At 43.1% G+C, this 57,671-nt stretch carries 51 protein-coding genes, 2 pseudogenes and 1 other annotated feature (1 of these 54 cut by a window edge); of the genes and pseudogenes, 17 read left to right on the top strand and 36 right to left on the bottom strand.

Annotated elements, in window-relative coordinates:
• The first annotated feature begins 59 nt into the window (after positions 1-59).
• A complete protein-coding gene (gene rpsT / locus DEAC_RS10100; RefSeq protein WP_047809931.1) occupies positions 60-332 on the top strand; it encodes a 30S ribosomal protein S20 in 273 nt (90 codons plus the stop codon).
• Between the two features lie 130 nt (positions 333-462).
• Here rpsT and DEAC_RS10105 read toward each other — a convergent pair whose 3' ends face one another.
• The 6 genes and pseudogenes from DEAC_RS10105 to DEAC_RS10125 all read right to left on the bottom strand — a co-directional run bounded on the left by DEAC_RS10105 (position 463) and on the right by DEAC_RS10125 (position 8,107).
• Positions 463-1,326: a YitT family protein gene (locus tag DEAC_RS10105; protein ID WP_047809932.1), complete on the bottom strand. Its 864-nt coding sequence runs from the start codon at positions 1,324-1,326 to the stop codon at positions 463-465.
• Between the two features lie 373 nt (positions 1,327-1,699).
• Positions 1,700-1,858: pseudogene (locus DEAC_RS24155) on the bottom strand (transposase); the annotation flags it as partial.
• 301 nt (positions 1,859-2,159) lie between these two features.
• Positions 2,160-3,368 (bottom strand): multidrug efflux MFS transporter, encoded by a 1,209-nt coding sequence (locus tag DEAC_RS10110; RefSeq protein ID WP_047810056.1) that lies wholly within the window; start codon positions 3,366-3,368, stop codon positions 2,160-2,162.
• Between the two features lie 373 nt (positions 3,369-3,741).
• Positions 3,742-4,740: a DNA polymerase III subunit delta gene (gene holA, locus DEAC_RS10115; RefSeq protein WP_047809933.1), complete on the bottom strand. Its 999-nt coding sequence runs from the start codon at positions 4,738-4,740 to the stop codon at positions 3,742-3,744.
• A 206-nt stretch (positions 4,741-4,946) separates the two neighbouring features.
• Entirely contained in the window at positions 4,947-7,451 is a 2,505-nt protein-coding gene (locus tag DEAC_RS10120; protein ID WP_047809934.1) for a ComEC/Rec2 family competence protein, read from the bottom strand.
• Positions 7,448-8,107: a ComEA family DNA-binding protein gene (locus tag DEAC_RS10125; RefSeq protein WP_047809935.1), complete on the bottom strand. Its 660-nt coding sequence runs from the start codon at positions 8,105-8,107 to the stop codon at positions 7,448-7,450. Before DEAC_RS10125 ends, DEAC_RS10120 begins: the two co-directional genes overlap by 4 nt.
• A 423-nt stretch (positions 8,108-8,530) precedes the next feature.
• Between DEAC_RS10125 and DEAC_RS10130 the strand changes: the two genes are divergently transcribed.
• Positions 8,531-9,175, top strand: a complete 645-nt coding sequence (locus DEAC_RS10130; protein ID WP_083996051.1) for a flavodoxin family protein — start codon at positions 8,531-8,533, stop codon at positions 9,173-9,175.
• 89 nt (positions 9,176-9,264) lie between these two features.
• Here the strand turns inward: DEAC_RS10130 and DEAC_RS10135 are convergent, their stop codons facing one another.
• The 9 genes from DEAC_RS10135 to nadD form a co-directional block, all read right to left on the bottom strand.
• On the bottom strand, positions 9,265-10,590 hold the full coding sequence (locus tag DEAC_RS10135) for a PhoH family protein (protein WP_047809936.1): 1,326 nt from the start codon (positions 10,588-10,590) through the stop codon (positions 9,265-9,267).
• A gap of 286 nt (positions 10,591-10,876) precedes the next feature.
• Positions 10,877-11,584 (bottom strand): ion channel, encoded by a 708-nt coding sequence (locus tag DEAC_RS10140; protein WP_047809937.1) that lies wholly within the window; start codon positions 11,582-11,584, stop codon positions 10,877-10,879.
• 115 nt (positions 11,585-11,699) lie between these two features.
• Complete coding sequence (locus DEAC_RS10145; RefSeq protein WP_047809938.1) at positions 11,700-12,182, bottom strand: DUF2085 domain-containing protein; 483 nt, start codon at positions 12,180-12,182, stop codon at positions 11,700-11,702.
• The gene (locus tag DEAC_RS23525) at positions 12,182-12,358 is read right to left on the bottom strand and encodes a hypothetical protein (protein ID WP_161796437.1); all 177 of its coding nucleotides are present in this window, start codon (positions 12,356-12,358) and stop codon (positions 12,182-12,184) included. Before DEAC_RS23525 ends, DEAC_RS10145 begins: the two co-directional genes overlap by 1 nt.
• Positions 12,359-12,518: 160 nt before the next feature.
• A complete protein-coding gene (gene leuS, locus DEAC_RS10150) occupies positions 12,519-15,023 on the bottom strand; it encodes a leucine--tRNA ligase (RefSeq protein ID WP_047809939.1) in 2,505 nt (834 codons plus the stop codon).
• Positions 15,024-15,075: 52 nt separating this feature from the next.
• Positions 15,076-15,274: a binding site (T-box leader), on the bottom strand.
• Between the two features lie 55 nt (positions 15,275-15,329).
• On the bottom strand, positions 15,330-15,686 hold the full coding sequence (gene rsfS, locus DEAC_RS10155; RefSeq protein ID WP_047809940.1) for a ribosome silencing factor: 357 nt from the start codon (positions 15,684-15,686) through the stop codon (positions 15,330-15,332).
• Positions 15,676-16,257, bottom strand: a complete 582-nt coding sequence (gene yqeK, locus DEAC_RS10160; protein ID WP_152671386.1) for a bis(5'-nucleosyl)-tetraphosphatase (symmetrical) YqeK — start codon at positions 16,255-16,257, stop codon at positions 15,676-15,678. The genes rsfS and yqeK overlap by 11 nt, the downstream gene beginning before the upstream one ends.
• 259 nt (positions 16,258-16,516) lie before the next feature.
• A complete protein-coding gene (locus DEAC_RS10165; RefSeq protein ID WP_047809941.1) occupies positions 16,517-16,765 on the bottom strand; it encodes an RNA recognition motif domain-containing protein in 249 nt (82 codons plus the stop codon).
• A 73-nt stretch (positions 16,766-16,838) separates the two neighbouring features.
• Positions 16,839-17,441: a nicotinate-nucleotide adenylyltransferase gene (gene nadD, locus DEAC_RS10170; RefSeq protein WP_047809942.1), complete on the bottom strand. Its 603-nt coding sequence runs from the start codon at positions 17,439-17,441 to the stop codon at positions 16,839-16,841.
• 545 nt (positions 17,442-17,986) lie between these two features.
• On the opposite strand from nadD, the gene DEAC_RS24160 reads away from it, so the two are divergent.
• A complete protein-coding gene (locus DEAC_RS24160; RefSeq protein ID WP_345788162.1) occupies positions 17,987-18,475 on the top strand; it encodes an alpha/beta hydrolase fold domain-containing protein in 489 nt (162 codons plus the stop codon).
• A 170-nt stretch (positions 18,476-18,645) separates the two neighbouring features.
• Here DEAC_RS24160 and DEAC_RS10180 read toward each other — a convergent pair whose 3' ends face one another.
• The 3 genes from DEAC_RS10180 to DEAC_RS10190 all read right to left on the bottom strand — a co-directional run bounded on the left by DEAC_RS10180 (position 18,646) and on the right by DEAC_RS10190 (position 24,328).
• The gene (locus tag DEAC_RS10180; RefSeq protein ID WP_047809943.1) at positions 18,646-19,248 is read right to left on the bottom strand and encodes an SAV1803-related protein; all 603 of its coding nucleotides are present in this window, start codon (positions 19,246-19,248) and stop codon (positions 18,646-18,648) included.
• Positions 19,249-19,444: 196 nt separating this feature from the next.
• Positions 19,445-23,110, bottom strand: a complete 3,666-nt coding sequence (locus DEAC_RS10185; protein WP_053006364.1) for a cell wall-binding repeat-containing protein — start codon at positions 23,108-23,110, stop codon at positions 19,445-19,447.
• Between the two features lie 723 nt (positions 23,111-23,833).
• Positions 23,834-24,328, bottom strand: a complete 495-nt coding sequence (locus tag DEAC_RS10190; protein ID WP_047809944.1) for a DUF2628 domain-containing protein — start codon at positions 24,326-24,328, stop codon at positions 23,834-23,836.
• 278 nt (positions 24,329-24,606) lie between these two features.
• On the opposite strand from DEAC_RS10190, the pseudogene DEAC_RS22675 reads away from it, so the two are divergent.
• A pseudogene (locus tag DEAC_RS22675) lies at positions 24,607-24,840 on the top strand (transposase zinc-binding domain-containing protein); the annotation flags it as partial.
• Positions 24,841-25,594: 754 nt separating this feature from the next.
• Here the strand turns inward: DEAC_RS22675 and DEAC_RS10195 are convergent.
• Genes DEAC_RS10195 through DEAC_RS10205 form a run of 3 tightly spaced genes read right to left on the bottom strand, consistent with a single transcriptional unit; the run spans position 25,595 to position 27,127 of the window.
• Positions 25,595-25,927, bottom strand: coding sequence for a branched-chain amino acid transporter permease (locus DEAC_RS10195; RefSeq protein WP_047809945.1), 333 nt, complete (start codon positions 25,925-25,927; stop codon positions 25,595-25,597).
• Positions 25,924-26,640 (bottom strand): AzlC family ABC transporter permease, encoded by a 717-nt coding sequence (locus DEAC_RS10200; RefSeq protein WP_047809946.1) that lies wholly within the window; start codon positions 26,638-26,640, stop codon positions 25,924-25,926. Before DEAC_RS10200 ends, DEAC_RS10195 begins: the two co-directional genes overlap by 4 nt.
• Before the next feature lie 13 nt (positions 26,641-26,653).
• The gene (locus tag DEAC_RS10205) at positions 26,654-27,127 is read right to left on the bottom strand and encodes an Lrp/AsnC family transcriptional regulator (protein ID WP_047809947.1); all 474 of its coding nucleotides are present in this window, start codon (positions 27,125-27,127) and stop codon (positions 26,654-26,656) included.
• Between the two features lie 322 nt (positions 27,128-27,449).
• Here DEAC_RS10205 and DEAC_RS10210 point away from each other — a divergent pair, with 322 nt between their 5' ends.
• The 5 genes from DEAC_RS10210 to DEAC_RS10230 all read left to right on the top strand — a co-directional run bounded on the left by DEAC_RS10210 (position 27,450) and on the right by DEAC_RS10230 (position 33,071).
• Positions 27,450-28,502: a hypothetical protein gene (locus DEAC_RS10210; protein WP_053006365.1), complete on the top strand. Its 1,053-nt coding sequence runs from the start codon at positions 27,450-27,452 to the stop codon at positions 28,500-28,502.
• 211 nt (positions 28,503-28,713) lie between these two features.
• Positions 28,714-29,877 (top strand): UDP-galactopyranose mutase, encoded by a 1,164-nt coding sequence (gene glf / locus DEAC_RS10215; RefSeq protein ID WP_047809948.1) that lies wholly within the window; start codon positions 28,714-28,716, stop codon positions 29,875-29,877.
• A gap of 86 nt (positions 29,878-29,963) precedes the next feature.
• Positions 29,964-30,983: a glycosyltransferase family 2 protein gene (locus tag DEAC_RS10220; protein ID WP_047809949.1), complete on the top strand. Its 1,020-nt coding sequence runs from the start codon at positions 29,964-29,966 to the stop codon at positions 30,981-30,983.
• Between the two features lie 98 nt (positions 30,984-31,081).
• Positions 31,082-32,008 carry a lysylphosphatidylglycerol synthase domain-containing protein gene (locus DEAC_RS10225; RefSeq protein WP_047809950.1) on the top strand — a complete coding sequence of 309 codons (927 nt, stop codon included), beginning with the start codon at positions 31,082-31,084 and terminating at the stop codon, positions 32,006-32,008.
• Positions 32,009-32,054: 46 nt separating this feature from the next.
• Complete coding sequence (locus DEAC_RS10230; protein WP_053006366.1) at positions 32,055-33,071, top strand: glycosyltransferase family 2 protein; 1,017 nt, start codon at positions 32,055-32,057, stop codon at positions 33,069-33,071.
• 97 nt (positions 33,072-33,168) lie between these two features.
• Here the strand turns inward: DEAC_RS10230 and DEAC_RS10235 are convergent, their stop codons facing one another.
• Positions 33,169-33,816: a hypothetical protein gene (locus DEAC_RS10235; RefSeq protein ID WP_047809951.1), complete on the bottom strand. Its 648-nt coding sequence runs from the start codon at positions 33,814-33,816 to the stop codon at positions 33,169-33,171.
• Between the two features lie 567 nt (positions 33,817-34,383).
• Here DEAC_RS10235 and DEAC_RS10240 point away from each other — a divergent pair.
• Positions 34,384-35,475 carry a cell wall-binding repeat-containing protein gene (locus tag DEAC_RS10240; RefSeq protein ID WP_053006367.1) on the top strand — a complete coding sequence of 364 codons (1,092 nt, stop codon included), beginning with the start codon at positions 34,384-34,386 and terminating at the stop codon, positions 35,473-35,475.
• A 161-nt stretch (positions 35,476-35,636) separates the two neighbouring features.
• Here the strand turns inward: DEAC_RS10240 and DEAC_RS10245 are convergent, their stop codons facing one another.
• Positions 35,637-36,329 (bottom strand): zinc dependent phospholipase C family protein, encoded by a 693-nt coding sequence (locus tag DEAC_RS10245; RefSeq protein WP_083996055.1) that lies wholly within the window; start codon positions 36,327-36,329, stop codon positions 35,637-35,639.
• A 368-nt stretch (positions 36,330-36,697) separates the two neighbouring features.
• Between DEAC_RS10245 and asnB the strand changes: the two genes are divergently transcribed.
• Positions 36,698-38,617, top strand: coding sequence for an asparagine synthase (glutamine-hydrolyzing) (gene asnB, locus DEAC_RS10250; RefSeq protein WP_047809952.1), 1,920 nt, complete (start codon positions 36,698-36,700; stop codon positions 38,615-38,617).
• 199 nt (positions 38,618-38,816) lie between these two features.
• Here the strand turns inward: asnB and DEAC_RS10255 are convergent, their stop codons facing one another.
• From DEAC_RS10255 to DEAC_RS10280, 7 genes are all read right to left on the bottom strand, one after another.
• Positions 38,817-41,471, bottom strand: coding sequence for an ABC transporter permease (locus tag DEAC_RS10255; RefSeq protein ID WP_047809953.1), 2,655 nt, complete (start codon positions 41,469-41,471; stop codon positions 38,817-38,819).
• Positions 41,465-42,130, bottom strand: coding sequence for an ABC transporter ATP-binding protein (locus tag DEAC_RS10260; RefSeq protein WP_047809954.1), 666 nt, complete (start codon positions 42,128-42,130; stop codon positions 41,465-41,467). Before DEAC_RS10260 ends, DEAC_RS10255 begins: the two co-directional genes overlap by 7 nt.
• The gene (locus DEAC_RS10265; protein ID WP_047809955.1) at positions 42,123-42,788 is read right to left on the bottom strand and encodes an ABC transporter ATP-binding protein; all 666 of its coding nucleotides are present in this window, start codon (positions 42,786-42,788) and stop codon (positions 42,123-42,125) included. Before DEAC_RS10265 ends, DEAC_RS10260 begins: the two co-directional genes overlap by 8 nt.
• Before the next feature lies 1 nt (position 42,789).
• Positions 42,790-43,461 (bottom strand): PsbP-related protein, encoded by a 672-nt coding sequence (locus DEAC_RS10270; protein WP_047809956.1) that lies wholly within the window; start codon positions 43,459-43,461, stop codon positions 42,790-42,792.
• A gap of 404 nt (positions 43,462-43,865) precedes the next feature.
• Positions 43,866-44,504, bottom strand: a complete 639-nt coding sequence (locus DEAC_RS24045) for an AEC family transporter (protein WP_053006368.1) — start codon at positions 44,502-44,504, stop codon at positions 43,866-43,868.
• Positions 44,474-44,803 carry a hypothetical protein gene (locus DEAC_RS22185; RefSeq protein WP_053006369.1) on the bottom strand — a complete coding sequence of 110 codons (330 nt, stop codon included), beginning with the start codon at positions 44,801-44,803 and terminating at the stop codon, positions 44,474-44,476. Before DEAC_RS22185 ends, DEAC_RS24045 begins: the two co-directional genes overlap by 31 nt.
• 400 nt (positions 44,804-45,203) lie before the next feature.
• Positions 45,204-46,148 (bottom strand): COG4705 family protein, encoded by a 945-nt coding sequence (locus DEAC_RS10280; RefSeq protein WP_053006370.1) that lies wholly within the window; start codon positions 46,146-46,148, stop codon positions 45,204-45,206.
• 434 nt (positions 46,149-46,582) lie between these two features.
• On the opposite strand from DEAC_RS10280, the gene DEAC_RS10285 reads away from it, so the two are divergent.
• Genes DEAC_RS10285 through DEAC_RS10310 form a run of 6 tightly spaced genes read left to right on the top strand, consistent with a single transcriptional unit; the run spans position 46,583 to position 52,536 of the window.
• Positions 46,583-47,455 (top strand): decaprenyl-phosphate phosphoribosyltransferase, encoded by an 873-nt coding sequence (locus DEAC_RS10285; RefSeq protein ID WP_047809957.1) that lies wholly within the window; start codon positions 46,583-46,585, stop codon positions 47,453-47,455.
• Positions 47,452-48,423: a lysylphosphatidylglycerol synthase transmembrane domain-containing protein gene (locus DEAC_RS10290; protein WP_047809958.1), complete on the top strand. Its 972-nt coding sequence runs from the start codon at positions 47,452-47,454 to the stop codon at positions 48,421-48,423. Before DEAC_RS10285 ends, DEAC_RS10290 begins: the two co-directional genes overlap by 4 nt.
• A 35-nt stretch (positions 48,424-48,458) precedes the next feature.
• Positions 48,459-49,751, top strand: coding sequence for an FAD-binding oxidoreductase (locus DEAC_RS10295; protein WP_047809959.1), 1,293 nt, complete (start codon positions 48,459-48,461; stop codon positions 49,749-49,751).
• A complete protein-coding gene (locus DEAC_RS10300; RefSeq protein WP_047809960.1) occupies positions 49,748-50,503 on the top strand; it encodes an SDR family oxidoreductase in 756 nt (251 codons plus the stop codon). The genes DEAC_RS10295 and DEAC_RS10300 overlap by 4 nt, the downstream gene beginning before the upstream one ends.
• A gap of 54 nt (positions 50,504-50,557) precedes the next feature.
• Positions 50,558-52,273 (top strand): phosphodiester glycosidase family protein, encoded by a 1,716-nt coding sequence (locus DEAC_RS10305; protein ID WP_047809961.1) that lies wholly within the window; start codon positions 50,558-50,560, stop codon positions 52,271-52,273.
• A 14-nt stretch (positions 52,274-52,287) separates the two neighbouring features.
• Positions 52,288-52,536: a C40 family peptidase gene (locus DEAC_RS10310; RefSeq protein ID WP_053006371.1), complete on the top strand. Its 249-nt coding sequence runs from the start codon at positions 52,288-52,290 to the stop codon at positions 52,534-52,536.
• A gap of 102 nt (positions 52,537-52,638) precedes the next feature.
• On the opposite strand, the gene DEAC_RS10315 is transcribed toward DEAC_RS10310, so the two are convergent.
• The 6 genes from DEAC_RS10315 to DEAC_RS10340 form a co-directional block, all read right to left on the bottom strand.
• Positions 52,639-53,043: a hypothetical protein gene (locus DEAC_RS10315; RefSeq protein ID WP_047809962.1), complete on the bottom strand. Its 405-nt coding sequence runs from the start codon at positions 53,041-53,043 to the stop codon at positions 52,639-52,641.
• A 277-nt stretch (positions 53,044-53,320) separates the two neighbouring features.
• Complete coding sequence (locus DEAC_RS22190) at positions 53,321-54,739, bottom strand: sensor histidine kinase (protein ID WP_053006372.1); 1,419 nt, start codon at positions 54,737-54,739, stop codon at positions 53,321-53,323.
• Complete coding sequence (locus DEAC_RS10325; RefSeq protein ID WP_047809963.1) at positions 54,717-55,412, bottom strand: response regulator transcription factor; 696 nt, start codon at positions 55,410-55,412, stop codon at positions 54,717-54,719. Before DEAC_RS10325 ends, DEAC_RS22190 begins: the two co-directional genes overlap by 23 nt.
• Positions 55,413-55,665: 253 nt before the next feature.
• Positions 55,666-55,866: a hypothetical protein gene (locus tag DEAC_RS10330; protein WP_047809964.1), complete on the bottom strand. Its 201-nt coding sequence runs from the start codon at positions 55,864-55,866 to the stop codon at positions 55,666-55,668.
• 52 nt (positions 55,867-55,918) lie between these two features.
• Positions 55,919-57,187, bottom strand: coding sequence for a hypothetical protein (locus DEAC_RS10335; protein WP_047809965.1), 1,269 nt, complete (start codon positions 57,185-57,187; stop codon positions 55,919-55,921).
• 72 nt (positions 57,188-57,259) lie between these two features.
• Positions 57,260-57,671: the 3' end of a phosphodiester glycosidase family protein gene (locus tag DEAC_RS10340; protein ID WP_047809966.1), read on the bottom strand. 554 nt of this gene lie beyond the right edge of the window; only the last 412 of its 966 coding nucleotides appear in the window; its start codon lies beyond the right edge, outside the window; it ends in the stop codon at positions 57,260-57,262.

Here is a 57,671-nt window from a genome sequence, read left to right on the forward strand (position 1 = left end):
ATGTTAAAATATAGTTTGTGTACAACTGAGGATATCGCAACCAAAGGGGGTGACTATAAGTGCCAAACATTAAATCTGCCATCAAAAGAGTCGAGTTGGGCAAAGCTCGCATGATTAAGAATGCTGCTGCGAAATCAGCTTTACGTACGACCATCCGACGTTTTGAAGAGTCAATCAGCACAGATTCTGAGACTGCAGCACTCGCTTTGAAAAAGGCTACTCGTGCTTTGGATAAAGCCTCCTCCAAGGGTTTAATTCATAAGAACCTAGCAGCTCGCAAAAAGTCCCGTCTGACTAAGAGATTTCATACACAATTTTCCAAAGTAGGTTAAGCTTATATTTCTTACGATGACGCAAAAAGAGAGCGACGATTTATCGTCGTTCTCTTTTTGTGCTCATTACTAGGCGAGTTCATCATCTTCAGTAAAAACGAGTTCATCATTTTTGATAATGGACAACGTTTTACATATAGGACTTGTCGATAGAAAAGCCGCGACCGTTTACCTTATTAACTTGGTTAATTATCATAAACGCATTAGGATCTATAGAAAGGGCCAGCTTATTAAGCAAAGGCAGTTCTCTGTTTGAGACTACTGTCAGAAGAACTGGGGTTTTATCGTGGAAGTAACCTGTCTCTGCTTGAATTATGGTGGAACCTCTGTCCAAATGGTGGATAATCATCTGGTTAATTTCCTTGTATTTTTTACTGATGATTTTTACCTGCATACGGGATTGCCCGAGCAAAAGCACTTTATCTAAGACAACGGTATAGATAAGTACCAGCAAGATTCCATAAAGCACTTGCTCCTTGTTGGCAAACAGCATTTGTAATAACAAGATTGTGAAGTCGAAAGCGTACAAAGTGATGGAAACAGAAACCCCAAATTTCTTATTCAATACCAGGGGAGGTATATCCATGCCTCCGGTGGATGCACCTGCTCTAATGACAAGTCCAAGGCTTAAGCCGATCATAAGACCGGCATAGATAGCAGAAAGCAAATGGTCAGAAGTCATGCTCTGCAGAAATGGGAAATTTTGAAAAACGCCAAGAATTAATGGATAGTAAAAGGTGCTTATCAAGGTAGTCAGAGCAAAGGCTCTGCCCAGTACCAGTGCGCCGAGGATAAACATGGCAATATTGAAAAGCGAAACAAAGAGTGTAATAGGGATATTAAACTGATGATAAAAGAATAAGGCTAATCCTGTTGAGCCTCCAGTTATCAATCCGCTAGGGAGAATAAAGGCAGTTACTGCCAAAGCATAAAGAGTATTGCCGAGGAGAATTAAACCAATAGTTTTGAAGATGGACCAATTAATTTTAACCATATAAATCTACTCCTTGTAAATTCTTTCACTAAATGACAGCCTAGGAAAAACCTTATGTTAAGATTTATAATTTTAATTCACTTCAGCCGGATAGAATAACTAGTTTAGCTCATGAGGTCAGAGCTTTAGCTGAACGAGTTCACTATATTGACACTCCCACGGCTGAAGCCGGTGGGATTCTTGGGTGATTAAACCAAAATCTATTTCTAGTATCGGAGTATGACCCCAAGTTCAAGGCTATGCCATTAGCCCGTCCTAGAGCAGTACAAAATGGTACTCTAGGCTGATAGCCTGTTACCAGCTACCACAGTTGCAGAGATTATATTTATCGCCCCAACTCGATCTCGATGAGCCATAAATCCACATTCACATTGATACTTTCTGAATGTTCATCACATAGTTCTTGCAGAATCTCCCTAAACCTTCTATCTACGTCCTTTACTAATATCTTGCGTCTGTAGCGTAGGCAAAAAACAAAATGATAGTTGATTAAAGAAACAGTGGTGGTTGTTCGTCGATATTCTTGTCCCATATCATTATTTTATCCGTTGTTCAATGATACTACAACGGATTATTTAGAAACGAAACGGGAGCCGCCTTCATCCCACGATTGAAACCGTGGGCTTTTGGCTACGTTTCTGTAAAGAAGTGCACATCTAAGTTACTAGGCAAACTTTGTATTTTCCGATCGTAAGCCCCCCACTTCAAGTGGAGGGCTCATATCTTGCTTCGTTGGGGGTAGAGTCAACCCGCTAAGCCATGAAATTGTTACGTAAACCATAAAACATAGAGCAGCTAAGCATTCGGCCTAGCTGCTCCATATTTTATGCGGTTTAATATGCATTTTCCTTTAGGCAAAGCTTTTTATACACTTTAAAATACACCCAGATAGCATTTATCAGCAACAATGCGCTGGATACAAAAAAGACATATTGTATCCCCAAGTAGGCTGCCACCTGCCCGCCTAAAACAGCACCGCCAAATACGCCCAGATACCCCGCAGACATGGTAAATCCAAAAACTGCGCCAGTAAGAGAATCTGGTGTAATTTTCTTAACAAGGGTATTAATTGAAGGATTCAATCCGGCTATTGCTAATCCTAATAAAAAGCGCAGTCCTATCAGTTGCCATGGATTTTTTACAAAAGCTTGGGGTATATAAATAATTCCGGCAGCAATGAGTGCAACTAAAACAACCTTATGCGCACCTATTTTATCGGAAAGTCGGCCCAGCCTGGGAGCTGAAATAATATTTGCCAACCCTGAAGCCGAGAATGCTAATCCGGCCAATATTGCGACATGAGCAGCGGCAGTACCTTGGGTTAAGTGGGTAACGTAAACAGTTACAATAGGTTCTATAGAATATAGTCCTAGAGTTAAAATAAAAAAGGTTACAAGCAGAACAATAGTTAAACTCTTTTCGGGGATTTCTTCCCATGTCTTTTTAATACTCTTTGCCTTTTTATCCTGACGAACAAAAGATTCTTCTACAAACAAAGCGGTCATAATAAATGCAATCAGCAGCAATGCTCCTGTTATGAAAAATACAGGTTGAAAACCAAGGTACTCTTCAATTAAGCCGCCAATAATTGGGCCTAACAAAGAACCTGCAATACTTCCGGTTGAAAGCGTACCCAGCGCATATCCAGCGTGTTCCTTATCCGTTTGAGTTGCAATCAAGGCAGTACAAGCTGTGCTATAACCTGTTATTGCGCCCTGTAATAATCTTAGTCCAATCAGTACATATACATTCGGCGCAAACCCCATGCAGCCGATAATGAGAGCCATACCAAGGCTTGCCCGCAGAATCATAGGCTTTCGCCCAACTTTGTCGGCAATATGACCCCAAATCGGCGAGAAAATAGCGGAAATTATATAGGTAATACCAAAAGCGATTCCGGAAAGTTTGGCAATGGAAGATGCATTATGAACCCCCAAATGCTGAATATAAAGGGGCAATACCGGGGCAATTTGACTCATTCCTATACCTGCTACAAACATTCCAAACCAGCAAACGAATAAATTTCTTTTCCAAATTGGCATAAAAATAAGCCTCCTTTTATAATCCGTTACAATAGCCGAGCGCCTCTTATGGACGAAATCCAAAAAGGCGCTCACTTCGTGATTCCTAAAAAGTTCTTCGGCTTTAATCCAAGGAAGGAATCCAATCGTCAACCATAAGCACGTCCGCTTATCTAAGCATGCATCTGAAAGCACTTTAATGGCATAGTCTTTATCAGCAGCTTCGCGCAATGTTGACAGAACGACACCACTTGTTGACCAACAGGGCAGTTTTATAATGTTTATTTTCCATGTGTTTTACAACTCCTTTGCATTACGATGGCATAAATGGAGAACTCTCCATATATTATAACAGGAGAGTTCTCCACATGTCAACAACGTAAATTAGAGCACTTTACTCGCAAAATTTCACAATCATCACTTCTAATAAAAGCCCCGGATCTCCGCCGCTTGTTTTCAGGGCCAGATCTGTCTTTAAACATTCCTGCAGCCCTCGGGTTAATTTCTCCGTCGAGAGATGGAGGGATTGCTGCCATAACTTTTGAGCTTCAAAGGGTGAAATTCCCAAAGCTGACGGCGCTTCTGAAACGCTTCCGCCCCGCTCTCGTAAAGCATTACAGCCTAAGAGCAGCCGCACTTGACGAACCAGCAACGTTAGTACCTTTAGGGGATGCTCCTTGCGCAGAACTTCATGTAAGGCCGTAATTGCCTCCTTGGCGGAGCGCTTCGCCACCGCATCAAGAAGTTGAAAGACGGTCGCCTCAATAGTTTGGATCGTCACTGCTTTAAAATCGTCTGCCGTGATCGTCTTCCGATCTCCTATATAAATTTCAAGTTTATCTAATTCTCGGTTTAGGACGCCCGTATTATGCCCGGCCCATTCAATAAATTGGGCAACAGTCTGACGGCTCATCGTTTTTCCGCGAAGTTTTACCTCATCTTGAAGCCATTCAAGCCAATCCTGAGGTCGTTTGGGAGAGCGAAACTCCAGAATTTCTCCCGCTCGATCAAGAGCTTTATAAAGCTTCCTCCCTTTGTGGACATTATCCGCCAGAAACAAAAGACAAGTCGAAGGATTAGGATTCGTGAGATATTCCAGTATAGGCTCGAGATCAGCAGTTTGTCCGTCTTGGAAATAAGTAACCTCTTCAACTACAACTAAGCGATTAGCAAAAAAAGACATGGAATTAGCTAATTCACAAATATCGCCAGGAACAACAGACTTCGCTGAAACACGCTCGATCCCGCTTCCTGAAGGATCTGTCTGAAGATAGAAGGACTTAAGAACCTCATAGGCCTCTTGCCTTAAATAATGGTCTTCACCATGCCATAAATAAACGGGTGGAATCTTACCCTTTACAACACTCGCCTTAACTCGTTCAATTTCTTTCATGAAATCCACCCCCCCTTTGCTCATTTTAATCGAGACCTTAAAAAAAAGCCAGATTTTACTCCTCAGACTTGTACGAAAAGAAAAAGCCCTCCACGACTCATGATCGTGAAGGGGCAAAAGAAAGAGGAGGAGAAAAGAGATGTTCCTTGTTATTCTTACCCAATATTTCCTTTTTATACATAAAGGCCTGTCTGAGGAGAACTTTTTTAAGATGCTTGTCTGCCAGGAATAATATCTATCGTTCCGGCTTTAAATAAAACTCTTAACGTACCCTGCTCATCAGTGCGGTATACCGGAATGTGACGATCATTCCAGTACTGCAAAACCTCAGGAGCCGGATGGCCAAACGTATTTTTACCGACTGAAATAATAACCGCACTTGGATTAAGTCTGTCAAGCCAGGGTTTGTCCAGCGAAAAACGGCTTCCATGGTGAGGTTGCTTGAAAATGTCCGTTTCAATAGTCTCTCCCGCAGCTGAGATCTCTTCCATCTCTTCTTGCTCCATATCTGCGGTTAAAAATACCTTCTGGCCTAAATAATTGAGCATCATCACCAGAGAATTATTATTAGGATCCGAATGAGTGTTGGCAAGAACTTCTTGGGGACCAAAAACCTCCAAAAAAGCTCCGGAATCCAGCTCGATACGATCTCCAGTTTGTAATGTCTTTAATACTTCGGATTGGTCAGTCAAACCTGGGGGAAGTCCCGCTTCCCATTCTTCATTCTCCAAACGCTCTCCCACGTTGGGTACCCCAATCCAATCGGTAGGAATCACATCTAAGACGGCTCGAATTCCCCCGATGTGATCCTGATCTTCATGAGTAATCAGTACAGCATCTAAATGGCCGATTCCCCTTTGCAGCAAATAGGGCAAGACGACCCGCTCCCCCGTATCAAAACTCTTACTGCGCGGACCGGCATCAATTAAGAGGGCATGGTTTTCAGGAGTTCGAATTAAGATAGAATCCCCCTGCCCTACATCAAGAAAATCCACTTCCAATTCCTTAGAAAAATCCCAAGGGCTCCAAAGCAGTGCGAACATGAGCAAAAGACCGCTGAAACGCCAATAATAACAGCTGTGCTTTTTAGCTTCTGAACCGCTTGGAAAAACGCCTTCGCTCAAAACCCTTAATCTATGACTAATTGCAGCGCATCGTAACGTTATAAGCTTTGGTGCGGCTGCTTCCAGTCGTCGTTTCAGAGAGAGTAACCCGACATTAAAACTGAAAAACGTCCGCTCTTTTCCCCAGAGAAGAACGCCAATGGTTCCATACCAGACCAAGCCAAAAAGCGGCCCCGGATTAACGATCCAGACATCTGCCCAAGGAACGCCGGCCAGTACCTTCAAAACCTCGTTCGCCCCGCCCAAAAGCCAGAGACTAACTTGGAAAAACGGAGCACACAGACTCCAGGAGAAGGAGGCAATGACGCCCATCAAACCTATCTCCAGCACACTGCCAAGAAGAAAAAGAATCAGCTCATTGGCCAGGAGCCCGATCAGAGACAAACGGTGAAAAGCCGCAATGAGCAGGGGCAGCGCAGCCATCTGAGCCCCTATGGTGCTTGCCAAAACCGTTCGAAATAAAGCAGGAACCCGTTGAAAGCAAGCCGTTGGCAAAAGCCGAGGTACAAGTACAGCCAGCCCCCAAGCCGCGCTAAAAGACAGCTGAAAGCCAAGATCCCGAATCAGCAAAGGATTAAGGATAAATAACCCAGCCCCAGTCAAGAGCAACCAGCGAAGGGCTGCCACCCGTCCCCGGCCAAAACGTCCTAAAAGAACGGCAACTCCTAAGACAGTTGCTCGGACAATCGGAGCATTTCCCCCGCATAAAGCACCATAAAGAATCAGAGCCAGGATCGCCCCTATAATCCGCAGCCGTTTCGGCAGGAAACCCAAAACCAGCCAAGCCAATCCCATGACAAAGGCAACATTTGATCCCGAGGCAGCGAAAACATGCAGAACACCAGTCACCTTATAGCGTTCTTGAATTTCAGACGGAATATGACTGGAATCACCAAAGAAAATTCCTTCGAGAACTCCCGTATCCTGAGGATCCCATGCTTCTAACTGTCTATGAACGTTGTGGCGTATTTTCCAAGTCAAAGACGGCTCTCCAAAAGCTGTCAACTTAGCATCTCCCTGCGCTGTCAACTTTCCGCTAAGCCCCCTGACCGCATTGTACAAACGCAGATCAAAGCCGCCCGGTGTACCCACCGGCTTCGGTCTCTCCAAACGGCCAAAAAATTCAACCCGATCTCCCGGCTGAACCCCTAGCCATTGTCCAGGCACTTTCCCCGCTTTATCCGCATAGACAACTAAGCGATATGACTGACCTCCCAGCTCTTCCCTTAGTTCACCGTCCGCCACCGCCTTTTCAACCAAAAGCACCCCGACGCTCTTATCACTCCCCGCATTCCAATCCCTAAGAACCCCGGTAATTTCAACCCTATTTAGAGTCAACGGTTCCAAAAGCATTCTATCAGCCAAAGCCCCATACATATAACCCAACAAAAGAGTAACGGCCAACAACAAAAACTCCGGCCGATAAACTTTGCCCCAAAAATCACGGGGCCGCCAAAACAAGACCAAGCGCAGCCCCAATAAGCAGAGAACACCAAACACCCAAAAGCGCAGAGACTCAGGCGTCAAAGCAGCGCAAAGTCCCCCGCCTAATAAAGCAGCCGAACGTCCAACCCAGGGATCTCTCATGGCCCAACCGTTACTTGAGCAGCCATTTTCTCATAGGTCTTCGCACCAATACCGGAAACATTCTGCAGATCTTCCGGCTGGGAAAAGAGCCCATGTTCCGTCCGATACTGAACAATCCTCCCGGCCAACGCCGGTCCTACACCAGGCAGCTTGTCCAGCTCAGTAACCCCGGCAGTATTAATATTTATTTTACCCTCAGCAGATCCCGCACTAACCTTTCCCGTACTCATCCCCCCGGCACTTACAGCACCACCACTTCCGGAAACCACACCCGCGCCCTTCGTCACGCTGCCGTTTTCCGTACTGCCTCCCGTCGAGGAAGTTCCGACACCTCCGTTTAACGAAGCCGAAAGATTCTTATAAGGCACCGTAATCTTCTGCCCATCCTTGAGCCGTTCTGCCGGATTCATACTCTCCAGATTAGCCTCTGGCAAAAGATGAACCTGTTTCAAAGCATCATCCAAACGTGCATCCGGCGCTAAATGAACAAGCCCCGGGGCTTCCACGGCTCCGGCAACGTAAACTATAATTTCGCGGTTGGCGGCAGATTTTTGCAAATAAGCATTTGTACCATGAGGCAAAAACAGCTTCCAGATGGCTAAAACCACCAGCACAAAAAGGACAAACCACCAAACCTTACGCAGCTTACGCTCCATACACCGAACCCCCATTCAGGTTACCATTGGTAATCATTCGTTCTTTTCTCGTATCTGCTAAAACGGCATTATTCCCTTTCTAACTTCGCAATCCATTACAAGCCCATATAAATGATAAATCAAAGACATGCAACTCCTATTTAATTTTGATTTCGTTAAATTCCCTTTTTTTCCTGCTGCAAAGTATTTCTTATCCTGTCGAATAAGTTTGCTTGTGGAAACAGTTGAAGATGCTCTCACCAATCCAGTTGTAACAACACAAAGAATGATAGATGCATGCTCTCTCTTATAAATAATTATCCAATTTGTTTCCTTGACAACAAAACTTTAGTACTGTATTTTTGTTGTTAAGGAAACAAAATTTCTACACCAAAAATATGCTGAACGAGTTCACTTAAAACGATAGAAGGAGAAGGATTATTTATGAAACTTATAGCTATATGTGGTAGTGCAAGAAAACAAGGCAATACTGCAAAAATGTTACATCGAGTCATTGAAGGCGCAAATTCAGCAGGCGCTGAAACTGAATTTGTAAATCTTTTTGACCTTAACTATAAAGGCTGTATCAGTTGTTATGCTTGTAAATTGAAAAACAGTAAATCTTTTGCGCATTGTGTACTAAACGATGAACTAAAGCCCTTATTGGAACGTATTGAACAATCAGATGTAATTGTTCTTGGCTCACCTATTTATTATGGAAATCTATCAGGTCAAATGCGTTCATTTACAGATAGATTACTTTTCCAATATCTTGATTATGGTGCTCGAGGTACAGGTCCTAAACCCAAAAACTTCAAAACAGCCCTAATAACAACAATGAATGGGACTGACGAAGATTGTATCGAGAGAGGGGTTAAGGATACCTTAAATGGTTTAGTAGAAATGATTGGCCATACATTGGGTAGTTGTGAGTCACTAAATTTGACCGATACCGTTATGTTTGACGACTATTCCAAGTATGTTTATGAGTTGCCGAATCTAGAAGAAAAATCGAGCCGCGTCGAGAAAATTTCGGCCGAGAATTTAAAGAAGGCATTTGATCTGGGAGTCAGACTTATTCAATCTTAGTTGGCTTGTTAGGAAAGGGTAAAGCAAGGAGTTCCTTTTAAGGTACGGGGCGGCTCACAAAACGTGAGCCGCCGCAGCACCATGGCCCTCTAAAGCAAGCTCGCCGCCCTTGTCGCCAAATCGCTCCGTTCCCCGTGAATCAGCCGCACCTGGCCATAGAACGGCTGCCCCTTCAGCCGGGAGGCAATATACGCCAACCCGTTACTTTCCCTATCCAAATACGGATGATCAATCTGATCCGTATCTCCGCAAAGAACAATTTTTGTCCCCTCTCCGGCACGAGTTATGATCGTCTTAACCTCATGGGCCGTCAGATTCTGGGCCTCATCAATAATCAAAAATTGATTAGGAATACTCCGTCCCCGAATATACGTGAGCACTTCAATTTCCAACTGCTTTTTCTTAATCAGCAGATCAATAGCACTTTCCACAATAGACTCGCCGTTTCGCTCCCGTTCCTTATCCCGCTTTGGCCTTAACAAAAACTCCAAATTGTCATAAATAGGCTGCATATAGGGACGTACCTTTTGTTCCTTTTCTCCGGGGAGAAAACCAATATCTTTGCCAAAAGGAATTATCGGCCGCGCACAAAGCAACCGAACATATTTCTCAGCGTGAACCGTCTGTTCCAAACCACTCGCTAAAGCAAGCAAAGTCTTTCCCGTCCCCGCCGGGCCCATCAGATTGACCAACTTAATTTCCGGATTGTGGAGCATCTCCAAAGCCCAGGACTGCTCCATATTTTTGGGCCGAATATCCCAGGAAGCCCGCCCCTGCCCCAAACAATTAATCAGCTTATTGCCCTCCGGCGACGCGACAAGCGGGAGGACACAATGATCACTCAAAACGGTCTTAATACAGCCATTAGCTGGTAAAGGCTCTTGCCAATAAATAAAGTTATTCCGGTAAAGTTGATCGACTTGCTGATCTTCCAGGGATACAGTCAAAACTTCATCCTTAATCTGAGTCATAGCCACCTTGTCATTATAATAATCCTCCGTCAAAATACCCAAAGCATCAGCTTTAACACGCATAGCGATATCCTTCGTAACCAATATCACACTGCGCTCTTCCTCATGGGCCAAACTTAAGGAAACTGCCAAAATTCTATTATCCGCTAAACCCATATCGGACTTAAGCGGAAGAATTTCCTTGGAATAATGATTAAGTTCAATCCGAATTATTCCCCCGCCAGGTAAAGGGACTCCTTGGGAAAGCTGACCAGAATTCCGCAAACAATCCAGATTTCGAATAGCCTCCCGAGCCGCTCGGCCAACATTATCCTGCTGACGTTTTTTGCTTTCGATTTCCTCTAAAACAACAAACGGAATAATAACCTCATTATCTTGGAATTGAAAGATCGCTCTCGGGTCATGCAATAATACGCTGGAATCGAGCACATAGACCTTTTGCAAACTAACACATCCTTTTTGCCCCTCTTCTAATATGATATTCCATAACTTCCCAAAAATCTTTAGAAATCCATTACTGCATGTAAACTTATCTTATTTAATCTATATTCCATAATGAAATAACCATGACCAGCATACAGAAACCAACAAAAAAAGCCATGCTCTAAAAAAGCATGACAAAATCCTTCTAGTTCAAAACACTTTCCCAAAGTCGACGTGAGGTCTTTTACATAAGAGTCACCAAACTTCATGAATATAGGTTAGTACTTCTTTAATTCCTCACCACGTCTTAGGGATCAGCAAAAAAGACAATTCCCATTGTAAAGATATATATGAAGAATAGAACTTCAAGAGTAACCAGAATTCTTGAGGCATTACTTATTGGCGAGAAATCTCCCATGCTTGCGGTAGCAAACGTTGTAATACTAAAATAGGTAAAAGTAAATAATTCGGAGACGATGTCATTTCCGAAATTGCTTCCTTTAAAACTTCCCGGAACCATGTGATATTCAAGATCATAAGCAACAGCAAAATAAATTAACAAAAGGGTAATAGCCGAGACCGTAGGAATAAATCCACTAAGCAGATGCCCGTTGGTACTTGTCAGCACCTTAAACACATAATAAGAGACTCCCGCCGTTGCGACTATCGAATAAATAACAACTACAGCTGAGCCAACCGGCGTATTTTGCGGCTCCGGATATCCTTCAAAACCCTCATTATCGTTCTCATCATTCCATTGCTTATGGTTTGCCATAAGCAGCAATAAGATCGCAGCCCCAGCCCCAACAGCCGCAGGCAGCAAAGGCCAAATTTCAGCAACTGCAATATCTCGTTCCGATAATCCGCCAGATTCACGCTCAGGTTTTGGGAAAGGTTTAGAATAGGTGAAGGATCCCTCTCCCTTCTCGACGTTTGATGAACTTATAGGGTCTGGATGTGGCGGATACCAAACATGCGGAGGCCATTGACCCTTTAATTTATCCTGCTGACCCATTCCATCACCTCCTCATGTCACCATATTATTCCAGGAGGTTCATTTCTGTGTTACTCCCAAACAAAAAATGTGTTTATTCAGATTCCCAATACAACAAAAAGCGAGAGATATGTAATCATCCGCTTTTCGCTTTTTGTTGTACATATTCTCTTACGAACATTTCATAGGGTTCAAGATAGCGATTAAGACTCCCAGGTCGAAGGGCGAGAGTCCCTAGCACCCCAAAAAGATAAAAACCTGACTGGATTAATAGAAAAATGATTAATTCTTTTTGCCTCAGCCAAAGGGCTTGGATGCTAATACCAAGCCAGACACCGAATAACCCGCCGGTAATGCTACGTAAAATATTGTTAGATAGGCGCCATTCCAACGCTTGAGTGAGCCAATCAATGCTTGCGCCTAAAGGAAGGAGAGCAATCACCCAGTAATCAAAAACAAGGGTTCTCCGTGCAACCAAGAGATAAAGAATAAGTGCGGTATATTGAGCAGTACATCGGGCACAAAGGACAATTTTTCGATTTCCGAACGGAATTTCAAAGGTTCTATCCAGTTGGCATGGCGGATGATGAGCAAAAAAAAGATACCGAAGGCTAAACATCATTCCGGTTTCGGAGCCGAAAGATGAGAGGTTCCACAGATTGGACATCCTTTCTTTTTCATCCAGTAAAACGGAAGGTAGAAAATCCCGCACATAAAGATGAAAACGAGCCAGTTGAATTTCTTAGTGGGTTCTACATTGCGTTTACAAAGTTCACAGTATCTAATTTCAGCCATTTCTTTTCCTCCTATTCTTGAATAACATACTTATTCGACAAGTTGTTATAAACTCCTGCAAAAATCGAGAGGAGGAGGATTTAAGCGACAATCCCCACAAGTCACACTTTCCTGTGGGGATCTATTCTGGGATATCTGTCGCTTGAACGGCTAGTTTGCTCTATTTAACCACCAAATTCACCAATTTTCCAGGCACTGTAATCACCTTAACAACAGTTTTCCCCTGGGTCCATTCAACCACTTTCGGCTGGGAAACAACAATCTTCTCCAACTCCGCAGCCGATATCTCGGCGGGAACCTGAATCCGATCCCGAACTTTCCCATTGACCTGCAGAACAACCGTCACTTCATCCTGAACAAGGGCTTTTTCATCTACCTCCGGCCATGGCTGTTCATGAACACTGTTCGTATGTCCGATACCTTGCCAAAGTTCCTCCGTAATATGCGGTGCAAAAGGAGCCAGAAGAAGGAAAATTCCTTCAATAGCTTCTCTGCCTACTAAAGGATTGGCCGTTGGCTGCTCCTTATAGAGATAGAGAGCGTTGACCCACTCCATGATCGTACTAATGGCCGTGTTGAAGTTATAGCGCGTGCCGACATCCACTGTCACTCTCTGAATCGCCAAGTGAGTTTGCCGTCTCATCTCTTTGCCTGCCGAATCCAGATTAGCCCACTCTTTTTCTAAATCAGCCTTAGACACAGGGACCTTTCTCGTCTCCTTAATGATAGACTCATATTGAGCAACTAGGCGCCAGATCCGATTGAGGAAGCGATAGCACCCTTCAACCCCCTGATCGCTCCATTCCAGATCTCTTTCCGGCGGAGCGGCGAAAAGAATAAATAATCTCGCTGTATCGGCGCCATATTTTCCGATAATAGCTTCCGGGCTGACGATATTCCCCTTCGATTTGGACATCTTCGAACCGTCCATACAAACCATCCCTTGAGTCAGTAAGTTTTGGAACGGTTCGTTAGCCTTCAGATAACCAAAATCCCGCAGAGCTTTGGTAAAGAAACGAGCATATAAAAGGTGAAGAATAGCATGTTCCACCCCGCCCACATACTGATCAACATTCATCCATTGATCCACGGCATCCTTAGTAAAAGGTGATTCTGTATTTCGAGGATCGGTATATCTGAGGAAATACCAGGATGAACAAGCAAACGTGTCCATGGTATCTGTTTCACGATGCGCAGGACCGCCGCACTTCGGACACGTCGTTTCCATAAAGGACTTCGAGGTCGTCAAAGGATTTTCTCCCGTTTTAAACACCACATCTTCAGGAAGCATTACCGGCAGCTGCTCTTCCGGGACAGGAACAGTACCACAAGCTTCACAATATACCATAGGAATCGGTGCGCCCCAATACCGTTGACGGGAGATGAGCCAGTCACGCAAGCGGAAATTGACCTTGCGCTGGCCAACACCACGACGCTCTACTTCATCAGCAATCTTATCCCATCCTTCGTCACTGCTCAGACCGTCAAAGGAACCGGAATTAACCAGAATACCATCGTCCGTATAAGCAGCTTTAAGGGGTTTGTCCTTTTCGCCAGGCTCACTATCGTTAGGCACAATGACCGTTTTAATGGGTAACTGATACTTCGCGGCAAACTCGAAGTCCCGTTCATCGTGGGCAGGAACTCCCATAACCGCACCGGTTCCGTATTCCACAAGAACATAGTTGGCAATCCAAATCGGCAGCTTCTCACCGCTTAAGGGATTAAGGCAATAAGCTCCGATAAACAAGCCTTCTTTTTCAGCTTCTGTCGAAGTTCGAGCGATTTCATTCAGCCCGTTCATTTTATTAATGAAGGCCCTAACATCCTCTTCATACTTCGTTCCCTTCACTAATTCCAGAACAAGGGGATGTTCAGGCGCTAGAACAACATAGCTTACTCCGAACAGAGTATCAACGCGAGTTGTATAAACCGAAAACTTCTCTGGTCGCCCCTCTAAAGCAAATTGGACCTCGACACCTTCCGAACGCCCAATCCAATTGCGCTGCATGGTTTTAACCTTCTCAGGCCAGCCGGGCAGATCATCCAAATCCTGCAGCAGAGTCTCAGCATAATCCGTGATTTTGAAAAACCACTGTTCGAGGTTTTTCTTCGTCACGGGAGTATCACATCGCTCACAGGCCCCGTCGACGACTTGCTCATTTGCTAAAACCGTGGTGCAGGAGGGACACCAATTGACTGCAGCCTTTTTCTTATACACCAAGCCATGCTTATAAAACTCCAAAAACATCCACTGTGTCCACTTGTAATATCCCGGATGGCAAGTTGCTACTTCCCGATCCCAATCATAGGAAAGCCCCATCCCCTTAAGCTGTCGCTGCATATTGGCAATATTTTTCCAAGTCCAATCTGCCGGTGGAGTCTGGTGCTTAATGGCAGCATTTTCTGCGGGCAAGCCAAAAGAGTCCCAGCCAATGGGATGAAGAACATTAAAACCCTGCATCCGTTTAAAACGGGCGATAACATCAGCGATAGAATAGTTTCTCACATGACCCATATGCAAATCCCCGGAGGGATAAGGGAACATGGCTAAAGCATAGTACTTTGGCTTAGCGGAAGATTCCTCTGTCTTATAAGCCTTTTCTTCCAGCCATTTCTTCTGCCACTTGGGTTCAATTTCTATAAACGAATATTTCTCTTGCATTAAAAATCTTCCCCCTTATTATTTTACGGACTATAGCAAAAATCCCCCCGTCCCAAGGGACGAGAGGCCTGCTCCCGTGATACCACCCAAATTCCTAAATACACTCGAAGATTGTAACGGTTCTCACCGATGTTCATTGTTACCTGAACACAGCTCCAGGGCGAGTTCCAGCAATCCCCTTCAACGGCTTTCACCAACCGCCGTTTCTCTAAAGAAGGGTATTGAGTACTATTCCCTATCGCAGCTTTTCATTATAGTAATCGGTTATAATAATCGTTTTTCCAAAATAATAGCTTTTTTAAAGGCCTAAACCAAACTAGCAAAAGAAACCTCCTGAGCATCCTTCCAAAGGCGCTCAAGCTGATAAAACTCACGTTGTTCCGGAGTCATAATATGTATGACCAAATCTCCGCCGCAATCCATCAAAACCCACTTAGCATCAGGCAATCCTTCAACGTGCATTACCGGGATTCCGATCTCTGGCAATTTTTCTTCCAAGTGATTCGTGATCGCTTTCACCTGGATTGCTGAATTTCCCGTCACAATTAAACAATAATCTGTAACCATAGAAATTCCCTTTAGGTTGAGAAGAGTAATGTCACCGCCCTTTTTATCTTCGGCCAGATGAACAACTTCGGTGAGTTTTTCTTGATCAAGTTCCAATAGATATCCTCCTTTTCAAATCATCATAGGTTAGTTGCGTTAAAGGATGAATGGGATGGTTGCTTTCCTTTAAATATAGTAAAGTGCCTTCAACACAGTCAAACGTACCCTTTTCTAAATCATCATACAAGGATTGACGCAACTTGTCCACTTCTGGAAAAGTTCGGCCTGATTCTGTTAAATCAGCGCTATAAATCAGCATCTCTAAAGGAGACATTCCCGGTCTCCCTAGAGTATGACTGGCAATTGCCGCCAACAAGTCTTTATCCTCAACCTTAAAATAATGTTCCAGCCAATAAGCCGAAAGACGGCCGTGCAAAACATAAGGATACTGTTCATCTTCGGGGTATTCCAGCAGATTCCAATAGCGGGCTAAACCCACCTGTACCTTTGCCGGAAGTTCCTTTGCTAAATCATGAGCTAACCCCGCACATCGTGCTTTCACAGGATCAACCCCGTGGCGTTTGGCTAACATTTCCGCCTGATCAGCAACGCCCAAAGTATGCTTGAACCTTGACTCTGAAAGTATATGCTTGGCAAGACTCATTACCTCTTCAACCCGCAGCTCCACGTTCCCGCTCCCCCTTAAACGCCAATTATCTATCTCTTTTGCATTATCTTACATTCTATCAATTTAGGCCATCAACTGCAAAATTTTTTATGAAATAACCTTTAATTTTAGTATTGTCCGTGATCAGTGACTTAAAACACAAACGTACATATTATTGCTAGACAAGAGATACAGGAAATAGATGAAATGGATTTAGTCATTTTAGAAGGGAGACCCCCCCACAAGCATGTCAGAGGGTCTCCCTTCCAGTCGCGGGATATTACATTTGTTTCGGTTTGGCTTCATTCACCGTTAGAGGTCTTCCGCCAAAATCCTTGCCATTTAACTCCTGAGTCATACGTTCAGCGTCCTCTTCGCCAACCTCAATAAATCCAAATCCTCTGGAGCGGCCTGTCTCACGATCGGTAATAATTCGGCTGCTTTCCACATGACCATAGCTAGAGAAGAATTCCCCGAGTTCATCCGCTGTAGTATTCCACGGGAGATTTCCGACGTATAGTGTTGTCATTACAATACTCACCTCTTTGATATTGATTCATTTTTAGTATGGTCAAATCCCCGCAGAGTATGTAATGACAAGTTTACCTATAAAGATTTTTTTGCTCAATAAACAAGCGTACCGCTTCCGGCAGTAAATAGCGAATAGGTTTTTGCTGTTTAACTCGCATTCTAATATCCGTAGAAGAAATCGCCAGAGCCGGGACTTCTAAATAATGAATTTTATCAACGATTTCCGGATGGTCGTGTCGGACACACTGCAAAAAATCCTTAGCATCAAAACCGGGGCGGGCTGCCCCAATAAATTGAATCATGGTCAAAATCTCCTCAGCTTCTCGCCAAGAAAAAATCTCACGCAGGGCATCTGTTCCCGTAATAAAATACAGTTCATGCTCCGGCCAAATTTTGCTCAAAAGGCGCAGTGTCTCCACCGTATAGGAAGGCCCCTGACGCTCAATTTCCATGGCAGAGCATTCAAAAGCAGGATTGTCCTTAATAGCGCGTTCAACCATTTCTAAACGGGATTTCCCCACCGAAATATCGAGCCGGTCTTTGTGAGGCGGTATCCCGGTTGGGATAAATAAGACCTTACTCAGATTAAACTCACTGCGCGCCATTTCTGCAGCAACTAAATGACCATAATGGATGGGGTCGAAGGTTCCACCCATAATTCCGATTTTTTCCATAATTTCCCCTATATCCCATAATCATAATTTATTTGTTTCAGTAAAAACCTTAAGTGATGAATCCTGGGTCCCCTTTTCCCATTAAGTTTTCTATAGATATAACTTTCATCATTAGATAATGACATCGTTATTTTACCTCAAAATACTATAATCGAAAACTCGCTCCACTTAAATGATTATTTAAATTTTTGCCCTTCCTATGGACTTCTTAGTTACAGCCACGGAATATCTAATCAGCATCCTTATTAAATGCAGAATGCTCCCCAGGAAATAATTTGTAGCTTCTGGCATGAAATCGAAAGAAAGATAGGCTCATCAATTCAATCAGGCGCCTCGACTTGCTCATTCAGTTCACCTCAAAATAATAGTGACATGTCTTGTCATAAATATATTCTATACTAGAACTACAACGATTAGAAGAGGAGAATATCATTATGAGTAGAGAACAACGTAAAGTAGTGAATGAAATGCTGCGACGCCCCCAAACTTCCAATTCAAAAACTGTCGAAGAGATGCGTACAGGCTTCGCTGACATGATGGCGACGATGAAAATACCTGAAGGTGTGCGGATCACGCAAACTACCCTCGGTAATCGACCAGGTTTGCTCGTCGAACCCGCACGGGATGTCCATTTAGGAACAATCCTCTATTTTCATGGAGGTGGATATGTGTTCGGTTCTCCCGACACTGCCATGTCCCTCACCGCGAACCTCGTCAGCAAGACCAGTATCCGGGCTGTCTCGCTCGATTATCGTCTTGCTCCGGAACACCCATTCCCAGCGGCACTGGACGATGCGCTCTCGGCCTATCGCTCACTCTTGGAAAGTGGTGTTAAGGCAACTTCTATCGCTTTCGCCGGTGACTCTGCCGGCGGCGGTATCGCTGTCTCTGCGTGCCTCATGGCACGGGATGCTGGTCTGCCGATGCCAGCAGTGAATGGCAGATCGCGCACGGGCAAGCGGCGTGGACGTGATCCTCGACGTTACCGCCGATGTCCCGCACGTTTTCCAAGCGTTCGTTGGTATCCTCGATGAAGCCGATCAAGCCCTAGACCGTGCCTCGTTCTTCATCACGCAGCATCTCCTCTAACAACCTCTAGGAAACACTATTCCTTGGGGTATCTCTAAACTTCCGGTTATTAGCCTTTCCCGAAGTTGGGTATAATCAATTGAACTTGATATTATGCTCATTGTGAGAAGTCGCTCTATAATGATTTTATGTCGTTATAGATTGATTTGTTTTGTTTTGACGACCACAATCCATATTGTTCATTGAAACTTTTAAATAAACAGTCTTCTGAAAAAAACGGATTGTTTTTGCAAGAGCTTTTAAATCTTTTTATTATAGTTAAATAAACGTCTTTATTTCCCTTAATCAATTCGTGGCACTTTTTCTGCCATTCTTGTTTAGTGATCCAACCACTATAAAAATCATTCAACTCAGGTACAATGAAATTAATAATTCCACCTATACTAACTGCTTCGAAGTCGTTTTTTTCTTCTGATGGGTATTCACATATTAACACATGTAGTAGCAAATGTTCCAAATAGTCACAATGAACAATATTTTTTGCTAATTGCCACTCAAATGGATTTAACATGGCAATTTCTTTTTTAGATAGCATTATAGCACAGTTCTCGTACTTATGATGAGCGATCAAGCCTTCTTTTGTTCGAGTACATTTTGGATTTTTGTTCCATGATTTTGTCATATAATCATATTTTCCAATACCATGCTTCTCTTGCAAATAATCGCAGTATTCAACATATGTAAAGTGCTTGATGTTTTCATATTCTGAACAGTTCATTATAATCGCCTCTTCCTATTATATAAATGCCCGTCACTTGAATAAACTCTGGTTCACTTCGCATTTTTAGCCTTTGGAAAAGTTCGGTAAAGGGTCCTTAGCGAAAATCCAGACGAATAGAGTCCTATAATTGGAGGTTACGTTAAGCCCCCTCAATCAAATCAAGGGGGCCTTCAGAGCAATATTCTATACTTTTTTAATGTCCAATCAAATGTCCTAGTTGCTGCTCAATGTCTTTACTGACTACAGCTTCTCCACCGAATAGGGTCGCTCCTGTCAGTTTTGTAGCCTTGAGATAATTTATGACCTGATCGGACAAATTGCCGTCCGCCAGGATAATCGGGGCATCATGATTGGCTGCATAGACGCTTCCGGCCAGGGCATCTGGGAAGTTGTTGCCTGTAGCTATACAGACATTTCCGGTCAACAAATTGAAGTATTGGGCTACTGCTAGGGAGGTTTCGTAGCGATCCGTTCCAGCGATTCTGACTATATTTGATTTTTCAATTGAAGCCATCTGTGCTACTTGGCTTTCCACATCGGCGCTGATGACTCTTTCTCCTCCGATGATATAGACTTTACTGGGTTTAATTGCGGCAATCTCATTCTTGACCACATCACTGAGTCCGTTTTTTTGCACTAACAGGATAGGGTACTGCATTTCTGCCGCAATACTACTGATAGTTAATGCGTCAGGATAGTTTTCTCCATAGGCTATCACAAGTGGTGTTCCGGTCTTAACCTTTAATTTATCTGCAATTTTAGCAGATGTTTCATACCTGTCAGTTCCACCTAGTCTGGTGATATTAGCGAACCCACTCGCGGTTACTTTACCTTCCATGCTACTGCTGACGACTGCTGTACCTCCTAGGATATAGACTCCTCCCGCTGGGTCTAAGTTGGATTTCATGTAGTCCAATACTTTCTCTTGATCGGTATCCGAGCTTCCAACCAATAAGATCGGCGCATTGAGCTTGTAGGCTAGGACGCTTCCGGCTAAGGCATCCGGATAGTTGTCAGCCGTGGCTAAGATGACATTGGAAAGCTTTCCCGTATAGTTTGCTTTAGCGATAGCCAACGCCGTATCAACTCTGCTCTGACCAGCCAGTCTTGTGACTCCAGAGGTTGTCTGATTCATTTTGAAGTCCCATTTGACGATATCTTGTTCCACAGAGATTGTTGGGCTTGTATAGTTGTTGTAACCATCTTTTGTAGCAACGATGTAGTAATCCGTTGTAGGGAATACCATGAAGCCATAAGATCCTGATGCATCACTTATCTGAGGATTCATATTATTGTTGGGCTTAAATCCGTCTATATTCGGTAATGGTACTACTGTATCAGGAGTTTCACCATTTGCCTTGTTTCTATCCGTATCAGCATAATACAAGGTGACATTTACCCCTGCGATAGGCTTACCTGTTGCCGCATCAATGATGATTCCATAGGGATCGATTAAAGTACAGGTTACACTTGTAGCTCCACTGCTCGAAATTTTGACTTCCATGGCTCCAATCGTAATTGTTTGTCCGTTGCCAAGATCATATGTGATATTAAAGTTATTATCTGTTCCTTTTGCTAAGTTCGTCAGATTAATGGTTCCATCAGCAGAAACTCTTACAGACGAACCTGCTGCTGATACGAAAGTTACTTTAGAAAGATCATTTAAAGGGCTCATCGTTCCGTTAGGTTGTTGTAATGTTACAGCTTGGGCAGCATTCATGGAAACTGTGTAATTTCCATTACTATCCTCAGTTACTGTAGCTGTTACGTTGGAAACCTGTATACCATTATCGTCTATTACACTGCCTGTAACGGTAGTAGTTCCTCCACCTGATGGAGTACTTCTTCCGCCTCCGCTGGTAGTATTATTAAGAGTTATATTAACACCCAATGTAGTTGTATCTTCCGTTACGTTTGCGGTTGTACTGCCATTATTGTAGCCCGTTTTGCTTGCAGTTATGGTGTATCCTGTTCCTATGGGTACATTTTGAATGCAATATACTCCGTCTGCCCCTGTTACTGCCGAGTAAACACTTCCGTTCACCGTCAGGCTCACATTGACTGCTGCTACTGGATTCGTTCCGTCCGTTACTATCCCAAGAATGACGCCGGTAGGTGACGGCTCATTAATTACCGTTACGCTGTTAGATTGAAGATTCGCAACATATATTTTGTTGGTAACCGTGTCTACATCCACTCCAATAGGATAACCTCCTACGGATATGTAAGTGTCGGTGGCGTTGGTGGCACCGTCTATAACCCTTATACTGTTGGAACCAGCATTCGCAACATAGACTTTGTTATTGACCGAGTTTACAGCCACCGCACAGGGAATAGAATCCACGGATGTGTTGGAGTCGATGGAATTAGTTGAGCCGTCAATCACCATTACGTTGTGGGAATCAGGACATGTAACATAGATTTTATTGGTGACCGAGTTTACAGCTACCGCTAAAGGATTACGTCCCAGGGATATGGTAGCTCCGATGGTGTTGGTGACACCGTCGATCACCGTTATGCTATTTGTACCAGCATTCGTAACATAGATTTTGTTGGTGACCGAGTTTACAGCTACAGCACTGGGATTGTTTCCTACGAATATGGTACCACTGGTAGCGTTGTTCGAGCCGTCTATCACAGTTACGTTGTTGGAATTATAATTTGCAACATAGATTTTGTTGGTAGCCGAGTTTACAGCCACCGAGCAAGGATTATTCCCTACGGATATGGCTGTGCCGGTTGAATTGGTCGCGCCGTCTATCACTGTTACGGCGTTGGATCTAGGATTAGTAACATAGATTTTATTGGTGACTGAATTAGCTGCCACTGCGCCGGGCATACCTACGGATATGGCGGTACAGCCATTAGGGTTGGTGGCACCATCTATCACCGTTATGCTGTTGGAACTAGCATTAGCAACATAGATTTTGTTGGTGTCCGGGTTTACAGCCACCGCATAAGGCATATTACCTGCGAATATAGTACCGTAGGTTGTATTAGTCGCACCGTCTATCACCGTTACGTTGTTGGAAGCAATATTCGTAACAAAGATTTTGTTAGTAACCGAATCTGTTGCCACCGCAATCGGCAAGGTCCCTACGGATATAGTACCTCCGATGGTGTTGGTGGCGCCGTCTATCACCGTTATGCTGTTGGAAGTAACATTAGCAACATAGATTTTGTTGGTAGCCGGGTTTACTGCTACGGAACTGGGACTATCCCCTAAGGATATGGCTATACCTATAGTGTTGGTGGCTCCGTCTATCACCGTTATGCTGTTGGAACCAAGATTTGCAACATAGATTTTATTTGTGACTGTGTTTACGGATACGGAACTGGGACTATCCCCTAAGGATATGGATGTGCCTATGGTGTTGGTTACACCGTCTATCACCGTTATACTGTTGGAAAGACCACTCGCAACATAGATTTTGTTGGTAACTGTGTTTACGGCCACCGCACTGGGACTATTCCCTAAGGATATGGCTGTACCTGTAGTGTTGGTGGCTCCGTCTATCACCGTTATGCTGTTGGAACCAGGATTTGCAACATAGATTTTATTTGTGACTGTATTTACGGCCACTGAACAGGGAGTATTCCCTACGGATATAGCTTTGTCAATTGTATTAGTAGTGCCGTCTATCACCATTATGCTGTTAGATTCATAATTCGCAACATATATTTTATTAGTAACTGTGTTTACGGCCACCGAACAGGGATAATTCCCTACGGGTACCACAGTGGCTGCGCTTACACGTTTTACATCTACTACCAACGTTGAAGTAATTATAATAAAAGTTAGTAATAGGAATAGCCATTTCTTCTTGAATATTAATTTTAAAAATCCATTTCGTTTCATTTGGTTTACTCTCTCTTTCAAAAAATTAATTAAATAATAACTTCTTAATTTCTGAGCCAGTTTAAAAGCCTCCCGAGCCTTATTGTTTCAAGTCTACTATTCGGGTTCAGTATTATACTGTAGTCATTTCCTAAAACATCCTTAATCTACTAGTTTTCATCGATAACTATTTCTATGAAATAGACCCAATTTCCTCTTTAATACACAAAATTTATCATAAAAGGAGTAATAATCCACTGTAAAATTTGTATAGTGATTATTACTCCTTTATAAACCCATTGAAAATTTTTTGTACCAATTTTATAAACTATTTCATCAAAATATATACAAAAAATTCTTGAGTTTAATCTCGTATTTATTGTTAACCTTAATTATCAAACCAACAATACTCTATATGTGGAAGTGAGACTAAGCTTTACAATGTTTTCACAATCAACTTAACATCAGATAATTTCCTTCTTGACAATACCAAGAAAGTATAGAAATTTTGGTTTGCTAAAGACCCAGATAACATGCAACCCCTTCTACGACTACCCTCTTTCTACCAGGCCGATGATTTTACACTTTCTAAAGTCCTTTACTAGATTTATCTCAACTTCCACTAATAGACAAACTAACGGGGTTATGAATTTTTTTATTCTTTAATTAAAATCTATTAGTATTTACAATAATAGCTTACCACCTGCGGGAATATCTTTTGGATTTTCATCATTTCATAGATTGTTATCTTAGGAATGACTTGATTTCTGTTACGAAAACTACTTCTACACATAACAATAGTACTACTACTAGAACTCCTATCCAACTGGTTCCTCCCAAACGCATAATTTGTGATCTTTGTAAATCCGGATCAGAGGTTTTGGCCATAATCTGATTAAGCTTTTTCTTGGTGAAAATATAATAGAAGCGATTACCTTCAATGCACAAAACTGCAGCTAAGATTATTCCAATAAACTTATCAATATTAACCTTAGTAATAAGGCTGATTATATCTATTAGGAAAAATCCCGTAAAACAGATGAATACATATCTATACATTTTTCTATAACCAAGCCAAAGTACACCTATTAGTAAAGCAGCCCAATTCCATGTTTTTCTTTTTTGGGTTTCACCAGAATCTAACAGGCTCCATTTTGCAAGATAATAGTCAGAATTTTTCTTTACAAAAAAGCGAAGTTCTTGCTCTCCTATTTCCTCGGTATTATGTAATTCGTCCATATTTACCCCCTATTATACTCAAAATAAATATTTGTTGAGGTTTTCAACAGACCAAATATTGCCGGAATTTGAAATTTATTATCTGTTAGCTCGGCACATTAATAATGCAAACATATAAATAGTAATTCAATAAAATAACAAGTATTCCTTCATTTAGGTCAAGAAGGCGATTGGTTTCATCGGATCACTAGAATTTATAGAGAAAAAGGATCAGCTTTTTGCCGATCCCTGCATACAACCAACTTCCAACTATAGACATTTTTCTTTAGTTACCTTAACTGTCGGCCAAGTCGGAGGGATTGCTCACTCTTGTTCAACATAAAGCAATGTCAGCGATTCAAAAATGCAGAACATCACAGTTAGGCGGACATAAGGAGATTTGTGACAATTGTGGGCATACCCGAATTTCTTACAATTCTTGCCGCAACAGACATTGCCCTAAATGCCAAGCTCTTGCCAAAAAACGCTGGATCGAAAACCAGAAAAGTAATCTACTTAATGTTTCCGCATATTCATTGCATAGTACCAGGCGGCGGATTATCCTTATTATCCAAAGTTAAGTAAGTAGATTCTCCACCTGAACCTGCTGTTAAATTACTCAAGCTCTGATTCGAGTTTGAGCTTTTTTACGCCTGACTTCGGATAATTTGCTAGACAAAATCCCTATTGAAGTAAGGTGTTAATAAAATAACTGAAAAACAACATAATCATCTCATAAGATTCTCACAAAGTAAGAGGAATCTTGTCTAATTTAGATAAAAAAGCACTTCTGCATTTACAGCAGAAGGTTTTACTTTCCAATTACTTATTTAACTTATATTACCTAATAGACACAATGACCCTCCAACGTTGAACTTAAATCGGTGGGCCATTGCGTAGGTCTTATAATATAGTTTTGCTAATAAAAATTAATCATAAATATGGGAAAATAGCTACTCACATAATAAAGCAGCCTGTGGAAAGTAGCATAGGCCAAATTTAGGATAAATTAGGGTCGATTGGATTCTCAGAATATAGTTGGGGGCATACTGGAATCTCCATCATTGCCAGCCACCTTACATAACTGCCTTTGGGAGCAATTATTAGGAGGTAATTAATGAGACTTTTCACGATTGTTGTAAAGAATGCCCTTTTCCCTAGATTTATTCCATTAAATAAAAGCAAAGCCGCTAAGTTTACTGCCTGAAAATTCTATTGCTTCCAGAGATATCCGCTTCTCGATAGCGAACACCTTAGCAAATCATCTTGCCGGTGTTGAAATGATACTTAAACGAAAATAGTTTGCACAAGTACCATGTAAATAACTGTACCTACTCCAATGCTCAGAAGCGTATTTTCCTTCCAATAATGAAGCGCAACAATACAAATAATAGCTATAGCCTCTGGGAACCAATATGTAGGAGCTTTAAAACTCACGCTTTTAAGACAATAAATGACCAACAAGCCAATTACAGAATAGGGCAAGACTTGCCCAAGATAACTAATATATGAATTGGATTTAGTGCCTCGAAAAACTACAAACGGCAAAAACCTTGTGATCATGGTACCTATAGTCACCATACAAATAATGATCAACGTTTGCATTGATGTTAAGGTCATTGTGCCCTCCCCTCCATCAGTTCCTTTTTCGCGACGTATTGCTTTCGAGATAGTGTCAATACCAGCAATATAGCAAGCATAGAAGGAATAATGAAATTACTTGGCCCGAAAGCAATCAGACAGATCACAGAACACAAAACACCGATGATGGCTGGTTTGTGTTCTTTCTGAGTTTTCCATTGCCCCACGAATATTACAACAAAAAGAGCAGTCAAAACAAAATCAAGACCCTTTGTATTAAAGCTAACCATAAAACCCAGTATCCCGCCAACAGCTGAGCCTAACACCCAATAGCAGTGGTCAAGCAGGGTAATAAAGAAATAAAACCAGTTCCGGTTTACGCCTGCGGGTGGCTTTGCCGAACAAGTAATCGAGAAAGTCTCATCTGTCAGACCAAAGATCAGATATGGTTTAAACTTACCGGTATCTTTGTACTTCTCCAGCATTGAAATACCGTAAAACAAATGTCGGGCATTAATCATCAACGTCATTAACAAGGCTAATAGCGGATTAAAAATTGATGTCAGAAAAGTAACAGCCAGGTATTGAGCAGAGCCTGCATAGGCAAGTAAACTCATCAAAACGGTCCAACCCATACCATACCCCTTACTACTCATTAAGATTCCATAGGCAATACCTAAAAAAATATACCCTGTAAATACAGGAATAGTAGGCGGAAATGCAGCTTTTAAGGCTTTAATTTCTTCTTTCAATCTCGACACCTCATTAACCTTCTTCTATTGGTACATAGACCGTTCGTTTTTCTATCCCCATAACCATGCTGGTTTCAACACGGCTGATTATTGTATTCTGCATCAAGGAATCAATGATAAAATCCCTGTAACTGTCCATATCTTTGGCTACGATTTTGAGCAAATAATCGTGACTGCCGGTAAGTGAATAACATTCCTGAACTTGCGGGAACCTTTTCACTTCTTCTAAAAAAGAATGAATTGTTTTTCTGTTAAGAGGTGAAAGGTTAACAAGAGCAAAGGCCAGGACTTCCATTCCTAATTTCTTCTCATCAACAATAGTGGCGAATTTTTTGATAATACCCGTTTCTACCAAGTTCTTTGTTCTTGCAAGGCAAGCTGAAGGTGAAAGCCCAATTTTCTTTGATAAGCTGAGGTTCGATATTGAAGCATCTTCCTGCAATTCTCTTAAGATTGCTTTGTCAATATCATCAAGTATAACTGCCATATTACGTTCTCCTTTTCTGAAGAAATTATATTCTGTGCTATATCTATAGTATCATTCAAAATTTCCTAAGTAAATGGTTTTATAGAATAATATTCTTAATAACAAGCAAAGCGCAGAACGTTAGGCAAATTAACTGATTTTTGGTTACTCAGCAGCACATCGATTTATAATATGAACATAAAAATTAATACCATCCTAACTCATATAAACTTTTAGCTTTAAGAAGAGCTTTAACCAATTCTGCGCGTGCAAAGTGAACTCGTTCAGCTAAAGCTGAACATCGAGGCTTCGGTGGGGGACAACTGAGTATAGGAGGGTTTCAATGTCTGACGAAACAATTGGTCTGCTGTTGGCAATCAACTCAGGTATACTGTCCGTAGTTGGTCTTATTACCATCTTTATATCTATGAACAGCCAGCACAGCGTACAGTATAGTCGTGAAATTCTCTGGGGCATTTTTACCTTGCCCTATAAAAAGAACCTGTTTCTTGATAAACAGGCTATCGGCCAGGAAGTCTTTCGGAAATTCATTTTGTATGAACAAATTATCAAGGACAAAAACGCCTTCTTAATAAAGATTATTACCTTTTCCCAAATGGTCTTAACCTTTTCAATAATAATCTGGACGACAATAGTGCTAAATCTTTTAATTAGAAATCCTTCTCTGGCGGACAAAATCATTCTACTCCTCGGTCTAAGTCTGGCCCTTTGTTTTATCTTTTATTTCATCCTTAAAATCTTGGGAGATTTAAAAAGTGTCAGTAAGGTCGGGCAGCTGCCGACAGTTGAAGAATTACTGAACGCTGACTTTCTTGCGAATAACTTGAATGTTATTACCCTCGCGGCTGTTTCAGCGCGCTTGAAAATCCTTGATTCTAACATTTACCTTGGTTTTCCAATTCCCTTTAAGAATCTGAGAGTTAAAATAGCACTCCAACAACCCCAAGAAAATGAAAACCATGATCCAGCAAATTCAAATTTAAATCGGAGCAGCCAAACACTGACAGCTCAATTAAATAGCTTCAGAAAACTTGACCTTAACGACTTTAAATTGCTGGATGATGATTATTGCTATTATTTAATGTCCGATCTCCATTCATTGGGAGTAAGCGGAACTAGTTTTTTGGTGACGGTTGATTTACTAAGCAGGCAAGGTCTAGTCGCTGCTGAGTTTTATTGTGAAAGCCTCACTAATAACCATCATAAATTAATCTTCCCCTATTCGTTTGTCGAACGATTCATTAATCGCCAAAGTGATTTAGATCCCTTCAGCCGATATCAAAAGAACCTCGAAAAGGCTGGCCCAGATCGCCCAGCAGAAAAAACAAATCTGGGACGGAGCCTCATAGAATTAATGGACGCTGACCAATATTAAATAGTTTGCTGAACGAGTTTACATGAATTTAATTATTCTTTAAGGTGAAATTAAGTTTCGGTATATATAATACTGTTTGTGCCTAATTGATATTGGGGAATTTTCCCTAACTAATTGCAATAATTTCAGACCATGGTAATATGAAATAAATAAACATTACCGGGAACGCAAATACTATTAAAAATACTTTAGAATGTAGGATAAAATCAACATGAACGACAAGAAACTATATGATTGCCTTGTGATCGGTTGTGGCATGGCAGGATCAGTTATTGCGCGGGAATTGGCTGAACGAGCAGGTAAAAAAGTATTGATTCTGGAAATGCGCGGTCATATCGGCGGCAATACTTATGATTTTAAGGATAAAAACGGAATTCTTATCCATGGATATGGTCCTCACATCTTTCATACAAACAGTAAACGAGTCTTTGATTATCTCTCACGTTTCACAACTTGGCGAAATTACTCCCACGAGGTAGTCGGCGATATCCACGGACAACTGCTGCCTATTCCTTTTAATCTCAATTCTCTCCATTTAGCCTATGAGCCAAGCAAAGCAGGGAGAATTGAGCAAAAGCTGATCGACACCTTTGGGTTCGGCAGTAAGGTACCTATCTTGGATTTGCGGCAGCAACATGATCCTGAGCTTGTCGAAATCGCAGATTTCATCTACAAGAACGTCTTTTTGTATTACACCCAAAAGCAATGGGGGCTCGCTCCAGAGCAAATCGATTCCTTAGTTACAGCACGCGTGCCTGTGTTTATTTCTCATGACAACCGCTACTTTCAAGATACTTATCAGGGTATCCCTGCTCAAAGCTATACCTCACTCTTTGCAGGCATGCTCGATCATCCTAATATTGAGCTTAGTCTTAATTCTGAAGCTCGCAAGCGGCTCCGTCTCGAATCCGGGAACGTATTCTTTGACGATAATCCTTTTAACGGGACAATCATCTACTCCGGACCGATCGACGAATTGTTTGACTGCCGCTACGGACGCCTGCCCTACCGAACGTTAGATTTTGTTTTCGAGACGCATGAAATGACCTGGTACCAACCCAAAGGAACTGTAAATTATCCAGTTAATCAAGACTATACTCGTATTACGGAATTCAAGCACCTTACGGGGCAGGTTCTGAACGAGCGAACAACGATAGTCAAAGAATATCCCCGGGCATATACGGGAGCTGACAGCGAAACCCCCTATTACCCAATCCAAAATCCTGAAAATTTAACCCTCTATGAACGCTATCGAACGCTAATTGCTGAATTTCCGAATTTTCATGTCTTAGGCAGACTTGCAGAGTACAAATACTATAACATGGACGCCATAGCTGCTAAAGCTTTGGAACTTGCAGATACCCTAATAGGTTGAGGTATTGTATGGAACTACTCCCATTTGTAGAAATGGGAGTCTTACGATTGGATTAACGCAAAACACTGCAGAACGGAGTATTTAGTTTGAGAACAATTTCATTTGCCATCCCCTGTTACAATTCAGCCGCCTATATGGAACGCTGTATCGATCCACTTCTTCCCTTCGGAAATGACGTGGAGATTATTATTGTCGACGACGGCTCTACCGATGACACCGGAAAAATTGCCGATCATTATGCCGAACAATACCCTGATTTTGTACGGGCAATTCATCAAGAAAACGGTGGGCATGGTGAAGCAGTTAATACGGGTATAAAAAACGCTTCCGGTCTTTATTTTAAAGTTGTAGACTCTGATGACTGGATCGACGAACAAGGCTTGACTAAGGTTCTGCAAACCCTCAAAACCTTAGTTGCCGACAACTCTGCTCCAGACATGATGGTCTGTAACTATATCTATGAAAAATTGGCTGAAGGGACCAGGCACGTCATTAACTACAGCAATGTCTTCCCACGTCAGCAGATATTCGCTTGGGATGATATGAAGAGATTTCCCCCCTGGAAGTACCTTTTGATGCATTCGTTAATTTACAAAACACAGCTCTTGCGTGATTGTGGCCTTAAACTGCCCAAACATACATTTTATGTGGACAATATCTTTGCATATCAACCGCTGCCTTTTGTCAAAACTATATATTATCTCGATGTAGATCTTTATCATTACTTTATTGGCCGCCAAGATCAATCGGTCAACGAAAGTGTAATGCTCAAGAGAATTGACCAGCAGCTTCTGGTAACCCGCATCATGATAGGCTGTCACCGCTTGCCTGGAAGTGTTGCCAGCAAAAAGCTTTCCAGTTATATGCTGGGCTATTTGGCGATTATGATGACCATTTGCACTGTGTTTCTGAGAATTTCCGGCACTCAGGAAGACGTCAAGAAGGAAAAAGAACTTTGGTCTTTCCTGATCAGCTGCGACAACGGCCTATACCGGCACACCCTCATAAGATTTTTAAGAATGATCACAACTTTGCCCGGAAATTCCGGCAACAAAATCACCGTCGGCTTATACAACATCGCCCGTAAAGTCTATAAATTTAACTGACCATTGAACGTATCCACCGGACACTTTCGTCACCGAAGCCCCGACGTTCAGCTTTAGCTGAACGAGTTCACTAGAATCTAAGTCAAGGGAGCAAATGAATGCCCAATGCTACAAAACTAAAGCTCATTTCAGGTATGCTGATCACTGTTGTTGTTATATACTACTCTATCGGAGCGATCAAAGATCTGCATGTCGAACAAGTATTCAGTTCAAATATCAGCTGGAGCCTTACATTTCTTTCGATCGCAGTTTATATCTATGCCAACTATATTCGCGGACTTGCCTATACAAGAGGCATAGACCGGGATATGGACAGAATGACCGCTTTACAAATTGTGGGTTTAGGTCACGCCGCTAACATGGTTTTACCTTTCCATGTCGGCGAAGGACTTCGGGCGGCCTTTTTCCCGCCAAGCTACAGTGCCCTGCGGCGGACAAAGCTATTAATCATACCGGCTTTCGCAGATTTCGCCGCAATCATGTTGGTTTCAATTCCTGCAGTTCCCTTTGCAGGATTTAAGGATCAAAACTTGCTCAAAGCCCTCTGGATTCTGACCTTTCTCTGCATTGCCGTCTTTATTGTCTTTGGTATCCTGATCGTTCTTCTGCCGCGGCTGCGCAGTTATTTCGACGAATATTTGAATTTCGATAGCGTCAAAATGATGGCTTGGGTTATTCTTTCCTGGGTTCTGCTGCTGGTATCGACATGGATCGGACTTGTGGCCTTCGGCTTTTCCTGGGGAGCATCAATTCGCATGTCCTTGGCTGTCTTTGCTGCAACCAATATTATTAATTTCATACCGGCTACTCCGGGAGCAATCGGCCTGTTTGAATATGGAACGATTTTAGGCCTCGGGGGCTTAGGAATCGACCAGACGACAGCACTCTCTGCAAGCCTGTTATTGCATCTGATCCAGTACGCCGCACTCCTGCCCTTAGGCATCTTCCTTTACATTGTTGCTCTGCGCGGACAATATGGAGCAGCGCTCAATAGACGCGCAAGTCTCCAAAAAAATCCGAAATAAGCGCGTAATCAAGCACATATAATAAATAAAATGATAATAAGTGGAGATGAACAAAATTAAACGTTTATCAATTGTAGTACCGTCCTATAATTCACAGGATTATCTTCATCTTTGTCTGGACACTGTTGTCCAAGGCGGACCAGAGGTAGAAGTTATCGTAGTTGACGATGGTTCCACAGACAACACGGCGGCCATTGCCCGCGAATACTGTGATCGCTATCCTGATATTGTCCGCCTGGAACAGAAGGAAAACGGAGGACACGGTTCAGCAGTCAACCGCGGCTTAGAGGTTGCCACAGGTGCATATTTCAAAGTTGTTGACAGTGACGACTGGTTAGATCCTGCGGACTACCAGTCGGTGCTTTCCATGCTGCGCAGCAATCCCCACGTGGACCTGCTTATTACCAACTATGTTTACGAATATTCCTATAATGGCAAACATAAAGTCATGCGCTACAATAATGTTTTTCCCGAGGGTAAGGTTATTTCCTGGGATGATATGCGTTCTTTTCGCTTCGACCAATTGATGCTCATGCATTCCATGTTTTACCGCACGGACCTATTACGACAATGCGGCTTAAAACTGCCGGAACACACATTTTACGTGGACAACCTTGTCGCCTATTTACCGCTTCCTTATGTTCAGAGCTTAATATATCTGGATTGTTCTCCCTATCATTATTTAATTGGTCGAGAAGGACAATCCGTTAACACTCAAGTTATGATCAAACGAATCGACCAACAGATCAAAGTAACACGCATGATGATTGAAGCCTACGATGTCTTTAAGGACATCAAATGCAAAAGCCTTAGGCAATACATGCTTTTCTACCTTTCGATGATGGTAGCCACCACCGTGACTCATCTCTACATAGCGGAGGATAAAACACTCAGCAGTAAGGCAGACGAGCTTTGGGACTATATTAAACAAAGTGATAAAAAACTTTATACCGAACTGCGGGGCAGCTTTATCAATCTATGTATAGACCTCGCACAGAAAATCAACCCACGCATTCTAGCGCATAGTCTGAATCTTATTAAGCGTATTTACAAGTTCAGTTAAACTCACAATAGCTCAATAGCTAAAAAAACTCAGCCCCGGCACAATGATTTGCAGTTCAACACGTGCCGTGGGCTGAGTTTTTTTATTCACGGAAAAGTTACGGCAAAGTTACGGTAGAGTTTAATTTTCCTACAGTGCTATTTGCCAGGATATAATCCACTTCCAAGGTAAACGTGTCATCCTTGGCGAAGGTTAGAGTATCCCTATTATTTTCACCGTTTAACTCCGAGATATATAAATCCAAATCAACGGCACCCTTTACAGGAGTTGCTATGTACCCTATATCTCCTTGGGGTAATATCTGACTTCCCTTAGAATCAAAAACTGCCATAGCATAACCATCACTGGGCAGTGAAAGATTTTTATTATAGATCCAACCCCATTTAAACCATTTGCCGAATTTATTGTAACGTATCCAGATCGATTTAAGGCTTATTTGCTGGTTGACAGGAATCGTTATGTGAAAATGTCCATCCTTTTTCCCATCGGGCTTCAAAGCTGATGGACTTAATTTATCCGCGTCTAACCCTTTATAGGAGAAAGCCACAGACGACTGGGTTAAAACATTAACAGCGGGAACTTGTGCTTGGACAGTCTGCCCGGCCGAAAGGCCTTGTGAAGCCTGTGCAGAGGGCACTTGGGATGTCTTAGATTGTGAATTAGATGCCGGTTGCTTATTAAAAGTATTACATCCTGAAAGAGATATCAGCAAGAATAAAAGCAGCGGTAACTTCATTAACTTCATTAACTTCACCTCAATTATTATCTTCTATTATCTTCGCTTATCTGCCTAAAACAATCCTTTTATTATCATATCGTCATAAGGACGAGAATAATCCAGCACATCGTTTTTTGAGCCCAACTACCTTTACAAATGACATTGTCCGATTCACATAGAGCGAATCGGACAATGTCATTTGTATGAAACCATTTCGTGCTCTCAATACTGAAAATACAGCACAAACCTTTAATTATCCTTAAGAAATTGAATACCAGAACATTTTCATTCTCCTTTCAATATATCCACAACACAAGTTTATACTTAGAGTCGTTATGGACGGCACCAGTGTAAAATAGTAAATATAATGCTTGTTACAATTCGTAATTCACTGATTTTAAATTTTCATTATTCATTCTCAGGAAATTCTCAGCTTTGCCTGATAAGCTAACGATGCAATTTAAGTTCCAACTTCTTTCAACTCAAACCCTAAAAGTAAACGCTAATGTAATCAACAGAACTGGGAGGGATAGCCTATAGAATTATTAATTTTACCAGCCATCTTACTTATAGTCTAAATTGAGGAGGAAAATAATGAAGAAGAACATAAAATTAGCCACAGTCATCACCACATGTGCCCTGCTTCTCTTTTCATTTGTCGGAAGCGTCCAAGCTGCTCCAAAATACAATCGTTTTTCCGGGCAAGACCGCTTCCAAACATCCATAGCCATTGCTCGTAAAGAATTTCAGGGACAGCACGTGCAAAATGTTATTCTTGCTTCTGCTTATAGTTTTCCGGATGCTTTGGCTGCCAGTACGCTGGCGGCAAAGCAGCAAGCCCCCATTATCCTGGTAGGCACGACTATGCACGACTCACTAGCCAGTTTGAACTTTATTAAAAGTCATATGACATCCGGAGGGACCGTCACCATTGTTGGCGGCGCCGCAGTTGTTCCGCGTAAAATCGAAAACTGGTTGTTAAATGCCGGATATACTGTGACACGATTGGGCGGCAACGATCGTTTTGCGACAGATGCCCTTATTGTCAAGAGTCTCAATGTTACAACAGGATCTCCGATCGTCATTGCCAGCGGCTATGATTTCCCTGATGCTTTAGGTGTCGCTTCAGTTGCTGCCAGCAAGGGATGGCCAATCCTCTTAAGCGGACCAAACCATCTGTCTCAGAGTGTGAAAGATTTCGTCACCTCAGATCAACCATCCAACATCTATATCGTCGGCGGGACATTTGTCTTACACAATTCCATTCAAACAGAACTTCAAAGCACCGCCCCTAACGCCCAAATTCAAAGATTTGGCGGACAGGATCGCTTTGAAACGTTATCGCAAATCCTGTATAAGTTTTACCCAAATCCAACGCAAATCTATCTAGCTAACGGTTTCGATTTTGCCGATGCCCTTTCCGGCAGTACCTTAGCTGCTCAAAATAATGCGCCGATCCTATTAGTTGATCCTAAAGCGGGTCATCTCCCTGCGTCAATACGGGATTATCTCATAACCCTGCATAATACCGGAGCCGCTCCGCAAGTCAATGTTCTGGGAGGAACTGTCGGTCTGCCGGATTGGGTCGTCGATAGAGTCAATTTACGTTTGGGTACTGGAGATACGAATACGACTCCTCCCACATCAACAACCAGCAGTGCTATACAGCTCCCAATCAGCAACTAACCCACCGTAATCGTTTTTATAAACAAAACCCTGCATATAAGTGGATGATTTAAACCACTATTTATGCAGGGTTTTGTTATTTATAAAGGGACGCTTAATGCATTGTGCGCAGGACAGCCCTTTTGCTCGTCTTCAGTTTAGTCCACAGTATATTTTTACTCTCATTGGAGAAAACGCTTAGCAAAGTCTAAGAAACCGGCTGTTGTAAATACAGTTAAGGGCACGAGCTTTCCGGCCGCTGTGTTATAGCTCTCTTCGCTGCAGCCATTCTCTTGTGAAACAAGATGATAAAAATGTGAAGCTATTTCAACGTTATGTTTAATCCATTGCGTTGGGTGAGTAAATGGTTTATAAATTCCATTTTCCTTGAAAGTAAAGCACTCCAGATTATTTCTTGTCCATCGTTCGAACTCTTGATGCCCGTCAAAGATCACGCCCAGCGCATGATGAGGTACGCACATATCTTGGACGATGTGTAAAGCGGCACCTAAATAGAACATACCTTTCGATATGTTGCGTTGAAACGCAGCAGCAGCTTTGTTGAAATAATATTGACATTCAGCATCAGCTCCCGGCCAGTGCACTTTCCCTTGTTTTTCATGATCATAATAATAATGGCAAATATTTTTCCAGCCCCGATCTGCCCAGGAAAGTCCTTCCTGAAGGTCATCATCATAGGGATGAAAGTAAGCAGCCACCTCTTCTTTACCATCTTGTCTAAGGACATCATAAGCTTGCTGCAAACAGTAACCATGAGTCGGACTCGGCGTATCTAAAAAAATTTGCAATGGACTAACTGGAGCCAGCAAAACTTTTGTTACTCTGTTGAATGTTTGTTCCGACAGTATAGGCAACTATAGCACTCCTATCTCTGTTTAATCTCTATGTTATAATGATAAAATTTTATCCACTAGTTTTTGAATTAGCCATAGTCTTAAGACTATGTTCAACCTTTATCTTCATATTGAAGGATACTATATAAACCTTTAATTAACCTTAAATTTATCTTTAAACTTTGTAAAACAGAAAAAACTTTTGTAAGGATCAAGCTTATCAAAAGGCCAAAAGAAAAATGAACTCTGAAAGTTCTTTCTCCTTTTGGCCTTTTGATATAGTTCACTCTTTAACGATCAGAAGCAACTGCAAGATTTGTAGTTTAACCCTCGGAAAATTGGGAATTCTAATAATGAGTATAATTTTATCTTGGAGGTATTATGGTTTTATGTGTGGTATATGTGGGCTGTTTGGCCCAGCCAAATATATTGACGTTCCCCGGCTCAAGCAGATGACGCGAATTATGAAGCATCGCGGCCCTGATGAAGAAGCCTTTTATGTTTCGCCGACTCTTGCCTTCGGGTTTCGCCGGTTAGCTATTGTGGATATAAAGGGAGGGCACCAACCCCTTACGAACGAGGACAAGCGGATCCGTGTTATTTTTAACGGTGAAATCTATAATTACAAAGAATTGCGGGACGATCTGGTCAGCCGCGGACATTTCCTGCAGCAAGCTGGAGATGGAGAGGTCCTGGCACACCTTTATGAGGAATATGGTTTGGATTTTCCCGCAAAATTAAGGGGGACTTTCGCCATTGCCCTTTGGGATGAACGGCTCCGCCGCTTATTGCTCGTTCGCGATCGTTTAGGTGTGAAGCCATTGTATGTCCGCTATAATTCTGAGAGTTTGGCATTTGCTTCAGAACTCGGGGCCTTGCTTATAGGAACGGAGAAACCGGTTATTAATGTTCAAGCTGTGGATCAATATTTAAGTTATCGGTATGTTCCGGCACCTAACACAATTTTTAAAGGTATCTACAAAGTTCCGCCGGGAACAGCTTTATTGGTAACTTATAAAAAAGGCGAACTGCAAGTTCGAACGAAAACCTTTTGGCTGTTACCAAACGTAAAAAAAGAAATTTCCTTAAAAGAGGCAAGTGAGCTCGTACACACTACCTTAAAAGAAGCCCTGCAAATCCGCTGGCCGGATGAAGTCCAAGCAGCATTTTATTTCAGCGGCGGCTTAGATTCAAGCGGCTTAATAGCTATGCACCAGCTCCTCTGTAATGAACAGGCGCGTACTTACGCCATTGGCTTTGAACGTCCTCATCACACGCGGGATTTTCGTTATTATTCAGAATTAGATCAAGCTCGTAATGCAGCCAAAGCTTTACAGACCCAACATTACGAAAGAGTTGTCCCATTCGCTGAGGTTCAGCAGCGCCTTGGGCAAATTTTAACCGCCATGGATGAGCCAATTGCCGATCCGACGGCAATTCCGCTCTATTTCCTTAGCGAATATGCCTCTTCGCGTGGAGAAAAGGTTGTCTTCTCAGGAGAAGGTGCGGATGAGTTATTTGGCGGGTACAGCACCTATCTTGAGCCGTCAAACTTCCGCCGCTATCATCAGCTTCCGAATTGGACCCGAAACGTCCTGGAACATGTTTTCCCTCAAAAGACAGAACGTTTCTCCCTCTCACTGAGCGAACGTTACTTTGGAGTTGGAGGACTTCTGCGTTTCTCGCAAAAACAATCCCTTTATACGACAAAGATGCTCTCCGCACTGGCAGAAGAAAAATCCTATTTCCTCAATCAACACCTTCTGGAAGATGATCTACTGCCTGAGGAAGAACGAATGCTGCAATTTGACATGTGCTCATGGCTGCCGGAAAATACCCTGATGAAATCGGATAAAATGACCATGCAGCACGGTTTGGAAATACGGCTGCCCTATTTGGATCATGAACTTGTTGAATTGGGCATGAGTTTTCCCCTTCCCTACAAAGTCACTCCCAAAGAAAGCAAGGTTGTCTTACGCAGGGCCTTGGCAGGCTCCTTACCTAAAGAGATGGTAACCCTGCCGAAAAACGGATTTCCGGTACCCCTCACGGCCTGGTTAATGGACGAACTGAAACCGGATGTAAAGAACGTGTTATTAGACCCTGGGGCCCGCCTGCGGGAATTTTTCCAGCCGCAAAAAATCGAAAAAATGCTTCAAGCCGACTCTTCCCATTCATCCCGCCTCATCTGGGCCCTCTACGTGTTGGAAGTGTACTTAACGTTCTGGCAGCAAACACAAAATAACATCTGTTTGAAACCGAGTGCAGAAAAAAATAGAATCCCCAAAATGGGCGGAGGGGCAATTTAGAGTTCCCTTACTCAAGTTAGCACTTCAAAAACCTGTACTTTATTATTATAAAGCGGCAGTTAAGCTGCAGAAAGCATTCATCGAACTCATACTTTCTGACAGCATAACGAAACCTACAGCTAAGATTTATTCACTAATCTTTGACTGTAGGTTTCGTTTTTTTAAACGCGCCGACTGGGGTTCGCACTCTATAAATCAGTTAGAGACCACGCATCTCCTCAATTGCCGGCCGGTGAAATAGACGGTTTGTACCGAAAATTGCGGCTGCCGTGGAAGAAATTGCTGCTGCCGCCAATAATACCAGATAACCCCAAGGTATAGAGAGAACCTCAGGCGGAGGGTCGAAAACTCCCGTCAGCACCTTGACCAACATTTCGGCCACCCCAAGGCCCAATATGACACCCAAAAGGCTGCCCCCCGTTAAGATAACAAGGCCTTCACTCCAAACAAATGCTCCGAGCTGTCTCTTCTTAGCTCCTAAAGCGGCGAGTACAGCCAAGGTCCGCCGCCGTTCAGCCAGACCGAGAGCTAGGATCAGACCCGTTGAGGCTGCGGCCAACAAAACGGCAAATCCCAATTCCAACCGCGTAAGTCCATGCAGATCCACAGCCGTCAAACCGGAACTGATCGTACGTTGAGTGGAATTAATATCAGTCACCTTGGCACCGGCCAATGAACTTACCACAGTTTTTGCCCGGGAAGCAAGGGCCTCAGGATTCCCCTTTGCCCGCATCAAAACAATTTCTGAGGCATCTGATCCGGTTTCCTGCCCAATATAACTCCTATTGGCCACCAAAAATGAGTCTTTCGGTGCCGTGGGAAATTCCCGGACAATCCCGATAAAATGAAACGGTACTACATGATACTGATGATCTTTAATATTCTGGAGACGAAGATTAATCTTATCACCGAGTTTAAGTTGGTAATCTTTTACCGTTTCTTCCGAGACCAAAACTCCGTCCGGTTGTTTGGATAACTTCGCCAAAGTTCCCTGGGCGTTTCCTCCCACAAAATAAGCATTGGCAATATTCGTTGCTTGACCGATAGTTTGCGGATCAATGCCGTACATATCCTGTAAATCGTTGCCTACATAGACCAAACGATGCTGCATCGGCTGGATAGCAGCAACCCCGGGCAACGCTTGTAATTCTCCGAATCGCGTACTGGGGGCGGACATTATTGAACCGGTAACGGTTACATCAGCACCATTCGTCAATTCAGCATCAACATGAGACTGGGCATTGTATGTGGTATTGAAAACCGCCGTCGATACGGCAAAGGATACCGCTAACGCTACTAAGATAATCCCGCGGACAATAAGTAATCTTTGCCGGGATAATGATGATGACACCACTCCGGAAAGCTCACGGGCAACAGGATTAAGCATCCGTGCCAGTATCTTGCGCCCTCCGGACATCCATCCTTCCAGAAAGCGAGTCGAAAATAAAACTGCGCCAAGCCAAAAACACAAGGGAGCCACAAAGGCTTCATAATTCACCGACGTTGTCGTGATCCCTTCCGGAGCCAGAACGACCTGATAACCTGTACTAGCCGTTCGCCAAAACTCAACCCCGGAGATAACCAACAGGAGAATATCCAAATAAACTTTCTGCCATAGAGCTTTGCGCCCTCGGCCTACTGTCGCTTGCGCCGACACTACGGTGGAGTGGTGTATCTCTTTCCAAGCAGGATAGAGAATGGCAGCGATGGCTAAGGCGAAACCCATAAGGGATGCACTTACGGTCCAGAACAAAGCACTTTTGCCTATCAGTTCATTTCCCGGCAGAAACATCCTATGAATCGCAAGGGTCAGAACATTACCGAGTACCACACCTCCAAGCGCCACAATCAGAGCTTCAATAGCCTCCAGCCCTATAATGGTCTGCACAGAGGCTCCTCTTATCCTCAGCAGAGCTTGTTCCTTACGCCGTCGATTCGCTCCTGATGACGCAATAGCCATGGTTAGCAGAACAGCCAGAATAGCCCCCGGCAAACCCAAAAACAAAAAGAGTACGTTGCCATAAGCCGCATCCGCTTGAACACTCCCGAGGCGGGTCGCCAAAATATTCCCTACGATGCCCCGGCCGACGATTCTGGCTTCCAGACTGTGCGCCAATTGCTGCACAAATTGATTGGCGGCAGCGGGATCAGCCGGTAAAACATGGCCAATTCGGACATGAAATTGGGTATGTACAGAATCAGGCCGCACCGCAGCCTGCGGTCCAAAAATTCTTTGCCACTGAGCATCGGGAAGCAGAAGTACATTATCTGGGGGAGCTTGTGGTGCTGCTCCCGCCGGCAAGCCGATGGCTTGAAAGAGGGAATCTGCGTTAGGGAGATCCACAACGCCATCCACAATTACCTCACTGGGAGGCAGCCCGACTCTTTCAATGCTCACCCGATCACCCGGCTTGACATGTAAGTTTGCTGCTGTTTGCTGGGCAACAAGCACGCCCTGATTCGCCCCCACAAGCTGCCGAAATTCCAGGGGAAAGTTGGCGCGGTAGGCTGCACTGATTCCCAGCACTTTGCCTGGCCCCGTTGTTTGCACAGTCCCGCCGGCAGTGGCGATTAATCCTTTGACATCAGCATATCCTACTTGTTCTAAAGCCGTATAGGGCGTTGCCTTACCGACAGCCGCTTTAACGGCCTTGGCATCCGAAGGATGGGAAAGTTGAATTTGCCAGTCTGCAGGAACCTCTTGGACAGCTCGCTGGGTCATCGAAGCACCGGCAGAAGCAATAAAAGCTCCCAAAGAAGCCAGCAAGGCGACGGTAAGCGCAACGCCGCTGATAGAACCCAGCAAACGTCCTGGACGATACGTTAAAATCCCCTTAAACCATGTTCTCAACATGTCACTACCTCCATCACACCGTGCTGCATCTGCCAGATTGTATTCATCCGCTCGGCAATGGCCTGATCATGAGTTGCTACCACCAGGGCCGTTTCAGATCCTTCCAGTGAGTCAAGCAGTACGTCAAACAAATGTTGAGCTGTGGGATGATCCAGCTGACCCGTTGGTTCATCAGCCAAAATAAGCTGCGGCCGGGAGGCCAAGGCTCGAGCTACCGCCACGCGCTGGGCCTGACCACCGGAAAGTTCCTCGGGAAGCTTATCGGCAATGGTATTCAGCCTCATCCTATTCAGAGTTTCTAAGGCAGCTTTGCGGGCTTTGGTTGCTTCAATTTGTCCCAGAAGCAGCGGCAGTTCAACATTTTCCACCACGGTCAGCGGCGGCAGTAAACTCTGCATCTGAAAAATATAACTAACTTTTTGCGGACGAAGATTCTCGCATGTTCCTAATCCTGGCCAGGAGATACTCCCTGTGCTTGGTTGATCCAACCCTCCCATCAGATGCAGCAAGGTGGACTTGCCGCTGCCGGAAGGACCTACCAGAGCAATTCGATCCCCTGGTTTTACAGAACAAGTTGCCGATACTAAGGCAGTCTCCTCTGCATCTCCGCGCCAATAAATCTTACCAATGTTTTGCAGTTCAACGAGGGACTCAATCATACTTAACAATCCTCCCGTCAAATACCCTGAGAATGCGATTAGCGTGAGCTGCCAAGGCTTCACTATGAGTTGCTATGATTGCAGCACCACCGTTCTGGCGGTAATTTTCGAAGAGATCCAAAATCTTTTTCTCCGTCTCTGCATCGACTTCACCTGTCGGCTCATCAGCCATGAGTACCTTCGGGCTGTTGGCGAGAGCTACGGCCAGAGCAGCTCTGGCAAGTTCCCCGCCGGAAATCCGAGAAGGGCGGGACTCCCGCCGTTTATCTAAGCCAACCTGATTCAAAAGCAAGGTCAGACGTTCTTCATCGACTTTGTGTCCCAATTGCATTTGCAAACGAATATTCTCTTCCACAGACAGATGATTGAATAGATTTCCTGACTGAAGTACGATTCCTATCTCTTGAGCACGAATAGCAGCTCGTTCCGCTTCCGGTCTTCTGGTAATACGTTTGCCTAGTAATTCCACATATCCGCCGTCCGGTTCATCCAAGCCGGCCAGACAAGCCATCAAGGTCGATTTCCCGCTCCCGGAAGGTCCCATCACAGCCACAATTTCGCCGGAATCCACATGGATATTTGCTCCGCGTAAGGCCAGGGTTTCTTCCTCTCCGGTATGATAAAAGCGATAGAGATCAAACGCGTCAATGATTCTCATATTACCTCCACGTAAAGCTTGCAGACATCCGGTTCCACTGGTCCACATTATCAGCGCCCTGCGGTGCCCAAAGGGTTAAAGCTGCCAGCTTGCCATTCTTATAAAAGAGATAGCGATTGTTCTCCAATCTTACCTGCTTACCGGTTACCGGATCAGGGTCGGAATTCGAGTCATACGTCATTAAAATTGCCGTACCGCCGGATAAATGCACTTGTTTCACGCTTTTGATGGTGACGGCCCTTCCTGTTTTCTGCAGTTCCGCCGCCTGATTTCTATTCACGCTCGCTACAGTAGGCTGGGATGATTCTTGGCTAACAACAACCTGCACACCATTCAATTTATCCTGGAATAAAACATCACTGCCCTTAATCGTGCGTCCCCATCCTTCCGGCACGACAAGATCATACCCGCCCGAAGAGGAAGTATACTTTACAAAAGCTTGCGTATCCGGAATATCACCTGTCGGATTTTTTTCCGGTGCCACAGGTTTTTCCGAGCTTGATCCTGTCACGGCAGCACTTTGCGACGGCTGAGTTGTACCGGTGTTATTTACAGACGCCGTAACTTTGGGGGCCATGTGGGGAGCCGGAGAACTATTCGTTCCGCAGCCGCCGAGTAACGCAGTCATCGAAATCGCAGCAACAGCAATGACCAATCCTATTGATTTAGACATAAGTACCTCCTTGCTTCTCGATAGTTTTCCATTGTTTGCATCGTCTCCTTTCGGATTTAATTTATCATTGACAGATTAAAGAACGATGAACGAAGGATTTAAAATGGATAAAGAAAAAACTGGACTCCCGTTGGAATCCAGTTAAATAATATGATGAGTGAACGTGAGCCCCTCCCACTTATGGAAGTGGGAGTCGATCAATAACGCCGAAGACTTCAAGACCATGTCCGGCATCAATTACAATTGTTTTTTCTTTCGGCCATCTCCCAAAACGGCAATAAATTTAACCGAGCTCGAAAGTAATAAAATTATTGTAAACAAACAGAGAAATACCGATAAAAGTGGCGTATTAGCACAATAACAGGGCGACTTCGCACCCTTCCCACCACCTTCTAAATACAGACTTAACGAACAATTAGAAGTAGTCCCGGATAAATAATCACTAAATAAACAATTGTCGTTGAAATAAAAGCGGCCATAGCCAAATTAACATTGAGTTTATGTAGTTTGGCTGTCACAACCGCATTTATTGCCGTCGGAGAACATGAGAGAATTAACATAATCTTCAGGAATTCGGGATCTGAGATTAATCTTCTAGCAATAAGATAAACGACAATGGGCGTTACTAAAAATTTAATAGTTATCAATTTCCAGATATTATGCCAATATTCCCTCATTTGACTATAATTTAATGAATACCCTATGGGAAGCAAATACAACCAAGATCGAATATGAATTATGTAATTAAAGATATTTCCAAATATCATAAGCCGAGGATACTTAAATACATTAAGCAAAAACCCTAATAGGATCCCTAAAACCGGAACTTGTTTCGGAGTAAAGATAACATCTTTAAGAGCTAGTCGTGAGACTTTGTTTTTGCTTGCCTGGTAATAATATTGAGCCATCGGAAAACAAAACATATAAAGGATAATATGTGAAGGGAGCATTACCAATTGTGCGAGCGCATACCCCTTTTCTCGGAATAAAATATAAACAGAGATAGCACCAATCACTCCAATATTTGATAACAAGGTTGACAATTATAACTTCCTTGTTCTAATGGATTTCTATAAGTAAATTTAGCTGTTAGATAGGCAAATACACCAGGGATAAAGTGAATAAGAAGCCCTAAAATTGGAATCCATATCAATTCCGGATTCAATTGGATTTTCCAAAAACTTAATACGTTTAGAAATGTAGACACTACAAATAGGTTTAGGAATATCATTTGATCAAATAATTCTGGCAAAACATTCTTCCATTTCTGAAGTTTATGCCCAATAAGTATGGGCAATATAATATCAGTCACAAAAGAGAACATTTTTTGAATAATATCCATAATCTTACTCCAAATTTCTCTATCAACAACCCATACTTTTACTTTCCTCAATCCTTGATACTTTGGCCGTATGTTTAGAACTATGCTGCATATTAAGTATTAAGTATTAAAGTTTTATAGTTATTGCCATAACTGCAAACTTTTAAATTTAATCGAACACCTAACTCCGATCAGTAGAATATAACTGGACAATAAAAACCCTCCGTAAAGGAGGGCTATCTTGTTATATTGATTGTATTTTATCTAAGATCTATAGTATGTGATTCAATAGAACTAATCCTCCAACTGTTGGACATCCTTGAGTGTCACCGATAAATAAACGACGAATATGACTATGAGTATCGTTAACACCGCCACGACAATCCCATCACCATATTATTGCCTTTCTTTAACCAAATGCTCAGAGGTTATCTGTTTGCTCTGTTTCATTTAATTCGGAACTTGTTACATTACCGATATTCTCACCAACAGCAATAAGGTTCTGATCTCTCTTTGTTATAGTTAGGAAAATTACAATGCTCAATATTGCGATGAGAAATATTGAACTGGTATCAATTGTTCCTAAAGAAAGCCCGCCAGCAGTTCGGGATTGTGAAAGAAAATCACCTAAGGATGCCCCAAGAGGACGGGTTAATATATAAGCAATCCAGAATGCAAGAACTGAATTAATCTTCAAGCGATAGAAAGCAAATGTTACTACCCCTATTAAACCAACAAACATAAGGGCTGATCTCCAATAACCTAGATTAAGCTGCTCTGCTATAAGATCGCCAGCCGCAGTCCCCAGGGCAAAAGTAAAGAGAATTGCTGACCAATAAAAGGCCTCTCTTTTAGTTGTGTAGATGGAATGAATTGATAATGTCTTTTCATTGGCATACCAAGCAACAAAAGTTGCGATGAGAGCCACAGAAAACACGGTAGTCGTTATTTCTAAAGGTACTCCAAAATGGTCCACAAGGTTATCGGTTATTAGTGTGCCGACAACACTAATTAGAACAACTGAAAGCCAGTATACACTTGGCACGTATTTTCTTAATTTAAACTGAAAGAATAAAGTAATCATCAAAAGACCGCTCATTATAAATGTTGTCATAGTTAACCCTAAATTTAGGTTTGAGTTCAAAAAATCAGCGGCTGTTTCACCGACTGTTGTTGCCAAAACCTTGATCACCCAAAAGAAAATGGTAATTTCAGGAACTTTATTCAGCATCTTTCTTATGGGATGAGAGGGTTTTACTTCATTGAGATTTGTTTTATCGTTGATAAATCCATTAGTCTTCATAGACAAAGCCCCTTTGTATGTATTTTTTTCTATTCTACCCAAATAATTAAGGAGATAATCCAATGGATTATCTCCTTAATTATTTGGGGTGCCTTTTACATATTTAACTAAGTAATTCATCTCATTTTACAACCTAATCTTGGCAACGAGGTTAAAAATTATAGTTATAGTTACCTAGAAGGTCTTCTCCCATTTTGAAGGTCCTCAGTAGTCAATCCAAAGGTGTATTGATAATGCGGACGTCTAAGTTATGGGCTCTTGTTAAATTCAGGAATTCACTAGCGAGAGAAGCGACGTAAGGATCAAGCTAGCCCATGTGGCAGGACCATTTCTTTTATCTTTAACGAGGCTAAAGCATTTATTGCTTAAGCCTCGTTTATTAATCCATTATTAATTACAATTTAATCCTCTCTTAATGTTTAAACTCTAGACTGATTTAAAAGAATTCGTCCACGAATCAGATCCAACAAAAATTCCGGGAGGAAACTATAGTTGTAATGAATTTTCTAAGATTATTGCGTCCGCATCAATGGATTAAGAATAGTTTTGTTTTGCTGGGTATAATGTTTTCTAAACAATGGGACCAGGCAACTTTATTTCTTGCCTGTGTTACTTTTGGAGCATTTTGTTCTATTGCGAGCAGCATCTACGTTTTTAATGATTTACTGGATATTGAGGCGGACCGCCAACATCCTACAAAAAAAGCGCGGCCACTCGCGAGCGGGCTGATTTCCCCTCGAAGCGGCTGGATGATTACGGGCGGACTGGTTTTAATAGCCTTGTCGCTTGCTGCAGTTTCGGGACAATGGGTCGTGTTGTTTATTGTTATTTATGCAGCATTAAATATCGCTTACACGCTTCGCTTAAAACAAGTTGCCGTTCTGGATGTGTTCATTATTTCCATGGGCTTCATGCTGCGTATTCTTGCCGGAACAATCGGCCTAGGCATAGCCCCCTCATCTTGGCTATTGATCTGCGGATTTATGCTCTCCCTCTTCCTGGGCTTTGCCAAGCGTCGGGCTGAATTTTTTACTCTTGAGAACAATGGGGTGTCCGAGACCAAAAATCAAACGCGACAGGTTCTAAGAGACTATAGCCCCATGATGATTGACCAGTTTATGGCGGTCAGTGCCGCCTGCACCATTCTATGCTATGGCCTTTATACCGTTAATTCAGAAACGGTCGCTCGATACGGCACTACAGCCTTAATCTATACTCTACCTTTCGTGGTTTATGGTGTTTTTCGTTATATCTTTCTATTACATCGACGCGGTAAGGGTAACGACACCGCACTTGATCTCTATTCAGACCCCCACTTATTAGTAACCGTTTTAATCTGGGGACTAGTAACTGTGGTGATCATAGCATGAGAATATCAGGGTTAAGCAAACGAAAATTAAGCAGCATTGTCCTCTTCTTCGTTTTAGCGCTGGCGGGTTGTCTGATCTTTGCCCAATGGAGTAATAGAGAAAAATATATCTCTGCCATTCAATCCATCGGTCCGACATGGCTTTGTTTGCTCCTAATGCTTTCACTTCTAAATTATGTTCTTCGGATTATTCGCTGGCAAAACTACCTTAGGTTCCTTGGGGCAAATCTGCCCGCCACTTTGAGTGCTTTGATTTATGTAGCAGGTTTTGCCCTTACGATGACACCTGGCAAAGCCGGGGAATTGTATCGCGGTGTTTTTCTTAAGACTTATGGCGTGACCTATTCCGACAGCATTGCAGTTTTTGTAAGCGAGCGCATTTCTGATTTGTCGGCAATTCTTCTGCTGATAATACTGGGTATATTCCGCCAACTCCACTGGTTCATGATAATTTCGCTGATAATCGTTGCTGTGATTATCAGCCGTGTTTTATTGCCACACACTCAGTTCCTTTTAAAATTCCTTGGCAATTTATCCAGACATATATACTGCCCATCCAAAGTAAAGCGGCGTTGGCTAACACTTCTCAAAGAAGCGCGGCGCTGTCATAGTCCGCGTATCCTACTCAGTGCAACGTTTTTATCACTTCTAGCCTGGTCCTCTGAAGCATTTGCTTTTTATCTTCTTCTTTACAAATTAGGGTTCAGTGCGGGCCTGCTTTTTGCCCTTTATGTATATGCGCTGGCAACATTAGCAGGGGCAATAAGTTTCCTGCCGGGAGGGCTTGGCGGTACAGAGGCAGTTATGACTGGTTTACTTCTTATAAATGGAATGCCTGCAACACAGGCCATAGCGGCGACTGTTATAATTCGCTTGACCACTTTATGGTTTGCCGTATTTTTAGGTGTGATAGCTTTAGTTCTTGGCAAGCGAGCGCTAGTTACCGGCACTGAACAGCCAGGCAACTAATTCAATAAATTACTGTAAAGGATGGTATACAACAAATGGATCTTTCCTGGAATCGATTCCCTCGTTTAAAGCATCGTGGAGTCTTTAACTTATCTGAAGGTTTTGTCAGCTTACCACGCACTGAGTCATTCTGTCTCCCCTACGGAAACGGCCGTAGTTATGGTGATGTCTGTCTGAATGAAGATGGAGTGCTGTTGAATACACGACAATTAAATCATTTTATTCACTTTGACCAAACAACGGGCCGCCTTCGATGTGAAGCCGGGGTTTTGCTAAAGGAAATTCTCGAATTGGTTGTACCGCAAAATTGGTTTTTACCCGTAACGCCTGGGACCCAGTTTATTACAATTGGCGGGGCTATCGCCAACGATGTACATGGCAAAAATCATCACTGTGCCGGCTCCTTCGGCAACCACGTGATCCGTCTGGAATTACTGCGTTCTGATGGACAGCGAATTGTCTGCAGCATGGAGAAGGCCAAAGATTGGTTCACGGCAACCATTGGCGGCTTAGGGCTGACAGGCCTGATTACCTGGGCGGAGATACAGCTGATCCCTGTGAACAACCCCTGGATATTAACCCAGTCCCGGCGTTTTTCCAGCCTGGATGAATTTTGGGAGATTAATAGCGAGGCCGAGCATCGCTGGCCTTATACTGTTGCCTGGTATGACTGCCTCTCGGCAGGACGCGGCCAAGGCCGGGGTGTGTATATATCCGGGCAGCACGCGGCTGAGACAGATAAGTTCCCCCCACGCCACCCTAAGTCGCTGCGCTTCCCATTTGACCCGTCATTTTCGTTAATTAATCCTCTCAGTCTGAGACTGATTAATACTGTTTATTACCATAAGCCGATCAAGGATATGCCATCATTATCTCATTACGAGCCCTTTTTTTATCCCCTTGACGGAGTGCTTGATTGGAATCGTATCTATGGAAAAAAAGGATTTTTCCAATATCAATGCATTCTGCCGCCGGAGGACGCTCAGGACGGAATAAAAGCCATGTCGAAAAAGATTGCTGCCAGCGGACAAGGTTCGTTCCTTGCCGTTCTAAAAACTTTTGGAAATATACCTTCGAGAGGTTTAATGTCCTTTGCTCGCCCGGGCGTCACACTAGCCCTGGATTTCCCCAATCATGGTCAAACAACGCTGCGTCTATTCAGAGAATTAGACGCCATTGTGTCTGAAGCGCAAGGTGTTCTCAATCCATCAAAAGATGCGCGCATGTCAGCTCAAATGTTCCAAAATGGTTTTCCTCGGTGGGAACAGTTTGCCGACTTCATCGATCCGAAGTTTTCATCCAGCTTTTGGAGGAGAGTCACACAATGAGTGAACGGCAGAGAATTGTTATATTTGGCGCTACATCGGCAATAGCAGGCGCATGTGCCCGCCAATGGGCGAAGCAAGGCAACAGCATTTTTCTGATAGGGCGCAGTCAAGAAAAGCTGATGGCGCTTCTCAACGATCTTCGGCAAAACGTTTCTTTTGAACAAACGATTGAAGGGGTAATAGCCGATTTAAACGAATTCAGTCTCCACGAAACACTCCTTTCACAGGCGGAACAAACCCTCGGAGGAATAGATATAGTACTCATCGCTCATGGAACTCTACCGGACCAACAGGCCTGCGAACAGTCTGTGGATTTGACTATGCAAGAGATTCGCACCAATGCCCTGAGCGTCATCGCCTTACTCATTATCTTAGCTAATCGTTTGGAGACGCAAGGAAACGGCACTTTAGCCGTGATAACTTCGGTTGCCGGGGATCGCGGTCGAGGGAGCAATTATGTGTATGGTTCTGCCAAAGGCATGGTTACCCTCTTTTTGCAAGGTCTTCGCAACCGCCTTGTCCGGCGGGGAGTCAATGTTATCACTATTAAACCCGGCTTCGTGGACACACCGATGACCGCTCATTTTGCCAAGAAGGGTGTCTTATGGTCAAAGCCTGATCATATCGCTGTCGGTATTGTAACAGGCATTGCCAAAAAAAGGAATGTTGTCTATTTACCAAATCTCTGGCGCTGGATTATGCTCATTATCCAGCACATACCCGAAAGTATTTTTAAAAGACTAAATCTCTGAGGATAATGTCCGAAAACATCTTAAAATAGCTCCATCAAATATGAAGGTGAAAGAATGAATAATAGCCGAGTCTTGAGAATCAATGGAAGAAGATACAAATTGAATTTGAAACGTTTTCTTTTGACAGCATTAATTTTTTTTACAATATTAGGCACAATAGCTGCCACATTAATTCAGCGGATTAATAATTATGACCCCGTGACTCCCATTAACCTCTCAAAAGAAACGGCCAGGCAATTTATCCAGCTATTAGATTCTACAAAACAATACTATGTTTCTTCTAATGCTTCAGACAACACTCCGCCCATCTACGCTCTTGGCAATAATGGAATAATTAAGAAGATACTGGTCAACGCACGAAAAGTCAGCAAAACGAACCAAATCTATGTATTTAGAACACCATATCAAAACGGCCGCTATTCCATTACCCTGCCGCCGGAATCCTTAAGCAACGGGCCGCAGGTCAATGATTCAGCGCTGACTATGGCGTATCCTTTTATGTTTTATGTCAGCTCCTTTAGTGGACAACCCCAGTCTATTAATGCCTATAACTTGCAGAACAACAAAAAAAATATATTTGCATTTTCTAACGTTGTCAAAAACGCAAGTATCCTACCTGTTAACAAAAATCAAGTAAAAGTACGATTGGTTGAGAATGCCGGAAAGACGGCGAATGTTTTTCTTACTATTAATAAGAATACTGTTTCCAGCAGTTCGCCTAATGACTTGCAATATATAGCCCCTCCCTCCGATAACACGTCACCCTTTATTCGATTGGTCGAAGGGGTAAAGCAGATCATGGGCAATAGCACAGTGGCCTTTTTAGAAAACACCTGGTATCAAACTAAAGACAATTTTACAAGTCTATTTTACTCAGTAAAGAACAGGAAGCAACAAAGTAACCCAACCCGTGCCGAAGGCACCGCAGCAGCCATTCCTCAAAAGCCTGCCTTGCCAATCTCCAAAACGCCGCCTCAGACATTACCCGTTCCAGACAACAGCCCGCCTCTCGTAAAGTCAATAGTCTATCCGGATCCCTCTCGCTCATATATTAAAGCGAGCTTAGTGAAAATTAACCCGAAGCTGGTCGATTTTCATCTAACAGCAGGTACAGAAGACCCTGTCTCGGTTACGGGCATTCATGGAACCGGTATGATACCTTGGTCCGAACAGCTGCAGAATAATCTGATAGCAGACTTTAATGCTGGCTTTCAAGCTAGAGATGGAGTCTATGGCTTCATGGTCGACAATCAGCTCTATCAGCTGCCAAAAATAGGACTGGCAACCTTTTGCATCTATAAGGATGGAAAAATTGATATTGGCTCTTGGGGTAAGGAAATAAGTTCTACAACCAATATGATTTCCCTGAGACAAAACCTGCCAATGTTGATAGACAACGGTAAGCTTAATCCCCTTATTTCTGATCAGGCAAAATGGGGCGCAACAGTTAATAATGCTGTCCGAGTGTGGCGCTCTGGCATCGGGATTGACGGACAAGGGCAAATTATTTATGCCGCCGGTAATAATCTCACAGCTGAAACCCTAGCACATGCTTTACTTAGTGCCGGAAGCATCAGGGCAATGGAGCTTGATATAAACAGCTATTGGGTTACATTTAATTTCCTGCATCATATTTCCGGCAGCAGCAATGGTTCGTTGGTTGGAACAAAGCTCGACCCCTCTATGACTAGATCACCCTACCGCTATTTATCGCCTGACACAAGAGACTTTTTCTATCTAACTCTTAAAACGCCTGCACATCCATCTTAAGAATAAGGAGATCGATGTCAAGAATCTCTATACTAGTTTATCAATGCAAATTTTGCAAAAATGATGTAGTGGGTATCAGCCGAGATCAAGCTAATATAGGCTCAGCCGTATCCTATAATAACCTTCAACCTGGCAATTTAGTCTTTTTCTCATTTTTAAGCAGCGGAACGATTGACCATGTGGGCATTTATCTTGGCAACTCACAGTTTATCAGTGCAACTATCTACAAAGGTGTCACGATTTACTCCTTTACACCTTACTGATTAAACGCTTACAAAGAAAAAAAACTATCCTACGTCAGGTAATTAACCAGAGCGTAGGATAGTTTTGTAATAACGTTTGACCATAGTTAGTTGCTTTCCGCGTTAAGCTTTAGCATCTATTCCACGGGCAAAGGATTTTGTTTGAGCAGTTGCTTGCTTAGCACTAGCCTGTTTATCTTCAGCAAGTTCTTGTACTCGATGCATTTGAGACTTTACGGCCTGCAAAGCTTGTTGATATCTAGCAATCAACTGCGCGCTCCCATGCTGACGTTGCAATTGCGTTATTTGGCTTAAGTCCTGATTTGCTTGCACGGATAACAAAGTCGGATCAGTTGTGGTTACCACTGTTGACGGAGCTGATGTGCTCTGAGAACTTAATGAAACGATCGCAGCCTGACTTGTTTGGCTACTTTTTGCAGTTTGACTTACTTGCCCATTCCTTGCTGCCTGGCTGAGTTGGTTACTTTTTGTCATCTGACTAGACTGAATTACTGCGGATACATTCATACCAAAAACCTCCTTTCTCTTCTAATATCGTAAATAATTATTGGGAATGTCAGCGAGTTCGTATGAAATTAGATTAAAGTTTGATTAAAAATACTTTATCTTAATGATCCCAAGCGAGAAAGCGACTGTAGATAATACGATACCAGGCCCCCCGTGCATTCATCGCAGCTGCAAATTAGCACTTGTTAATTTATCTATTTTAATGAAACGACAAGTAAAATAGACAACAAGACTTTGGACTAGCGTGGCAAAGAGCAAGTAGTCAGTTCATTCACGGTTAGATTTTTAGTTTCATTTCGCCCTTAGAAGGAAGATCTATGCAAAACCGCGCTCCATGGGGTTCCAGGTTTTCCGCCCAAATCTTCCCTCCATGGGCGTAAACAATCCTTTTGGCAATACTTAACCCAAGACCATGTCCTGGAATTTCGCGAGAACGGGCCTCGTCAACCCGATAGAATCGATCGAAGATCAATTCCAGAGCATCAGGCGGAAAACCGGGCCCATTATCTTCGATAACAATCCTGACGTTATTATCGATATTCTGTAAATATATCCCAATAGCTCCGCCTGGCGGCACATATTTGCCGGCGTTTTCCAGAATAATTCTGATCAGCTGTTTAAGATAGAGAACATCTCCCCTTAACTCGATATCCGGGAGCAGATCATATTTTACGGTAAAGGAGCGCAGGAAAGGCAGATCTCTGGCGCTTTCAATAATAAGCTCGCTCATATTAAGAAGAACTAAATTCAGATGCAGCTCTTCCCGAGCCAAGGTCAAAAGATTTTCCACTAATTTCGTCATCATCGTTGTCTCTTCAATCATTGCGGTGGCAGAATCACGCACCATGACTGGATCTTCAGCTCCCCAGCGCTGTAAAATATCAGCATGCCCCCGAATGACCATCAACGGAGTGCGAAGTTCATGGGAAGCATTGGCCACAAATTGCTTTTGCTGTTGAAATGAAGTTTCTAACCTCTGCAGCATATGATTGAAATTTTGGCCTAACAAATCGAGTTCATCCCCGCTTCCCCGCAGCGGCAGACGTCGGTTGAGATCATTGGCTGTCAAGAGCGAAATCTCCCGATTCAGCTCAGCCAATGGAGCCAAGACCTTCCGGGATAAAAACAATCCTCCGAGGAAAGCCAAGAGCAACGCAGAACCGCACAGCCACAGCAACTGGCGCAAAAGCACAGTTTCGGCGAGTTCCACATTTTCCAAATCAGCAGCACCTTGAAGCGTACCGATGAGTTTCCCGCCGGACATAATCGGCCGAGCTATATAATAGACATCTTTGCCGTCGAGGTTCCTGACTTCTGGACCGGCCTGTCGTTCGATGGGCAGCTGAACCTGAACATTACCTTTCTTTTGGACCACATTTCCTTGCAAGGAAGTCAGTTGTATTGTCACACCTTTGGGGACATTATCATTTAAGGCCTCAGGATCACGAATATCTCCCGCCTGCCCGTCCGTGGAATCATCCAGTGCGCCGAGAACACGAGAAACGGTAGTCTCAAGGACTTGCTTTTTTTCTTTATGTAAATCCTGACTATTACCCCAATATGTGATTGCCGAGAGAATAAACACCGTCAAAAGAAGCAGAAGAATATACCAAAGTGTTATCTTCCAGGCTAAACCCCATTTAAATCCAGGCAGCCGGAATTTCCTGATCTTCCTAGTCTTCGGCCCGTAAGACATAGCCGACTCCCCTCACCGTATGGAAATAATGAACTCCAAAGCGTTCATCAATCTTGCCGCGTAAAAAGCGTACATACACATCTACAGCATTTGATTCTCCATAATAATCGAACCCCCAAACATTTTCCAGAATATGCTCTCTGGACAGAACACGATTCGGATGCTCTAAAAACATGGCCAATAATTCAAATTCTTTTTTTGTCAAACTAATTTCCTCACCTTGAAAATAAACTTGATAGGCTTGAGTATCAAGTTCAAGTTCTCGAAAGGTTAATTGCCCTGAATTTTTCTTGACCGGCGGATTTTTACGCCTTAATACGGCGCGAATCCGAGCCATTAATTCATCCATGGCAAAAGGTTTTGTCAAATAATCATCAGCACCAAGATCCAAACCAAAGACTTTATCCTGAACTTCATCTTTGGCCGTCAAGAGCAGAATTGGAGTATCTTTGCGCGCTCGAATTTGTTTGCAAATTTCATAGCCATTGAGAAAAGGCAGCATAAGGTCCAAAAGGATGACATCCCATTCCTGCGTTAAGGCCATATCAAGCCCCGTTCTGCCATCTGCTGCCAGCCCAACCCGATGTCCATGATGTTCTAATTCCAAAGCTATGACTTTAGCAATAGCACGGTCATCTTCAACCAATAATATATTGAGAGTTGTTTCCGGCATAATTTTCGACAGCCTCCTTTGTATCATCATCTCCATATTGTGCTTACTGACTTCGGCTATTAATTCCTAAACCGAGGCATACTGAAATCTATTTAACATTCTCCTCCAACCCTTAATTTACCACTAAGCGGATTAGAATCCTAATCTTCAATATTTAGAAATAAAACGTCATCTCCCTGGTTTACAAAGAACTTGCTTCCATCGAAGGGTTCAAAGGAGACAATGCGCTGCCCTGAACCCCCGACGCAGCAAGTTATGCTAGATGGTCAATCTTGTTTCCCAAATGACTTGGACTTGGCATATTGGCCGCCTTAGCTGATGAAGATTGGGCTTCAGCCAGCCGCTCACTCATGCTTTCGTTGGCTTCCTCACTGGCTCCTGTTCTCGCCGGTACATTATGGTTAACCATAGCCATTCTGGGCAGCATACTGTTACCGCTGATTCCTGTAATCATTTAATTCACCTCCTTTCTGTCTTTATCTTAATGCTTCAACATTAAAGACAGATTAAGACTGAAGTGGCTGTAACTCTACCAAAGTGGAATTCCCTTGCTTGGTCAATTGAATGAGCTCAGCCCCATCTGACGAGATGTAATTCTCATCCCCGCGTAATTTAACCTCCTTCAAATGACCGGCAGTTACAATATAGGCCGTCTGCTGATCATAAGCTATCAATTGTCCTTTGGCACCAATTAGAGTATTCGTACTGCTGCTATAAGGAATCGCGCCTTCCCATTCTGTCGTCAGCGAGGGATTGTTCGCCATGTGAGTAAGGTCAGGTGTAGTTTTAACCTTCATCAACTGATTATTTTGGACCTCTCCGATATACACTTTTCCATCTTTAATTCCTAGTATTCGATCATTGTTGTTTTCAGAAATAATTTGCCGTTTGCTGCCGTTGAGAGCGATGATCCGATGAACCCCGTTTTCCTTACTGTCCAGAAAAAGTGTTCCATACCGATCCGAGGCCGCCATATTGTCAATTGTCTCTCCCGATCTGCTTAAAGTACGAACGTTTTTCATCACGTCGATTTCCAAAAGTAATTCTTTGGACGTACCTTTGACTGTAAGATACATCAAATTAGTTGACGTGGAAACAACCAGGTTTTCAATTTTACCCCCAGCAGGGAACGAGTTTATCGTTTGATTAAACCGATCGTCAGGAGCGGTCGTCTCATTGCTGTTGGGGAGGTCCAGAGAGTATAGCTCAGTGATTTGCGGATTTCCATAACGCTTTACAATCCGAGGTGCCCCAGTAATCTCTTTGGTGACAGTCTTGGGAACTTCTCGAACAACTTTTTGATTGGGATCTTCTGTTTTCGGTATTACCGAAGCAGAACCAAACGTTGAAGCCGGCACTCGAATCGTTCTTTTGGCAGGATAAACAGTGCTATAAGTTACCGGCTGTGAGTTTTTCCTGGCATAAAAATAAAGCAACATGTTGCGGTCCGGCAGCCATTGATACATAAGAACACCTAGATTTTTATCATTGCCGGGCGGCGCCTTTTCAAAGACTACCTTATTCTGTTTAAGATTAAAAACCTTCAAGGTACCGTTTTCCGTATAAGCCAAATAATCCTTAGCATAGGAAACTTTAATCTTTGTAAGATCGGCGGCGGGAATAGTGGCTTTAAGCTGAGCTGTAATCGGTTGAGCGGTGACCCCAGGCGGCGACAAAACGTTTTGAACTTGTTTATTTAAGATAGAGTAACCGCCAAATTGCAGCAATACTGAAGCTAATGTCCAAACAAAAAAAGTACGTAGTCTCTTCTTCATCCCAGATTTCTCCTTTATAGTTTACGGATACGCAGGCCGAGCCTTCCTGAAAAAATTAGCTGAAAGTAAACCTTAAGGGGTAACGACAAAGGCAGTAGGAATATAGCGTTCTCCAAAAATATCCCAGAGCTTGTTCTCAACATGCCCATTATAGACAAGTTCCGATGAAGAACCGCCGTCAAGATTAACTGCATTGACTGCATGATAGTTTTCAAAAACATTCATCAGGTCTCGTAAGGTTGCTCCAATACTCCAAGTTGGCTGTCTGCCGTCAATGACCACAAAAATAACCGTTCCATCAGCCATTTGCCCGATTCCTGTGCGAGGCGCAATCCCCCAGCCGCCATCTCCTGAAATGACAGGATTTCCATCGACAATTAAATTTGGCCCGAAGGTAACAGCTTCAAGAATATGTTTCTGGGCTATTTGTGCCGCGGTCATATTGCCGATGATCAGCTTGCCTTGATCATTAAACCCTACAATA

It is taken from the genome of Desulfosporosinus acididurans, assembly GCF_001029285.1.
In the GTDB taxonomy this organism is placed as follows: Bacteria; Bacillota; Desulfitobacteriia; order Desulfitobacteriales; family Desulfitobacteriaceae; genus Desulfosporosinus; species Desulfosporosinus acididurans.

Excerpts from the sequence above, each read along its gene's own strand:
- DEAC_RS22190 (WP_053006372.1), bottom strand. The coding sequence starts at position 54,739 with ATGTCTTACGGGCCGAAGACTAGGAAGATCAGGAAATTCCGGCTGCCT.
- DEAC_RS10240 (WP_053006367.1), top strand. The coding sequence starts at position 34,384 with ATGAAGAAGAACATAAAATTAGCCACAGTCATCACCACATGTGCCCTG.
- DEAC_RS10185 (WP_053006364.1), bottom strand. The coding sequence starts at position 23,110 with ATGAAACGAAATGGATTTTTAAAATTAATATTCAAGAAGAAATGGCTA.
- DEAC_RS10110 (WP_047810056.1), bottom strand. The coding sequence starts at position 3,368 with ATGCCAATTTGGAAAAGAAATTTATTCGTTTGCTGGTTTGGAATGTTT.
- DEAC_RS10330 (WP_047809964.1), bottom strand. The coding sequence starts at position 55,866 with ATGATTACAGGAATCAGCGGTAACAGTATGCTGCCCAGAATGGCTATG.
- DEAC_RS10255 (WP_047809953.1), bottom strand. The coding sequence starts at position 41,471 with ATGTTGAGAACATGGTTTAAGGGGATTTTAACGTATCGTCCAGGACGT.
- DEAC_RS10270 (WP_047809956.1), bottom strand. The coding sequence starts at position 43,461 with ATGTCTAAATCAATAGGATTGGTCATTGCTGTTGCTGCGATTTCGATG.
- DEAC_RS10120 (WP_047809934.1), bottom strand. The coding sequence starts at position 7,451 with ATGAGAGATCCCTGGGTTGGACGTTCGGCTGCTTTATTAGGCGGGGGA.
- DEAC_RS10140 (WP_047809937.1), bottom strand. The coding sequence starts at position 11,584 with ATGGGTCAGCAGGATAAATTAAAGGGTCAATGGCCTCCGCATGTTTGG.
- DEAC_RS10285 (WP_047809957.1), top strand. The coding sequence starts at position 46,583 with ATGAATTTTCTAAGATTATTGCGTCCGCATCAATGGATTAAGAATAGT.
- DEAC_RS10335 (WP_047809965.1), bottom strand. The coding sequence starts at position 57,187 with ATGAAGAAGAGACTACGTACTTTTTTTGTTTGGACATTAGCTTCAGTA.
- DEAC_RS10310 (WP_053006371.1), top strand. The coding sequence starts at position 52,288 with ATGTCAAGAATCTCTATACTAGTTTATCAATGCAAATTTTGCAAAAAT.
- DEAC_RS10210 (WP_053006365.1), top strand. The coding sequence starts at position 27,450 with ATGTCTGACGAAACAATTGGTCTGCTGTTGGCAATCAACTCAGGTATA.
- DEAC_RS10165 (WP_047809941.1), bottom strand. The coding sequence starts at position 16,765 with ATGACAACACTATACGTCGGAAATCTCCCGTGGAATACTACAGCGGAT.
- DEAC_RS10235 (WP_047809951.1), bottom strand. The coding sequence starts at position 33,816 with ATGAAGTTAATGAAGTTACCGCTGCTTTTATTCTTGCTGATATCTCTT.
- DEAC_RS10305 (WP_047809961.1), top strand. The coding sequence starts at position 50,558 with ATGAATAATAGCCGAGTCTTGAGAATCAATGGAAGAAGATACAAATTG.
- DEAC_RS10145 (WP_047809938.1), bottom strand. The coding sequence starts at position 12,182 with ATGTTTAGCCTTCGGTATCTTTTTTTTGCTCATCATCCGCCATGCCAA.
- DEAC_RS24160 (WP_345788162.1), top strand. The coding sequence starts at position 17,987 with ATGAAAATACCTGAAGGTGTGCGGATCACGCAAACTACCCTCGGTAAT.
- DEAC_RS10300 (WP_047809960.1), top strand. The coding sequence starts at position 49,748 with ATGAGTGAACGGCAGAGAATTGTTATATTTGGCGCTACATCGGCAATA.
- DEAC_RS10190 (WP_047809944.1), bottom strand. The coding sequence starts at position 24,328 with ATGGACGAATTACATAATACCGAGGAAATAGGAGAGCAAGAACTTCGC.
- nadD (WP_047809942.1), bottom strand. The coding sequence starts at position 17,441 with ATGGAAAAAATCGGAATTATGGGTGGAACCTTCGACCCCATCCATTAT.
- DEAC_RS10230 (WP_053006366.1), top strand. The coding sequence starts at position 32,055 with ATGAACAAAATTAAACGTTTATCAATTGTAGTACCGTCCTATAATTCA.
- DEAC_RS10265 (WP_047809955.1), bottom strand. The coding sequence starts at position 42,788 with ATGAGAATCATTGACGCGTTTGATCTCTATCGCTTTTATCATACCGGA.
- DEAC_RS10290 (WP_047809958.1), top strand. The coding sequence starts at position 47,452 with ATGAGAATATCAGGGTTAAGCAAACGAAAATTAAGCAGCATTGTCCTC.
- DEAC_RS10225 (WP_047809950.1), top strand. The coding sequence starts at position 31,082 with ATGCCCAATGCTACAAAACTAAAGCTCATTTCAGGTATGCTGATCACT.
- DEAC_RS10125 (WP_047809935.1), bottom strand. The coding sequence starts at position 8,107 with ATGGAGCGTAAGCTGCGTAAGGTTTGGTGGTTTGTCCTTTTTGTGCTG.
- asnB (WP_047809952.1), top strand. The coding sequence starts at position 36,698 with ATGTGTGGTATATGTGGGCTGTTTGGCCCAGCCAAATATATTGACGTT.
- DEAC_RS10325 (WP_047809963.1), bottom strand. The coding sequence starts at position 55,412 with ATGCCGGAAACAACTCTCAATATATTATTGGTTGAAGATGACCGTGCT.
- holA (WP_047809933.1), bottom strand. The coding sequence starts at position 4,740 with ATGAAAGAAATTGAACGAGTTAAGGCGAGTGTTGTAAAGGGTAAGATT.
- DEAC_RS10260 (WP_047809954.1), bottom strand. The coding sequence starts at position 42,130 with ATGATTGAGTCCCTCGTTGAACTGCAAAACATTGGTAAGATTTATTGG.
- leuS (WP_047809939.1), bottom strand. The coding sequence starts at position 15,023 with ATGCAAGAGAAATATTCGTTTATAGAAATTGAACCCAAGTGGCAGAAG.
- DEAC_RS10315 (WP_047809962.1), bottom strand. The coding sequence starts at position 53,043 with ATGAATGTATCCGCAGTAATTCAGTCTAGTCAGATGACAAAAAGTAAC.
- DEAC_RS10295 (WP_047809959.1), top strand. The coding sequence starts at position 48,459 with ATGGATCTTTCCTGGAATCGATTCCCTCGTTTAAAGCATCGTGGAGTC.
- DEAC_RS10205 (WP_047809947.1), bottom strand. The coding sequence starts at position 27,127 with ATGGCAGTTATACTTGATGATATTGACAAAGCAATCTTAAGAGAATTG.
- DEAC_RS23525 (WP_161796437.1), bottom strand. The coding sequence starts at position 12,358 with ATGGCTGAAATTAGATACTGTGAACTTTGTAAACGCAATGTAGAACCC.
- DEAC_RS10195 (WP_047809945.1), bottom strand. The coding sequence starts at position 25,927 with ATGACCTTAACATCAATGCAAACGTTGATCATTATTTGTATGGTGACT.
- DEAC_RS10130 (WP_083996051.1), top strand. The coding sequence starts at position 8,531 with ATGAAACTTATAGCTATATGTGGTAGTGCAAGAAAACAAGGCAATACT.
- DEAC_RS22185 (WP_053006369.1), bottom strand. The coding sequence starts at position 44,803 with ATGGATATTATTCAAAAAATGTTCTCTTTTGTGACTGATATTATATTG.
- DEAC_RS10180 (WP_047809943.1), bottom strand. The coding sequence starts at position 19,248 with ATGAACTGTTCAGAATATGAAAACATCAAGCACTTTACATATGTTGAA.
- DEAC_RS10105 (WP_047809932.1), bottom strand. The coding sequence starts at position 1,326 with ATGGTTAAAATTAATTGGTCCATCTTCAAAACTATTGGTTTAATTCTC.
- glf (WP_047809948.1), top strand. The coding sequence starts at position 28,714 with ATGAACGACAAGAAACTATATGATTGCCTTGTGATCGGTTGTGGCATG.